The sequence below is a fragment of the Tsukamurella strandjordii genome (assembly GCF_039525985.1).
GTDB classification, from domain to species: Bacteria; Actinomycetota; Actinomycetes; order Mycobacteriales; family Mycobacteriaceae; genus Tsukamurella; species Tsukamurella strandjordii.
Window position 1 is genome coordinate 57,154 of record NZ_BAAAII010000006.1, and the last position, 57,671, is coordinate 114,824.

A 57,671-nucleotide genomic window follows, 5' to 3' on the forward strand; every position below is an offset into this window, starting at 1 on the left:
TCCTGTTGGCCGGGCTCCCGTCGTTCGACCTGTCCGGCTCGGCCGACCTGCAGGACGAGCTGCGCGAGACCGCCCGCACCGTGCTCGATCCCGCCTGCGAGCAGTTCACCGAGCAGTGGCTCGGTGCCGCGTCCCGCGACGGTGGCGCGCACATCGAGTTCGCGCCCGCGCTGGTGCTGCGCACCCGCGGGTCCGCGCCGCTGCTCGGCTTCTACGACGCGATGAAGGCCGACGTCTCCGATCCCGAGCGCACCGTCCCGGTGGGTCTGGCGCAATTGGTGGAGGCGGTCGATTCCGGCGAGCGGCTGCGCATGCTCGGCGAGGTCGGCGCCATCGGCCCCGCCGATCTGCTCGACGAGGCCTACTACGTGCTGCCCTCGAACGTGGAGCAGCGCGACATCCTCGCCCACATGGGCGGCGACACCGGTGTGGTGGTCGAGGGACCGCCCGGTACCGGCAAGACGCACACCATCGCCAACCTGCTCGCCGCGCTCCTGGCAAAGGGGCAGCGGGTCCTCGTGGTGTCCGAGAAGGCGCAGGCCCTCGCGGTCCTGGAGGACAAGCTGCCGCCGGAGCTGCGGCAGTTGGTGGTCTCGGTCACCGATGTCACCAAGGACGGTTCGGCGTCGCTCGCCGCGTCCGTCACCGAGATCGCGACCCGTAAGTCCACCTATTCCGAGGCGCTCGCCGACGCCGAGCTGCGGGATCTGCGCGCCAAGCGCGACCGTGCCGTGGCCCGCCGCGAGGACCTGGTCCGCGAGGTGTGGGCGCTGCGGACGGCCGAGACCGAGGAGTCCGAGTGGCTCAGCTCGGCGTACTCCGGCAAGCCCGCCGAGGTGGTCACGCAGGTGCGCCGCGACGCGGACCAGTACTCCTGGCTGCCCGGGCCCATCGAAGGGACGGTGCCGCCGCTCGACACCCGCGAGTTCGCGCGACTGGTGGATCTGTTGCGGCGCAACGACGAGGTCTTCTCCCGCCGGCTCGCACACAGCCTTCCCGATCTGTCGGCCGAGGTGCCGGACGTCGACGATATCGAGCAGCTCACCGCGATCCTGGCCGATTCGCCGCTCAGCGATGCGGTCGACGGCGACGGTGCGCTGGCCCACGTACTCGGCGGCGTGGACGCCGATCAGCTCAGCGTGATCAAGGCCCGCGCCGATGTGATCACCGAGCTCGTCGACCGGGTGCGGCGGTTCCCGCCGTCCGCGCAGCTCCTCGCCGAGGACATGCTGATCGGTACCCGGGCGCACCTGGCCGCGCGCCTCGTGGGCCTGGAGGACCAGATCGCGATCGCGCGCGCCGCAGACGTCGAGCTCGACGGTGCCGCAGTGGAACTGAGCGACACCCCGGATGCGAACGACCGGACCGCCATCGAGCGGTACGCCCGCTTCCTGGACAACGGCAACGAGCCCCGCAAGCGGTTCCGCAAGCCCGAGCAGAAGGACTTCGAGCAGACGGGCCTCGGCATCGTGGTCGACGGTGACGAGGGCTCCGATCGCGACTTCCTGCTCGCCGCCGAGCGGCACCTGGTGGTGGAGGACGCGATCGGCCGGGTGGCCACCGTGCTCACCGCGCTCGGCCTGGAGGCGCCGGCCGCCGATCCCACGGGCACCGGCTCGCCCCGCACCCGCTCCGAGCGGCTCAGCCAGGCCGCGGACCAACTGCTGCGCGCCCGCACCGTGGTGCGGCTCGTCAGCGAACGCGACCGCATGGTGCACGCCATGCAGAAGCTGTCCGAGAACTCGCCCCGTCCCAAGGATCTCGACGAGGTGGCCGATGTCGCCGAGCAGGTGGTGGCGATCTCCGCCGCCGCCGGCGCCCGCGATGCCTACAGTCGGATGGACACCGTCCGGCTGCGGGTGCAGGAGATCGTCGAACGCGGTCCGTCGCCCGAGGGTGACGCCCTCGTGGCCGCGCTGCGCCAGTACCGGTACGGACCGATCCGCGACGCCCGGCGCGCCTGGGAGACCGCGCGCACGGAGCGCGACGACCGCGGCGCGCTCGACTTGCTCGCCCTGCGCCTGCGCACCAAGGCACCGGCCCTGTTCGATCTGATGGCGCGCACCGCCGACGATCCGGTCTGGGACACCCGCGTGCCCGAGATGAACGCCGCCTGGTCGTGGCGCCGCGCGGTGATGTGGGCGGCCGGCCGCGTGCACCCCGCCGACGACGCCCAGCTCGAGGCCGATCTGCAGTCCGCCGAGCAGGACGTGGCGCACTACACCACGCGGATCGCCACGGCGAGTGCGTGGCGGCAGTGCCTGCGTCGCATGACCTTCGACGAGATCCAGGCCCTACACGCCTACCGCGATCACATGGCCTCGATCGGCCGTGGCTCGGGACGGCACGCCGAACGCTTCCGCGTGGCGGCGCGCGAGGCGATGCGACAGGCGCAGTCCGCCGTGCCCGCATGGATCATGCCGATCTCGCAGGTGGTGGCATCGATCGCGCCCGAGCCCAATGCCTTCGACGTGGTGATCGTGGACGAGGCCAGCCAGGCCGACATCACCTCCAGCTTCCTGCTGTGGCTCGCGCCCCGCGTGATCGTGGTGGGCGATGAAAACCAGTGTGCGCCGTCGGCCTTCACCGGGGTCAACCTCGACGACGTCTTCGCGCGGCTGGACGCGCAACTGCCCGACATCCCGCCCTACCTGCGGGATTCGCTGACCCCGCGGTCCAGCCTGTTCACCCTGCTGCGCACCCGGTTCGGGCACACCGTGCGGCTGCGGGAGCACTTCCGCTGCATGCCGGAGATCATCGACTTCTCCTCGCGCCAGTTCTACTCGGACGCGCCGCTCATCCCGGTGCGGCACTACGGCGCCGATCGTCCGGTGCCGCTGCGCGTGACGCACGTCGACGATGCCGAGGTGGTCGGCGAGGGCGCCCGGATCAGCAATCCCCGTGAGGCCCAGGCGATCGTGGACCAGCTGGTGGAGTGCTTCGCCGATCCGCTGTACAAGGGCCGCACCTTCGGCGTGATCGCGCTGCAGGGCCAGGGCCAGGTGGACGAGCTGTACCGGCGCCTGCGCGCCGCCATCGACCCGGACGAGTGGGATGCCCGCCGCCTGCGGGTGGGCACCCCGCCGGATTTCCAGGGCGACGAGCGCGATGTGGTGCTGCTGTCGATGGTGGTGGCGCCCGACTACAAGTTCCGGGCGCTCACCGGCCGGGACTTCCAGCGCCGCTTCAACGTGGCCGCGTCCCGCGCCCGGGATCAGCTGTGGCTGTTCACCTCCGTGAGCGAGGACGATCTCAAGCCGAACGACCTGCGGGCGTCGCTGCTGCGCTACGTCACGCGCGCCGATGTCGAGGTGGCGCAGCCGATGCCGGTCGACGTGCCGACCGACCGCCGCGTGGAACCCTTCGACAACCTCTTCGAGCAGCAGGTGTTCGTGCGATTGCGGGACATGGGCTATCACGTCAATCCCAAGGTCACCGTGAACAACCGGGTCATCGACCTGGTGGTCACGGGTGAGAACGGCCGCCTCGCGGTGGAGTGCGACGGCTCGGACTTCGCATCGACCCCGGAGCAGGCGCGCTCGGACATCGAACGCGAGCGGGAGCTGCGCCGGTGCGGCTGGGAGTTCGTGCGGGTGCGCGAGTCGGTCTTCCTCACCGACCCCGATGCGGCGATGTCGGTGGTCCTGCAGGCGCTCGATCGCCGTGGCGTGCAACCGCTCACGCTGCAGCGCGCGCTCACGGTGGGGGAGAAGGCCACCGACGGCACCGTCGAGGTGTGGGAGCCCGTGGGGCTCGACATCGATACCGAATAGCCGGTCAGTCGGCGGTCGCCAGCGCGAGCACCAGTTCGGCGCGCACCCGGGCCGAGGAGAGATCGGCCCCCAGCAGGGCCTCGGCGCGCCCGATCCGCGCCCGCAGCGTGTGCCGGTGCACCCCGGCCGTCGCGGCGGCCTCCTCCCAATTGCCATTGGCTTCGAGGTAGGCGCGCAGCGATTCCAGGAGCGAGGAGCCGTGCTCGGCGTCGTGGTCGCGCAGGGGGCGCAGGAGCCGGTCCGCGACCGCGGTCAGAGCCTCACGCGCGGGTCCGGGCGCCAGCAGTAGCGCGCCCGCCGTCGTGGTCGAATCGACCACCGGGCCACCGCGTTCCGCGGCGCCCAGCAGGATCGCGGCCTCCTGGGCCGCCTCCCGCACCCGGGACAACGGCCGGGCCGATCCCAGGCCCGCCGCGGTCGTCGAGCGCACCCCGGTCGGCAGCGCCGAGAGGAGGCGATCGGCGTCGGCGGTATCGACGTCGGAGGCCACCAGCACGTCGATCCGGGTGGCCGCGCGATGCACGTACCCCGGTCGCCGAGCCTCGGCCAGAGCCGCACCGACGGTAGCTTCCACACGTTGTGCGGCGTCCTCATCGGCCGCGCGCAGGGCGAGCACGCGGATCCGGCCGTCGGCTCCCGCAGCGCCGTGGAGCCCGGTCTCGCCGCCGTGCGCCAGCGCCAGGGCGAAGGCGGCGGCGTCCACCCGATCCTGCGCCGCGCGCACGCGGTCGGGTTTGGCCGCGTCGAGGGCGAGCAGCGAGGCCGCGTGGCCGAGCAGGATCTGGCCGGTGGGGCCGGGCGGCTGCTCGCCCACCAGCACCAGCCGGCCGTGCTCGGCGCGCCGTCCGATCGCCAGCACCGTCACCGATTGTCCGCCCGCGTCGGAGCTGGTCAATGCGTCCGCGGTGGCGGTGGGGAGCGCCTCGGGGACGAATCCCGCCGGATGCGCGGCGACGATGCCGCCCGCCCGATCGAGCACGGCCACTCGGCCCTCCAGCGTGGCGGCGAGTTCACGCACCAGTGCGGAGGCACCGTCGTGGAGGACCGCCCGGGTCATCCGCGGCTGGGCCCGCGCCGCACGGAGCAGGGCGTCGTACCGGGCCGATGCCAACTGGTCGAGCACCGCGTGCGAGACCGCCTCGAAGGGTGTGGATCGCGGTATCTCCAGCACCGGTAGGCCCGCCGCCTCGGCGGCGTCGAGGAGGTCCGCGGGAATGCTGGGGAACGACAGTCCCACACCGAAACCCAATGCCGCGATCCCGGATTCGGCCATCCGCTGCACGTATGCGGTCCGATCGACATCATCGCTCAGGCTGACCCCGGTGGTGAGCACGAGCTCGCCGCCGGAGAGCCATTCGAAGGGCTCGGCGTGCTCGATGGTTTGCACGTGGCGGATGTCGCGGTGCGTGCCGCGCCTGCCCGCGCGTACGCGCAGGCGGAGGTCCGGCAGTCCGGCGAGCCAGGCGACGGTCGTGGTCACGGTGTACATGATGGCGTGTTTCGAGGGCACGCGGTAGACGAATCGGCAGGTGTGGTCGGAGGGCGTCGTGGTGGATCCTCACAGGGAACGCGCTCGCGCCGCGAGCCCACGACGCCAGGAGGCCCCGTGCCCACGATCAGCTATCGCCTGCCCCAGGTCCGCCAGCTCGCCACCGAGCTGCCCGGCCCCGCCTCCCGCGCGCTCGCCGAGCGCCGTGCCGCGGTGATCCCCGCGGGCGTGGCCTCCACCGCGCCGGTGTACGCCGCGGACGCCGACGGCGGCGTGATCCTCGACGTCGACGGCAACAGCCTCATCGACCTGGGCGCGGGCATCGCCGTGACCAACGTGGGCGCCAGCGACCCGGCCGTCGCCGAGGCCATCGCGAAGCAGGCGGCGCGGTTCACCCACACCTGCTTCATGGTGACGCCGTACGAGGAGTACATCGCCGTCGCCGAGCAGCTCGTCGCACTCACGCCGGGCGACGGTCCCCGTCGGGCCGTGCTCTTCAACTCGGGTGCCGAGGCGGTGGAGAACGCGGTCAAGATCGCCCGCCACGCCACCGGTCGCAACGCCGTCGTGGCCTTCGATCACGCGTACCACGGCCGCACGAACCTCACGATGGCGCTCACCGCCAAGTCGATGCCGTACAAGCACGGCTTCGGTCCGTTCGCGTCCGAGGTCTACCGGATGCCGATGTCCTACCCGTTCCGCGACCAGGCCGGCCTCACCGGACCCGAGGCGGCCGCCCGCGCGATCACCGCGATCGAGAAGCAGATCGGCGGCGATCAGGTGGCCGCCGTGATCATCGAGCCGATCCAGGGTGAGGGCGGGTTCATCGAGCCCGCACCGGGATTCCTGCCCGCGGTCGCGGCATGGTGCCGCGAGAACGGTGTCGTCTTCATCGCCGACGAGGTGCAGACCGGCTTCGGCCGCACCGGCCGCTGGTTCGCCTGCGAGGAGGAGGGCGTGGTACCCGATCTCATCACTCTCGCCAAGGGCATCGCGGGCGGTATGCCGCTGTCGGCCGTGGTCGGCCGCGCCGACCTCATGGACTCCGTGCACGCGGGCGGCCTCGGCGGCACCTACGGCGGCAACCCCGTGGCCTGCGCCGCCGCGCTCGCCGCGATCGGCCGCATCCGCGAGCTCGACCTGCCCGGCCGCGCCGCCGAGCTCGGCGCCCGCACCAAGGCCACGCTGCAGGAGCTGGCCGCCGCCGTTCCCGCCGTCGGCGATGTCCGCGGGCGCGGCCTCATGCTGGCGATCGAGTTCGTCCGCGAGGACGGCGTGACCCCCGACGCCGATCTCACCAAGGCCGTGGCCGCCGCATGCCTCAAGCAGGGCGTGCTCGTGCTCACCTGCGGCACCTACGGCAACGTCATCCGGCTGCTCCCGCCGCTGGTGATCGGCGAGGACACCCTCGCCGATGGTGTCGCCGTGCTCGTCGACGCGATCCGCGCCGAGGCCGGGGTCCCCGCATGACCGATCTGCAGACCATCACCGTGCACGGCCTCTCGATCGGCGGCACCGAGCGTCCCGCCGCCTCCGGGCGCACCTTCGACGTGATCGATCCCGCCACCGGCGCCGTGATCGCCCGCGTCGCCGACGCCGGCGCCGATGATGCGCGGGCCGCCGTCGCCGCCTCCCACGCCGCGGCGGAGGGCTGGCGCACCACCCCCACGCGGGAACGCTCCCGCATCCTGCGCCGGGCCTTCGACGCTGTCACCGCGCGGGCCGAGGAGTTCGCCGCCGTGATCACCGCCGAGATGGGCAAGCCGCTGTCCGACAGCCGCGGCGAGGTCGCCTACGGCGCGGGCTTCCTGGAGTGGTTCGCCGAGGAGGCCGTGCGCATCAACGGCCGCACGGCCGCGGCCCCCGCCGGAACCGGGCAGATCGTGGTGACCCACGAACCCGTCGGGCTCTGCTACGCCGTGACCCCGTGGAACTTCCCGCTGGCGATGATCACCCGCAAGGTGGGCCCCGCGCTCGCCGCCGGCAACACCATGATCGTCAAGCCTGCGGCCGAGACTCCGCTCACCGCACTGCTTCTCGCGCAGGTGCTCGCCGAGGCGGGCCTGCCCGAGGGGGTGCTCTCGGTGCTGCCCTGCTCGGCCCCGGTCGAAGTCTCCGACGCGCTCTTCGCCGAACCCGATCTGGCCAAGATCACCTTCACCGGATCCACCGCGGTGGGCCGCAAGCTCCTGGCCGCCGCGGCGCCCGGGGTGCTGCGCACCTCCATGGAACTCGGTGGCAACGCCCCCTTCCTGGTGTTCGAGGACGCCGATCTCGACGCCGCGCTCGACGGTGCGATGCTCGCCAAGATGCGCAACGGGGGACAGGCGTGCACCGCCGCGAACCGGTTCCTCGTGCACGAATCGGTACGGGCGGAGTTCGTTTCGCGACTCACCGAGCGGATCGCGGCGCTCACCGTGGGAGCCGGCGCGCAGGCGGGCAGCGAGATCGGACCGCTGATCTCCGAGAAGCAGCGGGCCACCGTGGCCGCCCTGGTCGACGAGGCCGTGGCCGACGGTGCCGTGGTCCGCACCGGTGGCAGCGCGATCGACGGGCCCGGACACTTCTACGCCCCCACCGTCCTCGACGAGGTCCCGGCCGGTGCGCGCATCCTGCGCGAGGAGATCTTCGGCCCCGTGGCCACGGTGCGCGGCTTCACCGACGAGGCCGCCGCGATCGCCGAGGCCAACGACACCGAATACGGTCTCGCGGCGTACTTCTACACCCGCGACGCCGCCCGCGTACAGCGCGTGGGCGCCGCACTCCGGTCCGGCATGGTGGGCGTGAACCGCGGCCTCATCTCCGATCCCGCTGCGCCCTTCGGCGGTGTCAAGGCCTCCGGGATCGGCGCCGAGGGCGGCTCCGAGGGCATCGGTGAGTACCTCAACGTGAAGTACCTGGCCCTGCCCGCCGTGTGATCAGCCCGGGGTGGTCGGATCGGGGTGATCGGCTCAGGCGCGGGAGAACTCGGACGCGGTGCGCACCAGCTCCGGGTCCGGGCGGATGCCGGTGTAGAGGACGAACTGTTCGGCGGCCTGCAGCGCGATCACCTCGGCACCGGTGATCACCGTCTTCCCGGCGGCGCGACCGGCGCGCACGAAGGGCGTCTCCGGCGGCATCGCGACCACGTCGAAGACGGTGTCGGCGGCCTCGATCAGCGGCTGCGGGAAGGCCAGGTCGTCGCGGGCGGGCCCGCCGTCCATCCCGACCGGGGTCGCGTTGACCAGCACGCGCGCACCGTCGGGCGCGGCGGTGGCGTGGCGGAACCCGTACTGCTCGGCCAGCGCTCCGCCGGTCTCGGCGTTGCGGGCCACCACGGTGACATCGCTGCATCCGTGATCGCGTAGCGCGGCGACCACGGCCTTGGCCATGCCGCCCGATCCGGCGACCGCCGCCGGCAGCGCCGGGTCAATCTCGTTCGACGCGAGCAGCGAGGCGATCGCGGCGTAGTCGGTGTTGTAGGCGTGCAGCACACCGTTCTCGTTGACGATCGTGTTCACCGAATCGATGGCGGCGGCCGACGGCTCCATCACGTCCACCAGCTCGATCACGGCCTCCTTGAAGGGCATCGAGATCGCGCAGCCGCGCACGCCCAGCGCCCGCACCCCGCCGATCGCCGCCGGAAGGTCGGTGGTGGTGAACGCCTTGTAGAGGTAGTTCAGGCCCAGCTCGCGGTACAGGTAGTTGTGGAACCGGGTACCGATGCTGCTGGGCCGGCCGGACAGCGACATGCACAGCACGGTGTCCTTATCGGGCATACCGATGGTGGCGCTCACGGGTCCAGCGTAGGGGAGTGGTGGCGGTGTTCACTTGAGCGCCTCCACAGTTATGGGGCCTTGGAGACAGCAAGTGATGCGAAGGCGATCGCGCGATCGCATTCGGCCTTGTTGCCGGGAGAGGGGTTGGTCGACCCGGCGATTGTCGTGACGATGGACTGCTCGGATGCGAAGGCCGAGATGCAGTAGTTTTTCTCCGGGGCGTAGGCGATCGTGCGGCCGTGGGCCTGTCGGTCGGGTTGCCATTGCAGGGTATTCATGTAGCGCTTGTACTCGTCGAGGCCCATTTCTCTGCCGACGATCTGTGAGTATTGGCCGCCGCCGCGGGAGTCGGTGTAGTCGTTGGCGTTCCATCGGCAGCCTCGGTAGTTGGCGGCGTCGACTTGCGCTGCGTCGCGTATCGAAGAGGGATTGATGTCGATTGCGATGAGTTCGGCATCGGTGTAGGCCGTGCAAGGTTCGAAGCTAGTGCCGTCGGTACGGTCGTTGGTGCGATTCTTGATGGTGGGCGTGAAGGGCAGTGGCTTCGCGGGGGCGTGTGACTTCGTGGTGGATGCCGCGTTGGTTGTCCTTGTGACACTCATCGCTGCGGCGTCGGGTGCCGGGTCGCCCGTTACCGTTGTGGTGCACCCGCTGAGGACAAGTCCGACCGCGAGTAGACCTGGTAGGACGCGTGTCGCGTACTCAGCGACGACCACTGTCAGGGGGCCTTGGATACGGCGAGAGACGCGAATGCGAAGGCTCGGTCGCATTCGACGGTGCGTCCCGGTGACGGGTTGGTGACGATGACGCTTGTGGTGACGATGGATTTCTCGGAGGCGAAGGCGGCGATGCAGTAGTTGTTCTCCGGTGCAAGGGCGATGGTGCGGCCGTTGGCGGTGCGATCGGCCTGCCAAGGGAGTCGTTTCATCGTTCGCTTGTATTCGTCCAAGGTCAGTTCCCGGCCGACGATTTGGGAGTACTGCGAGCCGCCGCGTTTCGCGGTGTAGTCGGTGCCGAGCCAGTCACAGCCGCGGAAGTTGGGATAGTCGATCTTGGCGGCGTCGGTGATGGTGGTGGGGTTGATGTCGAGCGCGAGGAGTTCGGCGTCGGTGTAGGCGCTGCAGGGTTCGAAGGTGGTGCCATCGGTGCGGTCGTTGGTGCGGTTCTTGATAGTGGGCGTGAACGGGAGAGGTTTCGCCGGGGGGCGTGACGTGCTTGTGGGCGCCGCTGTGCCGTTGGTTGTGACGGACGAAGGTACGCCGGAGACAGGTTCACCAGAGAGTGTTGTGGTGCAACCGCTGACCAGTAGTGCGGCGGCAACCATCGCAGGTGCCATACGCATTCAGTTGCCGCCGATCACGGCGTTGATCTCCGCTTCGTTGGCACCCTCCGCGCGCAGGATCCGGCGCCCGTTCTCGCGCAAGGCGCGGGCGATCCCGCGGGCCTCGGCCGCTTGCGCGTTGAACGTGTTGAACAGCGAGCGTTCGTGGGTAACCACCCCGACCTGGATGTTGTAGGTGGCCGCCTCGCCCTCGACGGTGGGACCGAGGTAGTTCTGCGCGCCGACCTTTTGGAGGTCTTTCGATGCGCTTTCCAGTCGTAGTGCGTGGCGTTCGAAGGCGCGGGCGAGCTCTTCCTGGACGTTCCCGTCGGACACCATGATCTCGCGGCCCTTCACTGCGTCCCGGGCGGCGTCGATGATTTCGGCGAGCTCACCGTCGGCCATCGGTCCTCCTCGTCTTGCCCGCATCGCTCGTACGGGTCTCTTGAATTGGACGCACGGGCTCACCGGACGGTTCCCACGGATCCGACGCCGTTCCCGAACTCGGTGATCGGAACCGATACGTGGGCTGGTGCGTCTAACGGGCATGGAGGGGTTTCGGGAAGTCGGAGATACGAACTTCGGGGCATATTCGGGGCGGATGGTCCGGGAATTCGCTCGCGCGGTGTCCGGGGGCGGGCTGGCAACGGATGCCCGGGCGGTGAAGCAGGGTGGCGATTCCCAGGCGCAGAGCGTGGCGGAACTGGAGCGCGATGTCGCCGTGCTGACCCCGCGGTGGTCGGGTGAGGACGCGACCGAGAGCTACAACGTGATCCGGCGGTTCACCGCCGTCTCGTACCAGGTCGGTCCGGAAGTAACCAGGACGGTTCGCCAGCTGGAGGACCTCTCGGATGCCGCGACGAAGACGAACCAGAGGTTCAGCAACATCGCCGATGGGGGATTGGACCAGGGGGAGAGCTGCGACTCCACGGACCGCACCAACGAGAGCATCGGTGAGACCCGGGCGCGCGAACTGCGCGCGACGTACACGCTTCCCGTGCAGGGGGCGGCGTCGGAGCTGCCGTTGCCGGCGAAGACGGTCCCCGTGTCCTTCAACGGTGGCGGGCCGGAGGGCTTGTCGCCGCGTTCGGCGGGCGGGGGACTACCGGATACGAGCGGCGGTCTCGGCGGATCGGGTGGTTCGAGCGGTGCCGGACCGGGCGGCGGACCGTCGGACACTCCGACCGGAACCGGCCCCGGCGACGATCCGGACGGTGATCAGCTCGCCGCCGGCGGCCCGGAAGGGACCGGCACCCCGCAAGGGACGTCGTTCGGCACACCGAGCGCGGGCACCGGTTCCTCCCCGACGAGCGCGGGTGCGGCGACCGAACCGGGATCGGGACTACCCGGCGACACCGGAACGGGCCTCACCGACCCGTCGAGCACCACCCCGTCTTCCTACGAGACCGACGGCGCGGCGGCGACCCCGTTGCTGACGCCCGCGGGCGGCCTGTCGGGGCGGACGTCGGGCGGCGGTGCCGGGGCGGTTCGCACCGCCGGTCTGGGAACTTCTGCGTCGCCACTCGGGCTGCGTCCGGACGGCGCCGCACTCCGTGGTGGCGTCGCGCCCGCCGCCGCGGCGTCCGCGTCCACCGCCGGCGCTCGATCGTCGTCGATGCCGATGGGCGGTATGGGCCCCGGTGCGGCAGGCGGTCAGCGCGGTCAGGGCGACGGGCGGCACAGAACCCCTGGCTACCTCATCGACCGGGCGAACGGCGAGGAACTGGTGGGCGGTCTCCCGCTCGTGGGCCCGGGCGTGATCGGCGAGTGGCGCGCCGACGGCGCGAAGGACCCGGTGCGCCGGCCCGAGCCGCCAGCGGGCGGCGGGCCGCGGAGGACCTGAGCGGCCTGAATCGGGCTGTGCCGGTCACCGGTTCGCCTCGCACGTCGGGGAACCGATTGCGGCGCTGGCGCGTCCAATGGGTATGGCAGGTGGACCGATCGGGCTGACCCAGTTCCAGCAGGGGTGGTCGCAGCGGATGATGTACGACATGGCCGCAGGCCTGTACGGGCCCGGTGTCGCCGCCGACGCTCGAGCGCTGGCCGCGGCCTCCGCGAAGCAGGCCGACAGCGTCGCCGAGCTGGAACGGGACGCGGCGGCGCTCCGATCCCGATGGCGGGGTGAGGCCGCGGACGAGTCCTTCGAGAAGGTGCGGCACTACACGGAGGGCTCCTACACCACCGGCGCGACGGTGGCCAACCTCGTCTCACGGATCGACGGACTCTCCGAGACGGCCTCGACCATCAACCGGGACTTCAGTACCCGCAGAGTGATCAAGGAACTCGTGTCCGTGAGCTTCGACGGTGGGCGACTGCAGGTGGGGCGGGGCGAGGACGAGTCCCACACGCGCAAGGTCGCCGAGGAACTGCAGCGCCGGTACTCCCGACCGATCCAGAGCGACGCCACCGATATGCCGTCGTGCCCGCCCGAGGTCGCCATCTCGTTCGGGGGCGGCGACGGGGGCGGGACCGGGCCCGGGCGTGCACCGGGACCGGGTGGTTCGGGCACAACAGCGGGGCCTGGCGGCTCGTCCTCGGGCGGCGGAACCTCGTCGACGGGCGCGGGAACGACGCCGGGGACCACAGACGGTGACGACGACGGGCTGGGTGCGGGCGCCGCGGACGAGAACGGTCTCGGCTCGTCGACCGATGCCGCCGGTGGGGGACCAGGTTCGGGACAGCAGAGCGGCGCCGGCGCACCGTCGGGCACCGGGACCGGAGCCGACCGCACCGCGGGCGGCACGGGCCTGCCGGACGGCACCGACGGCGCCCTCACCGATACCGAGCCCTACGACACGAGCGGTCAGGTGTCGCCGCTGCTCTCGCCCGCCGGCGTCACACCGTCGGGGAGTACCGCGGGGCGCGGTGGGCTCGGCACCTCCGGGCTGCGCGGCGGCGGCGGCACCACCGCCTCCCCGTTGGGACTGCGTCCGGACGGGGCCTCGCTGCGGGGGACGGCGCCCGCGGCAGTGGCGGGTGCGTCCGCCACCACGGGTGCGCGGTCGTCGATGCCGCTCGGCGGGGTGCCCGCGGGTGCGGCCGGTGGGCAGCGGGGCCAGGGGGACGGCCGGCATCGCACGCCCGGCTACCTCATCGACCGGGCGAACGGCGAGGAACTGGTGGGCGGACTCCCGCTCGTGGGTCCGGGCGTGATCGGCGAGTGGCGGGCCGACAAGGCCCCGGAGGCGCCGCGGCCGCCCGTCAGGGGTGAGCCGCGCCGGAATTGAGCGCCGCGACCAGGGCCGGAAGCCCCGTGGCGGCGGTCGTGCGCCAGACCTCGGTGGCCTGCCGGCTGAGCGGCGTGGGCTCCGGGTTGATCTCGACCACGGGGATGCCCGCCTCGAGCGCCATCTCGGGCAGCCTCGCGGCGGGATAGACCAGCCCCGAGGTGCCGACGACGAGCACCACATCGGCCGCCAGCACCGCGGCCTCCGCGCGCCCCCAGGCGTCCATCGGCAGCGGTTCGCCGAACCAGACGATGCCGGGACGGACCTGCGAGAGGCACTGCATGCAGGTCGGCGGGGTGACCCGCATTTCCGGGCTGGGCTCGCCGTGTGTGGCCTTCAGCTCGGCGTCCGACCCGAGGTAGGGCGTGCCGCAGTACTCGCACCGCGGTGCGAACATGCTGCCGTGCAGGTGCGCGGTGACCTCGGACCCTGCGCGTTCGTGCAGGTCGTCGATGTTCTGCGTGACGATCGAGACGGTGCGGTGCTCGCCCAGTTCGGCGAGCGCGATGTGTCCGTCGTTGGGCTCCGCCTGCCGGGCCACGTACGCGCGCCACTGGTACCAGCCCCAGACCAGCGGGGCATCGCGCGACCACGCGTCCACCGAGGCGATCTCCTCGGGGTCGTACTTCTCCCACAGTCCCGTCTGCGCCTCCCGGAATGTGGAGATACCCGATTCGGCGCTCATACCCGCGCCCGTGAGGACCGCGACGGTGTCGGCCGTCGTGACGAGCTCTGCCACCGCCGGCGGAACGGGAATTGGCGCAGGTCGGTCGGAAGGGGGCATTCCGGGCTGCATCGGTCCAGCCTACCGACCCGGCGGACGCCGCCGGGCCCCCGTGAAGAAGGTAACGATTCGATAACAACTGCTACTGGCGGGAAACATCGGTGATCGGCATCACGCGGGTATTCACCTGCGCTGATTCATGGGTGTATTGGCTTCCGAATACACCCGTGAATCGGTTTTCATAACTTACTGGCGGGTATACCCGGGAGTTACATTCGCGCACGTCAGAGGTGTCGCAATCCTGTGGTCTCATGGATAACGGGTTTCCGCGAGCCGGTCGCGGACGTGCCGCCGTGATTCGGTGCGCAACGAGCTCTTCACGAGGAGATTCATGACTGTCGACGACTTCGTCACCGCACAAGCACGCACCGCGAAGAACCCTCGGTCGAACGAAGCACTCGTGGACAGGCTGTCGTCCGGCGAGCAGTACGCGCTGATCTTCGGCGGCCAGGGCGGCCCGTGGCTGCCCGGCCTCGTCTCCCTGCTCGAGCAGACCGGCCTCGCCGACGATCCCGAGTACCGCGAGCTCTTCGACGGCTTCGTCTCCCGCGCCGACAGCGTGCTCGAACCGGTGCGCGCCGAACTGCTCCGTGCGCAGGCCCTCACCTTCGACCCGATGCGCTGGCGCGACGCCTCGATCGCCGCCTCCGAGGCCGAGACCACCGACGAGGAGGCCGACGATGCGGCGGCCGCACCGCAGGCCGGACAGTCCCGCCGCCCGCTCGCCCCCCAGGTCGACGGTGCCGTCTTCTCCGTGCCCGGCGTCCTGTTCAGTCAGCTCGTGGCCCTGTACGGCCTGGAGGCCCAGGGGCTCGATCCGTGGGACGTGCCGCCGGTCGCCGCCATCGGCCACTCGCAGGGACAGCTCGCCGTCGCCGCCTTCGCCTCCCGCGGGGGCGAGGGCGACCTCCTCGCCATCGCGCGCCTGATCGGCGCCGCCGGCCGGGTGGTCGCCCGCCGCAAGGGCCTCGTCGCTCTCGGTGGTGCCACCCCGATGATGTCCGTCTCCGGCGTCCGCCAGGACAAGCTGGAGCAGCTCCTCGCCGACTTCACCGCCACCGTCGCCTTCGACGCCTGCGGCCCCGTCCTCGCCGTGCGCAACAGCCGCACCGCCTTCGTGCTCACCGGCACGCCCAAGCTGCTCGCCGGCTTCCGGGAGTTCTGCGAGTCCGTCGCGGAGACCGAGGAGGCCGAGCGCAAGGACAAGCTCACCGGCGGTGCGCCGTTCGCGCCGAAGTTCGAGGACGTGCCCGTCGACATCGGCTTTCATCACCCGGCGCTCGCCGACGGCGTGACCCTGGTGACCGAGTGGGCCGAGCGCTGCGGCCTCGACGCCGAGCGCGCCGGCCGCCTCGCCGCCGCCGTGCTCGTCGAGCAGGTCGACTGGGTCGCCGACGTCGACGCCGCGATCGCCAAGGGCGCGCGCTGGCTGATCGACCTCGGCCCCGACGATCTGGCCACGCGCCTGGCCGCCGCCCCGGCCCGCGGTCGCGGCGTGGGCCTGGTGCCCGCCACCACCCTGCGCGGAGCGCGGAACCTGTTCTCGCCCGGTGGCATTCCCGAACTCCCGCTGGCCTGGTCGGAGTTCGCGCCGCGCCTGGTCTCGCTGCCCGACGGCCGCACCGTGCTCTCCACCCGGTTCACCGAGCTCACCGGGCGCAGCCCGATCCTGCTCGCGGGCATGACCCCCACCACCGTCGACCCCGGCATCGTGGCCGCGGCCGCCAACGCCGGACACTGGGCCGAACTGGCCGGCGGCGGACAGGTCACCGAGCCGATCTTCGCCGAGAACATCACCAAGCTGACCGCGCTGCTCGAACCGGGTCGCGCGGCGCAGTTCAACTCGCTGTTCCTCGACCCGTACCTGTGGAAGCTGCAGCTCGGTGGCAAGCGCATCGTCCAGAAGGCCCGCGCCGCGGGCGCCCCGCTCGACGGCGTGATCATCACCGCCGGCATCCCCGAGCTGGAGGAGGCCACGGCCCTCGTCGAGGAGCTCACCGACGCCGGTATGCGCTACGTGGCCTTCAAGCCCGGCACCGTCGAGCAGATCCGGCAGGTGGCGCGGATCGCCGCCGAGGTGCCCCGCTACCCGGTGATCGTGCACGTCGAGGGCGGCAAGGCCGGTGGCCACCACTCGTGGGAGGACCTCGACGAGCTGCTGCTGTCGACCTACTCCGAACTGCGTGACCGCGGCAACGTGGTGCTCGCCGTGGGCGGCGGTATCGGCACGCCCGAGCTGGCCGCCGAGTACCTGTCCGGCGAGTGGTCGCGCAAGTACGGCGCCCCCGCGATGCCCGTCGACGGCATCCTCGTGGGCACCGCCGCGATGGCGACCCTGGAGGCCACCACTTCCGACGACGTCAAGCGCATGCTGGCCGAGATCCCCGGCACCCCGGACTGGATCGGCGCCGGCCACGCCGGCGGCGGAATGGCCTCGGGCCGTAGCCAGCTCGGCGCCGACATCCACGAGATCGACAACGCCGCCTCCGCGTGCGGCCGCCTGCTCGACGAGGTCGCGGGTGACGGCGACGCCGTGGCCGAGCGCCGCGACGAGATCGTCGCCGCCATGGCCGGCACCGCCAAGCCCTACTTCGGCGATGCCGACGCCATGACCTACGGCCAGTGGCTCGAGCGCTACCTGGAGCTGTCGGTGGGCACCCGTGCGCAGGTCGCCGCGGCCGATCCGGAGCGCTTCGGCGACTACGGCTGGCTCGACGTCACGCACCAGGACCGTTTCCTGTCGATGCTGCACCGCGCCGAGGCCCGCCTCGCCGCCGAGGATCGCGGCCCGATCGAGACCGCCTTCGCGGACGTCGCCGCCACCGACGACGCCTACGCCGCGCTCGACACGCTGCTGCAGCACTACCCGGAGGCCGCCTCCACCCGGCTGCACCCGGCCGATGTGCCCTTCTTCGTCTCGCTGTGCCGCACGCCCGGCAAGCCGGTCAACTTCGTGCCCGTCATCGACAAGGACGTGCGCCGCTGGTGGCGCTCGGACTCGCTGTGGCAGGCGCATTCCCCGCGCTACGGCGCCGACGAGGTGTGCATCATCCCCGGCCCGGAGGCCGTGGCCGGCATCACTCGCGTCGACGAGCCCGTCGGTGAGCTGCTGAACCGGTTCGAGGCCGAGCTCGTGCGTCGCCGCACCAGCGCGGGCGACACCCCGGAGGCCGTCGCCGGTCGCCGCGTGGTGCCCGGCGTCGAGTCCGTGCCGCTGGCCCGGGCCCTGGCCGCCACCAACGTGCTGTGGGCCGGACGCCTCGTGCACAGCCCGATCGCGCGCCTCGGCGCCGGCAGCACCTGGGCCATCCACGGCGAGGGTGCGGAATCCGTTGCACTGCAGCCCGACACGGGTGCGCGCGTCCGCGTGACCGGACCGAACTCCGTGCGCCTGGAGATCCCGGTGTCCGGTACCGAGCTGGTGATCCCCATTGAGGTCCCCGACAGCTGCGCCGACGGCGGCGTGCCGGTGATCGAGCTCGGCGAGGCCAGCAAGGCCATGTCCACACTGGTCGCCCTGGCCGCCGCGGGTGAACTGCCCGCCGTGCGCGACGGTGCCGCCACGATCGACTTCGACTTCCGCGCCGAGGACGCCGCCGATCACGCCGCGATCACCGCGGACAGCCTCCCGGTGGGGCTCTCGGCGCTGTACGGCGACGAGCAGCTCGCCGTGCCGGACGCCTTCGTCGGCCTGTGCTGGCCCGCGTCCTTCGCGGTGGTCGGCGATGCCAAGAACGCCGAGGGTCGCCCCGTGGTCGAGGGCATGCTCGACCTGGTCCACCTGGACCACGCCATCGAGCTGGCCGCGAACCCGGCGCCGGGCTCCTACCGCGCCACCGCGCGCCTGCAGGACGTCACCGCCACCGATATCGGCACCGTGGTCACCGTCGGCATCGACGTGCGCACCCCGGGTGCGAGCGAGCCCGCCGTCACCATGACCGAGCGGTTCGCCATCCGCGGCCGCACCGGCGAGGCCGAGCTGGCCGACCCGCAGCCCGCCGGCGACGCCCGCGGCGAGACCGCGACCGAGACCCCGCGCAAGCGGGTCCGGCAGGTCACGGTGCAGGCGCCGCAGGACATGAGCGGCTTCGCCGCCGTCTCCGGCGATCACAACCCGATCCACACCAGCCAGGTGGCGGCGTCGCTCGCCGGCCTGCCCGGCCCGATCGTGCACGGCATGTGGCTCTCCGCCGCCGCACAGCAGGTCACCTCGGCGTCCAACGGCGATGTCATGCACCGCAAGATCCGCGGCTGGACCACCCGCTTCCTCGGCATGGTCCTGCCGGGCGACGAGGTGCAGTTCACCGTCGAGCGCGTGGGCATCGACCGCGGCGGCGAGCTGCTCGAGATCACCGCCCGCGTCGGCGAGAACCTGGTGATGGCGGCGTCGGCCGTGGCCTTCCCGGCCGTGACCGCTTACGTCTTCCCGGGCCAGGGCATCCAGGGCAAGGGCATGGGCCTGGCCCAGCGCTCGCGCAGCAAGGCCGCCCGCGAGGTCTGGGACGCCGCCGACGAGCACACCCGCGAGAACCTCGGCTTCTCCATTCTCGCCGTGGTCCGCGACAACCCGCTGTCCATCCGCGCCAACGGCACCACCTACAGCCACCCCGACGGTGTGCTGTACCTGACCGAGTTCACTCAGGTCGCGATGGCCACCGTGGCCTGCGCGCAGCTGGCCGAGCTGAAGGAGGCCGGCGCCCGCGTCGACGAGCCGATCATCGCCGGCCACTCGGTGGGCGAGTACAACGCGCTCGCCTCGGCCGGTGTGCTGCCGCTGGGCACCATCCTGGAGACCGTCTTCCACCGCGGGCGCATCATGCAGCAGCTGGTCCCGCGCGACGAGGACGGCCGCAGCCCGTACGCCATGGCGGCCATCCGGCCCGAGCTGTTCGAGGTCGACGACGCCGATCTCGCCAACTGGGTCGAGGGCAGCCTCGAGGGCGCCGACGAGTACGCCGAGATCGTCAACCTCAACCTGCGCGGCGCGCAGTACGTGGTGGTGGGCAACAAGGCGGGCCTCGATGCGCTGGAGTCGGCGATCGCCGAGCGTACCGGCAGCCCCAAGGCCTTCCAGGTGGTGCCGGGCATCGACATCCCCTTCCACTCGTCGGTGCTGCGCGCCGGCGTCCCCGAGTTCGCCGCGCGCCTGGACGAGCTGGTGCCCGCCGAATTCGACTACACCAAGCTGGTGGGCAAGTACCTGCCGAACCTGGTGGCGCGCCCGTTCGAGCTGACCGCCGACTTCGCGGTCTCCATCCTCGACGTGGTGCCCAGCGAGCCGGTGCGCGAGCTGGTCGCCGATTGGGATGCCGCCGCGGCGAACCCGATGGCCACCGCCCGCACCCTGCTCATCGAGCTGCTCGCCTGGCAGTTCGCCAGCCCCGTCCGGTGGATCGAGACGCAGGATCAGCTGCTCATCGACACCGATCACGGTGGCCTCGGCGTGGAGCGGTTCATCGAGGTGGGCCTCGCGTCCGCCCCGACGCTCGCGAACCTGGCCAGCCGCACCCTGGCGCTGGCCTCGTACCAGCGGGCCGCGGCCACCGTGCTCAACGCCGAGCGCGATGCCGCCAAGGTCTTCGCGACCGATGAGGACGCCCCGGAGGACGAGGCGGAGGCCGGAGTCGACGAGGCCACGGCCGCACCGGCTCCCGTCGCGGCGGCCGCCCCGGCACCGTCGGCCGCCCCCGCGGCACCGGCGGGCGGACCGCGCCCGGACGATCTGTCCTTCGACGCCGCCGACGCCACCCGCGCGATGATCGCGATCTGGACCAAGATGCGCCCGGATCAGCTGGAGAAGACCGACACCATCGAGACCCTGTGCGACGGTGTGAGTTCGCGCCGTAACCAGCTCCTGCTCGACCTGGGTTCGGAGCTCAACCTCGGCGCCATCGACGGTGCCGCGGAGGCCGATCTGCCCACGCTGGCCACCACGGTCACCAAGCTGGCGCGCACCTACAAGCCGCTGGGTCCGGTGCTGTCGGAGACCGTCGGCAACCAGCTGCGCAAGCTGCTCGGCTCCACCGGCAAGCGCCCGAACTACATCACCGAGTACGTCACGGGCACCTGGGAACTCGGCGCCGGCTGGGCGCAGCACACCGTGCTCGCGCTGGCCACCGGCACCCGCGAGGGCGCGTCGGTGCGCGGCGGCGATCTCGCCACCCTGCTCGACGGTCCCGTCTCCAACGCCGCGGCCCTGGACGCGCTGATCGACCGCGCCGTCATGGAGGTGGGTGCCGCCCAGGGCGTCGCCGTGGGCAAGCCCTCCGCGGGCGGCGGTGGCGGCGGTGCGACCGTCGACGCCGCGGCGCTCGCCGAGTTCACCTCCACCATCACCGGTCCCGACGGTGCGCTCGCCGCCTCGGCCCGCACCCTGCTGCGCAAGCTGGGCCTGGAGACGGTCGAGGGCGCACTGCCCGAGCTGGATGACGAGTCGGAGAAGCTGGCCGCGCTCATCGCCACCGAGCTGGGCGACGACTGGGCCACCGCTGTGGCGCCGGCCTTCGACAGCAACAAGGCCGTGCTGCTCGACGATCGCTGGGCCAGCGCCCGCGAGGACCTGCTCCGCGTGTGGAGCATGGATCCGGCGACCTTCCCGACCTACAGCAAGCACCTGCTGGCTGCGGCCGAGGGCGCCGGACCGGTCCTGGTGAACCAGGCCCGCTGGTGGGAGAAGAAGGCCATCGAGGCGGGCCGTCCCGAGCACGCGCAGGCATACGCCTACCTGGCGGGTCTCGCCGAGGCCAACCCCGAGCCCGGCGAGTACGCCGACGAGGTGGCCGTGGTCACCGGCGCATCGGCCGGTTCCATCGCGGCCGCGGTGGCGGGCCGGCTGCTGGCCGGCGGTGCCACCGTCATCGCCACCACCAGCCGTCTCGACGAGAAGCGCCTGAACTTCTTCAAGGAGCTGTACCGCAACAGTGCCCGCACCGATGCGGCGCTGTGGGTGGTCCCGGCCAACATGTCCAGCTACGCGGATGTGGATGCGCTGGTCGAGTGGATCGGCGAGCGTCAGGCCGAGACCGTGGGCCCGTACACGATGGTCCACAAGGAGGCCCTGGTCCCCACGCTGCTGTTCCCGTTCGCCGCACCGCGCGTCTCGGGCGATATGGCCGACGCCGGACCGCGCGCCGAGCTCGAGATGAAGATCCTGCTGTGGTCGGTGGAGCGGCTCATCGCCGGACTGTCCGCCATCGGTAAGGACACCGATCTGGCCTCGCAGCTGCACGTGGTGCTGCCCGGCTCGCCGAACCGCGGCATGTTCGGCGGCGACGGCGCGTACGGCGAATCGAAGGCCTCGCTCGACGCCCTGGTCACCCGATGGAACGCGGAGAAGTCCTGGTCGGAGCGAGTGACCCTGGCGCACGCCATCATCGGCTGGGTCCGGGGCACCGGCCTCATGGGCGGTAACGACCCGCTGGTCGAGGCCGTCGAGGCGGCCGGTGTGCGCACCTGGTCGACCTTCGAGATGGCCGATCAGCTGCTCGCCAACGCCACCCCGGAGGCGCGTGAGCGCGCCGCGCAGGCGCCGCTGTACGCCGACCTCACCGGTGGGCTGGGCGGCGTGAGCCTGGACATGAAGGCGCTCGCCGATCAGGCCATGGAGGCGCGCCTCGCCGAGGCCGCCGAGGCCGAGGACGAGGGCACCATCGCCGCGCTCCCGGGCGCCCCGGTCGCCACCATCACCGAGCCCGTGTGGGACGGCATCGACGCCCGCCCCGAGGACATGGTCGTCATCGTGGGCGCCGGCGAGGTGGGCCCGTACGGCTCCGCCCGCACCCGCTTCGAGATGGAGGTCGACGAGCGGCTCTCCGCGGCAGGCGTCGCCGAGCTGGCCTGGGTGACCGGCATGGTCACGTGGGAGAACGATCCCGAGCCCGGCTGGTACGACGCCGAATCCGGCGAGCTGGTGCCCGAGGCGGAGCTCGCCGACAAGTACCACGACGCCGTGGTCGAGCGGTGCGGCATCCGCGAGTTCAGCGACGACGGTGACATCGAGGACAAGACGGCGCCGCTGCTGGTCTCCGTCTTCCTCCCGGAGGACATGACCTTCGTGGTCGCCAACGAGGCGGAGGCCCGGGCCTTCGTCGACGCCGACCCGGAGAACACCGTCGCCGTGCCGATGGAGACCGGCGAGTGGCAGGTGACCCGCAAGGCGGGCACCGAGATCCGCGTGCCGCGCCGCACCAAGCTGCTGCGCAGCGTGGGCGGTCAGGTGCCCGACGGCTTCGATCCCAGCCACTGGGGCATCTCCCCGGAGATGCTGGAGTCGGTCGACCGGCTGGCCATCTGGAACCTGGTGGCCACCGTCGACGCCTTCATCTCCGCGGGCTTCGAGCCGGCCGAGCTGATGCAGTACGTGCACCCGGCGCACGTCGCCAACACGCAGGGCACGGGCATGGGCGGTATGAGTTCGATGCGCGACCTGTTCATCAACACCCTGCTGGGCGAGCCGAACCAGAACGACATCCTGCAGGAGGCCCTGCCGAACGTCGTCGCGGCGCACGTGGTGCAGAGCTACGTGGGCAGCTACGGCGCGATGATCCATCCGGTCGCCGCGTGCGCCACCGCGGCCGTCTCGGTCGAGGAGGGCGTCGACAAGATCAAGGTCGGCAAGGCCCTGTTCGCCGTGACCGGCGGCTTCGACGACCTGTCGATCGAGGGAATCACCGGCTTCGGGATGATGCAGGCCACCGCCGACAGCGAGAAGATGCTCGCCAAGGGCATCGACCCGCGCCGCTTCTCGCGCGCCAACGACCGCCGCCGGTCGGGCTTCGTCGAGTCGCAGGGCGGCGGCACCATCCTGCTGGCCCGCGGCGACATCGCCGCGCAGATGGGCCTGCCGGTCCTCGGCGTGGTGGCGTGGGCGCAGAGCTTCGGCGACGGTGTGCACACCTCCATCCCGGCGCCCGGTATGGGTGCGCTGTCGGTGGCGGCGGGCGGCGCGCAGTCGCCGATGGCGCGCAGCCTGCAGCGTCTGGGCGTGGCCGCGGACGACGTGTCGATCATCAGCAAGCACGACACCTCGACCAACGCGAACGATCCGAACGAGGCGAACCTGCACGAGCGGATCGCCGCCTCGATCGGCCGGAGCGAGGGCGCCCCGATGTTCGTGGTCTCGCAGAAGTCGCTCACCGGTCACGCCAAGGGCGGCGCGGCGGCCTTCCAGCTGATCGGCATGTGCCAGATGCTCAACGAGGGCGTGGTTCCCCCGAACCGCAGCCTGGACTGCGTGGACGACGAGATGCGCAAGTACCCGCACCTGGTGTGGCTGCGTGAGACGGCACGTTTCGGGGAGGGCTTCCGTCCCAAGGCGGGCCTGCTCACCTCGCTGGGCTTCGGTCACGTCTCGGGCCTGATCGCGGTGGTGCACCGCGACGCCTTCCTGGCTTCGCTGGCGCCGCAGGAGCGGGCCGCCTACATCGCGGCCGCCCGGGAGCGGGAGGTCGCCGGACGGCGCGCGGTGCTGTCGGCCATGTGCGGCCGGTCGGGTCTGTACCGCAAGCCCCCGGCGGGTCGCCGCTTCGGCGCCGACTCCTCGTCGGAGACCACGGACAGCCGCGAGGCCGCGCTGCTGCTGGACGACGACCTGCGCCTGGGACGCGACGGCACGTACGACGGGACGTCGTGCGCCGGTGGATGCCAGTAGCCGATAGGCTGCCCGCCATGGCTGTGGTGGGTGTCGGGATCGATCTGGTGAACGTTCCCGACTTCGCCGAGCAGCTCGCCCGGCCGGGCACGACGATGCTCTCGTCGTTCAGCCCGGCCGAGCGGCGCGACGCCGCCGGCGACGTCCGGTCGCTGGCAGCCCGGTGGGCGGCCAAGGAGGCGGTCTTCAAAGCGTTCTCGTCGGGTTACTACGCTCAGCGGCCCGCCGAGAAGGAGATCGGAGCGCGTGAGGTGGAGGTGGTCTCGGACGCCTGGGGCCGCCCCGCGGTGCGCGTCCACGGACGGATCGCGGACGACCTCGGGCCGGACGCGACGATCCATGTTTCACTCACCCACGACGGTGATACCGCGGCTGCGGTCGCGGTGATCGAGAAGACTTGAGCGCGGGCCAGCCCCGTACCTGACATATCCGAAAGGGAAACAGCGAGTGTTCAGCCGAATCGCCATCGTGAACCGCGGCGAGGCCGCGATGCGCCTCATCCATGCCGTGCGCGACCTGGCCGCCGAAACCGGTCAGCAGATCGAGACCGTCGCCCTCTACACCGACGTGGATCGGAACGCGACCTTCGTGCGTGAGGCGGACATCGCCTACGACCTCGGGCCCGCATCTGCCCGCCCGTACCTGAACCTGGAGCTGCTCGGCCAGGCCCTCAAGGACACCGGCGCCGACGCGGCGTGGGTGGGCTGGGGCTTCGTCGCCGAGGATCCCGCCTTCGCCGAGAAGTGCGAGGAGGTGGGCGTCACCTTCGTCGGCCCCAGCGCCGACGCGATGCGTCAGCTGGGCGACAAGATCGGCGCCAAGCTGATCGCCGAGGAGGTGGGCGTCCCGGTCGCACCGTGGAGCCGCGGCCCGGTGGAGACGCTGGAGGAGGCCAAGGACAAGGCGAAGGACATCGGCTACCCGCTGATGCTCAAGGCCACCGCGGGCGGTGGCGGTCGCGGTATCCGCATGGTCGCCTCGGACGCCGATCTCGAAGAGGCCTACCTGCGTACCCGCGAGGAGGCCGAGCGCGCCTTCGGCAGCGGCGTCGTCTTCCTCGAGCGCCTGGTCACGGGTGCCCGCCACGTGGAGGTCCAGGTGATCTCCGACGGTGAGACGGCGTGGGCGCTCGGCGTGCGCGACTGTTCGGTGCAGCGTCGCAACCAGAAGGTGATCGAGGAGTCGGCCTCGCCGGTGCTCGGACCGGAGCAGGTGCAGCGGCTCAAGGAGTCCGCGGAGCGCCTCGCCATCAAGGTCGGCTACCGCGGTGCCGCCACCGTCGAGTTCCTCTACCACCCGGGCGACGATCTGCTCGCCTTCCTCGAGGTGAACACCCGCCTGCAGGTGGAGCACCCGATCACCGAGGTCACCAACAGCTTCGACCTGGTGCGCGCGCAGCTGCACGTGGCCTCCGGCGGCAAGCTCGACGGTGAGCGCCCCACCGAGCGCGGGCACGCCATCGAGGCCCGCCTCAACGCCGAGGATCCCGACCGCGACTTCGCACCGGCCCCCGGCCGGATCGCGCTGCTGGACCTGCCTGCGGGCCCGGGCATCCGGATCGATACCGGCGTCTCGCAGGGCGACACCATCCCCGCCGATTTCGATTCGATGATCGCCAAGGTGATCGCGTACGGCAGCGACCGCGACGAGGCCCTGGGCCGACTGCGCCGCGCCATGACCGAGACCCGCGTGATCATCGAGGGCGGCGCCACCAACAAGAGCTTCGTGCTCGATCTGCTGAACCAGCCCGAGGTCATCGACGGCAGCGCCGATACCGGCTGGATCGACCGCGTGCGCGGCGAGGGCCGCCTGGTGGCCGACCGGCACACCGCCGTCGCTCTCGCCTCGGCCGCGATCGACGCCTACGAGGATGAGGAGCGGGCCGAGCTGCAGCGTCTGTTCGCCACCGCCTCCGGCGGCCGTCCCCAGGTGCAGCACGAGAGCGGTCAGCCGCTCGACTTCAAGCTGCGCGGCGCGAGCTACCGCGTGCGGGTCGCCCGCACGGGCGCGCACCGCTTCCGCCTGGTGATCGAGAACGGCCCCGAGGTCCGCACCGCGGACGTCGATCTGGAGCGGTTCGACAATCACACCGGGCAGGCCGTGGTCAACGGCGTCCGGTACCGGCTCACCACCGGCACCCACGGCCCCGTGCACGTGGTCGATGTGGACGGTGTCACGCACCGCGTGAGCCGCGATGAGGGCGGCGTTGTCCGTTCTCCCGCACCGGCTCTCGTGGTGGCCGTGCCGCTGTCGGTGGGCGATGAGGTCGAGGCGGGTGCCCCGATCCTGGTGCTCGAATCGATGAAGATGGAGACGGTGCTGCGCGCGCCGTTCTCGGCCAAGCTCAAGGAGATCACGGTCACCGTCGGCAGCCAGGTGGAGGCCGGTGCGGCGATGCTGCGCCTGGAGCCCCTGAGCGACGAGGCCGAGGCCGCCGGTGTGGGCGAGGCGGCACCGCTCGACCTGGTCACCGAGCCCGACGCCGCCGATGCCGAGGCCCGCGCCGCGCGCGGCCGCGATGATCTGCGCAGCCTGCTGCTCGGCTTCGATCGCGATCCCGCCGACGACCGGCGCGTGCTCGACGACTACCTGGCCGCTCGCACCGAGGTCGGCGCGGGCCCGGTCGCCGACGAGCTGGCCCTGGCCGGCGTCTTCGCCGACCTCGCCGAGCTGAGCCTGCGGAGCGCGGTCAGCGACGATCAGGTGCACAGCCCGCGCGAGCACTTCCACACCTACCTGCGCAGCCTCGACGTCGAGCGGGCCGGTATCCCCGAGATCTTCCAGGCGAAGCTGACGGCGGCACTGTCGCACTACGGCATCACCGAGCTGGAGCGCACCTCCGATCTGGAGGGCGCGGTCTTCCGCATCTTCCTCGCGCTGCAGCGCCCGAAGGACACCGTCGGCGCGATCACCACGCTGCTGCGCAAGTGGCTGCGCGAGCCGGCCCCGGCCGCATCGGCGGAGGCGCGGCCCACGCTGGAGCGCCTGATCGGTGCCACCCAGTCGCGGTACCCGGCGATCGCCGATCTCGCCCGCGGTGTGGTCTTCGCGTGGTTCGGTCAGCCGCTGCTGCACGGCAACCGGCAGTCGGTGTACTCGCAGGTCCGCGAGAACCTGACCTACCTCGACGGCAAGCCCGACGCCGCCGACCGCGCCGATCGCATCGGCGAGATGGTGCGCAGCACCGAGCCGCTGGTGGCGCTGCTGGGCGAGCGCCTGGTCTCGGGCGCGCAGTCCGATAACACCGTGATGCTCGAGGTGCTCACGCGCCGGTACTACGGCAACAAGGGCCTCGGCGACGTCCGCACGCAGGACGTGGACGGCACGGTCTTCGTGGTCGCGGAGAAGGACGGTGCGCTGCTGGCCTCCACCGCGGTGGACTACCGGGGCCTGCCCGGTGCGATCACCGGTCTGGCGAAGGTCGCCGATGGCGCGGCGTCGGTCGACGCCGACATCTACCTGAGCTGGGAGCAGCAGCCCGAGGACTTCGACGAGATGGCGGTGGTGCTCGACAACGCGCTCAGCGCCCACCCGCTGCCGCCGCAGGTCCGGCGCGTCACGGTCACCGTGGCGGGCACCGACGGCTCGGTGATGCACCACCACTTCACCTTCCGGTCGGCGGCCAACGGCGTCGCCGAGGACCGCCTGATCCGCGGCCTACACCCGTACATCGCCCAGCGCATGCAGCTGGAGCGGCTGCGCCGCTTCGATCTCACGCGGCTGCCGTCCTCGGACGACGAGGAGGTGTACCTGTACCGCGCCGTCGCCAAGGAGAACCCGGCGGACGATCGCCTGGTGGCCTTCGCCCAAGTCCGCGACCTCACGGCGGTCCGCGACGGCAAGGGGAACCTGCTGGCGCTGCCGGCGGCCGAGATCGTGCTGGCCACCTGCGTGGACTCGATCCGCCGGGCCCAGGCGGCGCAGCCCTCGGCGAAGCGCCTGCCCACCAACCGGATCGTGATGTACATCTGGCCGCCGATCGACCTCAGCGAGGCCGATATCGCGGAGGTGGTGCGGCACGTGGAGTCGATCGCCGCCGGCGCGGGCCTCGAGGAGGTCCTGTTCATCGGCCGCCGCAGCGACGATGCGGGCGTGCTTTCCAAGACCGAGGTGCGGATCGCGCTGAGCCCCACCGGGAACGCGGTGTTCTTCGAGGGCGGCCCGAGCGACGAGCCGGTGGAGCCGATCGACGGTTACCGCCAGAAGGTGCTGCGCGCCGCGAGCCGCAACACCGCCTACCCGTACGAGTTGACGGGCCTGCTGGGCGATTTCACCGAGTACGACCTGGCCGACGGCGATATCGCCGACGTCCTGGTCCCGGTGAACCGGCCGAAGGGCCGCAACACCGCGGGCATCGTGGCGGGCGTCATCAAGACCGCCACTCCCGAGTACCCCGAGGGCATCACCCGCGTGCTGCTGCTGGGCGATCCGACCAAGTCGCTCGGTGCGCTCGCCGAGGGGGAGTGTCGCCGGATCATCGCCGCGATCGACCTCGCCGACCGCATGCAGGTACCGGTCGAGTGGTACGCCCTGTCCGCCGGTGCCCGCATCTCCATGGACTCGGGTACCGAGAACATGGACTGGGTGGCCGAGGCGCTCAAGAAGATCGTCGAGTTCACGCAGGAGGGCGGCGAGATCAACATCGTCTCCGCCGGCATCAACGTGGGCGCGCAGCCGTACTGGAACGCCGAGGCCACCATGCTCATGCACACCAAGGGTGTGCTGGTGATGACCCCGGAGTCGGCCATGGTGCTCACCGGCAAGCAGTCGCTGGACTTCTCCGGCGGCGTCTCCGCCGAGGACAACTTCGGCATCGGCGGCTACGACCGGATCATGGGTCCGAACGGCCAGGCGCAGTACTGGGCGCCGGATCTGCTGGGCGCGCGCGACATCCTCATGCGGCACTACGCGCACACCTACGTCGCGCCGGGCGAGGCCGCTCCGCGCGCATCGCAGACCAACGATCCGTCGGACCGCGACATCACGGCCTTCCCGCACCGGATCGCCGACAGCGATTTCACCACGGTGGGCGATATCTTCTCCTCGGAGAAGAACCCGGACCGCAAGAAGCCCTTCGATATCCGCACCGTGATGCGCGCCCTGTCGGACCAGGATCACCCGATCCTGGAGCGCTGGGCCGGCATGGCCGATGCGGAGACCGCGGTGGTGCAGGACGTGCACATCGGTGGTACCCCGGTGGCGCTGCTCGGCATCGAGTCCAAGTCGGTTCCGCGGCTGGGCTTCCCGGCCACCGACGGTCCGGACACCTACACCGCCGGCACGCTGTTCCCGCAGTCGTCGAAGAAGGCGGCCCGCGCGATCAACGCGGCCAGCGGTAACCGTCCGCTGGTGGTGCTGGCCAACCTGTCGGGCTTCGACGGTTCGCCGGAGTCGCTGCGCAAGCTCCAGCTGGAGTACGGCGCCGAGATCGGTCGTGCGATCGTCAACTTCAAGGGCCCCATCGTGTTCTGCGTGATCTCGCGGTACCACGGCGGCGCCTTCGTGGTGTTCTCCAAGCGGCTCAACCCGAACATGACGGTGCTGGCCATCGAGGGCTCGTTCGCCTCGGTGCTCGGCGGCGCGCCCGCCGCGGCCGTGGTCTTCTCCGGTGAGGTCAACTCCCGCACCGGAGCCGACCCGCGGGTCAAGGCGCTGGAGGACCGGATCGCGGGTGTCTCCGGCACCGCTCGTGCCGCACTGGCCGCCGAGCTGGAGGAAGTGCGTGCCTCGGTGCGCGCCGAGAAGCTGGGCGAGGTGGCCGCGGAGTTCGACCAGGTGCACAGCATCCGCCGCGCCGTCGAGGTCGGTTCGGTCGACGAGATCGTCGCCGCGTCCGATCTGCGTCCGAAGATCATCTCGGTGATCACGAAGGCCTCGCAGAAGTAGCTCGATCAACGAAGGGCGCCACCGGTTCTCCGGTGGCGCCCTTCGTCGTTCCACACACTGCTCACCCCCAATGCCCGCTCCCTGCCGGGACGTCGCCTCCCCGCGTTCGCCCGGCCTCCCCGTCGCAGCTGGAGCGGGGAGGCCACGGCATCAGGGGGACACCGTCTCCCCGCCGGGAGTGGGGCCGCCGATTTCGTCCCCCGCGCCTCGCCGATTCCCCTGCATCGTCGTCCGTCCCCCGCGGGAGGAACATCGTGGGGTGGGGGACGAACCGCGGTGCACGCGCATCGGCGCTGGATGGGGGAGCGAAAGAGCAGTAGGGCACCGTCCGGCGTCCAGACGGTGCCCTACCAGCAGCTCATCAGAGCCGGAGCCTATCCCGCGGCTACAGCGCCAGATCGCGGCCGATGATCTCCTTCATGATCTCGGAAGAACCGGCCCAGATGCGGGTGACGCGGGCGTCCATCCACGCGCGGGCGGCGCGGTATTCGCGCATGTAGCCGTACCCGCCGTGCAGCTGCACGCAGCTGTCGAGCACGGAGTTCTGGACCTCGGCGGAGACGTACTTGACCTTCGCGGCGTCGACCGCGGTCAGCTTGCCCTCGGCGTGCGCGAGCACGGCCTGATCCACGTAGGCCTGAGCCATCTCGATCTTGGTCACCAGATCGGCGAGGAGGAACTTGTTGTGCTGGAACGAGCCGATCGACTGGCCGAAGGCCTTGCGCTCGCGGGCGTATTCGATGGTCTCGGCCAGGATCTGCTTGGCGTGCGCGACGTTCGCGACCGCCGAGCCGACGCGTTCCTGCGGCAGCTTCTCCATCATGTGCATGAAGCCGCGGTCCACCTCGCCGATGAGCGCACTGCCGGGCACGCGCAGGTCGGAGTAGAACAGCTCGGCGGTATCGGCCTCGGGCTGGCCCACCTTGTCGAGCTTGCGGCCGCGCTCGAACCCGGGCAGGGAGCAGTCCACGGCGAACAGCGAGATGCCGCGGGCCTTGGCGTCGGGGTTGGTCTTCGCCGCGATCACCGCGACATCGCACGTGTAGCCGTTGGTGATGAAGGTCTTGGAGCCGTTGAGGATCCAGTCGTCGCCGCTGCGCACGGCGGTGGACTTGATCGCCGCCAGATCGGATCCCGCGGAGGGCTCGGTCATGCCGATGGCGGCCACGGCCTCGCCGGCGGCGATGGCGGGCAGCCACTGCTGCTTCGCCTCGTCGGTGCCCAGGCGCACGATGTAGGGGGTGGTGATGTCGAAGTCGATGCCCACCGAGCTGGCGAAGGCCATCGAGACCGCCGCCAGTTCCTCCTGCGCAATGGCGTTGAAGCGGTAGTCGTCCGCCTCGCCACCGTCGTAGGCCTCCGGGATCTCCAAGCCGAGGACGCCCTGCTCGCCGAGGCCGCGCCACACGTCGCGCGCGATCAGCTTGTCGTCGATGTACTGCTCAGCGTTCGGCAGCACGTTCTTCTGCAGGAAGTCGCGCACGGCGGAGCCGAACTGCAGGTGATCCTCGGTGTAGATGGTGCGGTCCAAGACGGGTCCTCTCAGAGTTTCAGGTCGCGGCGCAGCTTGGCGACGTGGCCGGTGGCGCGCACGTTGTACTGCGCCACCTCGATCTTTCCGTCGGCGCCCACCACGAACGTCGACCGGATCACCCCCGTCACGGTCTTGCCGTACATCATCTTCTCACCGAAGGCCCCGTACTCGGTAAGCACCTGCTTATCCGGATCGGACAGCAGCGGGAAGGTCAGGCCGTCGCGCTCGGCGAACTTCTTGAGCTTCTCCGGCTTATCGGGCGAGATGCCGACGACGTCGAGGCCCGCGGCCTCGAAATCGGACAGGTTGTCGCGGAAATCGCACGCCTGCTTGGTGCAGCCGGGGGTCATCGCGGCGGGGTAGAAGTACAGGACCACGCGGCGCCCGCGGTAGTCCGACAGCGAGACGGATTTGCCATCCTGGTCGTCAAGTGTGAAATCTGGCGCGGAATCGCCCGCTTGCAGGCGCGAAGAGGTGCTCATACGGCTACCGTATCGCTATGGCCACACAGGATGACACGGTCGGCCGCGGCCGTGCCAGGATCCGCAATCTGGCGAGCGCTGCGCTCAACGCCGATGTCACCATCGATCAGGCGACCACCGTCCTCGACGGTCTGAGCCAGACGATGCAGGGCATGGACACCACCATGACCGACTTCGACGCGACTCTCGCGCGGGTGAACCGCAACCTCGACGAGTTCGAGCGGCTGCTGTCCTCCTTCACCGCGACTCTGGCCAGGGCGGATGCCGCGGTCGAGAAGGTCAACGCGGTGCTGGCCGGGCCGAACGCGGTGATCGCCGCCGCCGAGAAGGCGATCGCCGGGCCGGTCGACGCCGCCGGTGCGTTCGGCCGCCGCCTGTTGCATCGGGACTGATCACGACCGGCGATAGCCGTTCGACAGTCCCACCAGCAGCTCCGCCACCAGCGGGTTCGGCTCCGCGTCGGTGCGCAGCACCGCGGCGACCGGGAGCGAGAACCCGGCGCTGCGTCGGCTGACCACGCCCGGCTGCCGCGGGTCCTCGTAGAGCAGCGTCCAGCCGTCGGGGTGGTTGATCAGCTCCAGCGTCACGGGGTGCCCGTCGCGGATCTCGGGCCCGAGCGTGACCTCCAGCCCCTCCGCGGCGAACACCCGGGTCACTAGCTGGTGGAGCAGCACCTGCTCGTTCGCGGGTGGCAGGAGCAGCGGGTACTCCGCGAGCTCGGCCGCCGTGGGGGCGCGCCCGAGGGCTGCCAGCGGGTGCCGCTGGGCGAAGGCGATGAGGAGCTGATCCACCCACAAGGGTTCGAGGTACAGGCCGGGTTCGTCGACCCGGCCGCGGACCAGTGCGAGGTCCGCCTCGCCCGCGGTGACCGCGGCGATGCGCTGCGCGAAGGGCTTGATGAGGAAGTCGACCTCCGCCTCGGGGTGCCGTCCGCGCACGTCGGCGATCGCACCGAGAGCCGAGCGCGCGAAGGACATGTTGGCCGCGAGCCGGATGCGGTCGGGGCGGGGCCGGACGGCGTCGACGGCCTCGTCGCGGAGTCGCAGCAGGTCCCGGGCGCGGGGGAGTAGCACCTCGCCGGCATCGGTGAGCCGGACGGTGCGCCCCGCCCGTTCGAACAGGTCGGCGCCCAGTTCCTTCTCCAGGGCCGCGATCTGGTGACTCACCGCCGACTGGGAGACGAAGCAGCGCTGCGCCGCGCGGGAGAAACCGCCGGTGTCCGCCACGGCGACCAGGTACTCGAGCTGCCGGAACTCCATTCCTCCATAGTATGAGCAGAACAGATGGTTTGCATCGAAAAGTGTGTGGTGGAGCCCGTTGAAACGCTTCGAATTATCGACAAGAGTAGTGGCATAGGGAACGGAAAGGGCCGCCTACCAGGCCCGAGAAGCGGAAGGAGAGCGATCATGCGCAACACCCACGTCGTGGTGATCGGCTCGGGATTCGGCGGCCTCGCCGCCGCGAAGCAGCTGGCCAAGTCGAACATCGAGACCACCCTCATCTCGGCGAACGGCGAGCACCTGTTCCAGCCGCTGCTCTACCAGGTCGCGACCGGTGTGGTCGACGGTGCGCGGATCGCCCCGCCCATCGCCGAGGTCCTGCGCCGTCGTCGCAGCGTCGACGTGATCACCGGCTACGTCACCGCGGTCGACGCCGACCGCAAGGTGATCACCTACGCCACCGACGACGGTATCGAGCAGATCGGCTACACCTACCTGATCGTCGCGGCCGGTGCCGCGCAGGCCTACTTCGGTCACGACGAGTGGGCCGAGCGCACCTTCGCGCTCAAGACCCTCGACGATGCCAAGGCGTTGCGCGAGCAGGTCCTCCGGGCCTTCGAGGCCACCGCGGACGACGTGCTGCGCGACTTCGTCATCGTCGGCGCCGGTGCCACCGGCGTCGAGGTCGCCGGTCAGATCGCGGAGCTCGCGCGGACCCATCACGGGGGCGCCGAGGTGCGCATCAACCTGGTCGAGGGTGCCGGTGACGTGCTGCCCGTGTACGGCGGCAAGCTCTCGGCCTTCACCCGCGCCACGCTGGAGAAGGCGGGCGTGAACGTGCTCACCGACACCTTCGTCACCGCGATCGACGACGGTGCTGTCACCGTCAAGGACAAGACCGGCGCCGAGCGCACAATCGCGGCGGGCACCGTCGTCTGGTCGGCCGGGGTCAAGGCCAACCCGCTCGCCGGTCTCCTCGCCGAGGCCACCGGGTGCGAGACCGACCGTGCCGGAAGGCTGCTCATCAACCGCGACCTCACCGTCGGCGGTCGCGCGGACGTCTTTGCCCTGGGCGATATGACGAACCTGAACAACCTCCCCGGACAGAGCCCCGTCGCGATGCAGCAGGGCCGTCACGCCGCCGACATCATCCGCGGCGTCAAGGGGCCGGGCACGCACTTCCGCTACCTGGACAAGGGCAGCATGGCGATGATCGACACCCCGAACGCGGTGATCGATCCGCCGATGAACCTGCCCAAGCTCACCGGATTCATCGCCTGGGTCGGCTGGCTGGCCGTGCACCTGTACTACCTGGCGGGGATGGGCAACCGGATCGTCGTACTGCGGGACTGGTTGCGGGCCTTCGTCGGCAACGGTCGTCCGGGCTTCGCCGAGGCGGAGCGGACCGTCGAGGCGGACGAGGCCGCGCGGACCGACGAGGCGGCGTCAGCCGACCTTGGCGTTGCCGGCCTTCCAGACGGACCACGGAACGTTCCAGTCGCCTAGCCCGTCGGCCCCTTCGAGCACGGGGCCGGCGGTGTCGGTCACCTTCACGATGTCGCCGCGCTTGGTGTTCTGCATGAACCACAGCGCGTTCTCGGTGCTCACGTTGAGGCACCCGTGGCTCACGTTGGTCACGCCCTGCTGGCTCACCGACCACGGCGCGCTGTGCAGGTAGATGCCGCTGTAGGACATCTGGATCGCGTAGTCCACCTGCGTGCGGTATCCGTTGGGGGAGTTGACCGGAACGCCGTAGGTGGACGAGTCCATGATCATGTTCTCGCGGTGGTCGCCGATCATGTAGGTGCCGTTGGGGGTCTCGTTGCCCGTGCCGCCCATCGAGGTGGGCATGGTCTTCTCGAGCTTGCCGTTGCGGGTGACGCGGACGATCTTGTCCTTGTCGGAGACGGTGGTGATCACCTCGTCGCCCACGGTGAACTTGGAGGACACGTCCTTCTGGCCGAACAGCCCGTTACCGAGGTCGACGCCGTAGATCTTCACGTCGATGTTCACCTTGGTGCCGGGCTTGAAGAAGCTCTCGGGGCGCCACCGCACCTCGGACTGGCTGATCCAGTAGAAGGCGCCCTCGACCGGTGGGTCGGTCACGATCTTGATGGCGCGCTGCGCCGCCAGGCGGTCGCCGATCTTCTCGTCGAACTTCACGCCCACGGTCTGGCCGATGCCGACCACCGAGTTGTCCGCGGTGGACAGGTAGGCCTGGGTGAGGCTGTTGGGTGATTCGGTGGTGAAGGTGGAGTTGGCCACGTTCACGCCGCCCACGCCGTTGGCCTCGGCCCGTAGCTTGTACTGCTTGTTGTAGCCGAGGGGCTCCGAGTTCTGCCAGCTGCGACCGTCGGGGCTCAGTGCGCCCTGCACCTGCTTGCCGTCGGGATTGGTCACCACCACCTTCGTCAGCGTGCCGCCGGCCACCGAGACCTTCACCGGCGCGCCCGGGGCCACGCCCACCGCGCCGTTCTTCACGCTGGCGGTGATCTGCGGCCGGAGCAGGTCGAAGAAAGGGGTGGAGTCGGTGATCTTCTGGTCCGCGGGCGGGAGGGGCAGTGCGTCGTTCGCGGTGCTGGTGCACCCCGCGAGCAGCGAGACCGTCGCAAGCCCCGCCAGAGTGGCGGTCAGAGCGCGGCGAGACGCGGGACGGCGGAAACGCATGAAGAACCCCCGGGGTTGAGCAGAAGCGATCGGCGGACGGCAGTGAGACCGATTGCTCCCGATTCTAGCGGCGGCCCGGGGCGTTGTCGGAGGCGGTACCGTGCGGGTATGAGCGATGACAAGGCTCCGAAAGGGCCCTGGGACGACCGCGGCTACAACATGCTGGCGATCTGTATCGCGCTCGGCGCGGGCGTCGGTGCGGCGCTCGGAGTCGTGCTGGACAACACCGGCCTGGGCATCGGAATGGGGATGGGCATCGGCGTCGCGATCGCGGCGGCCTTCGGATTCGGCGCCGGCAAGTCGGACGACGACGAGCCCGAGGATCCCGACGGGGCCGAAAAGGGCAAGTAGGAAGCCTGGGGAGAACGCTGCGGTGCACGGGTGAAGTGAGGTGGCCTCCCCAGGCTCACCGAGGAGCTTACCTTTGCCAAGCTAATAATAGAAGGGTCAAGTGCCGCTCCGGCAACATGACGATGAATCGATAGTCCATGATCTGACATAGTGGTTGGGTGGGGAGCGATCAGTACGGCATTGCGGCGTTCGTCGTCGACGCGCTGGCCGCCGCCTATCTGATGCCGCTGTTCGCGTGGCTCGGGGTCGCCCGTGCTGATAGCAAGCTCTATTCTCCTCTGCAGGCGATTCAGCGAGTGGGCCGGCGAGGCTTCGTCGGACTCGGTTGCTGCGCGCTGGGACTCGGAGTGGTCATCGGCCGGATAACCGTGCCTCTCGCCGGGGTCGCGATCGTCGTCGGAGGCGCCGTCGGTATCGGGCTCGTCGTCCTGAGTCAACGCCTGCCAGGTGCCTCATACTCGGAGCCGACTGGTTGGCGTGCGGTGTGGCGCTTCACGTTGGTGGTCGGCATGGTGATTGTCGCGCTCGTCGGCTGGATCGCCTTCGCTGCGGCTTCGGAGGCTGCAGGTGGTGCGTTCGGAGACCCGAAGAACTGGTAATCGTCGGTTATCAGGCATGGCGGTCATCTTTGCGGGCGGACCGACGGTCACACAGGAGCGTGAGCGTCGTGAACCTGTCAGTGACCCCGGTAACGCGAGAAGGCCGGGCATCTGCCCGGCCTTCTCAGTGATTGTGCGCCATCAGGGACTCGAACCCCGAACCCGCTGATAAGGGGTTTGCGCAGGTCACATGGGGTGAACTGGGGGAGTTTCGTGCAGCATAGTGGTTACCTTCAAGTATGTTGCAGTGAAATGTTTCACATGCTGGCTGCTGTTGTCCTTGTGCTAGGTATTGAGTTATGACAACCACATGGGCAACAGCAGTCACAGAGTTTACAAAGTACCTCACCGCTATCGGTAGGCCAGCCACGACACGCGAGCTTCGGCGCTATCACGTCGCGAACTTCGCGAGTTCAATCAAATCTACTGGGCCTCAGTCGATTACTACCGATCACCTCGTGGAATGGCTGGCGAACGAGGGTTGGCAACCAAACACGCGGCGGGCGGCACAGGCAAGCCTGCGGGTGTTCTTCGGATGGATGCATGCAACCGGGCGGCGCGGCGACAACCCTGCGGCGGTGCTACCGCGAGTCCGTGCGGTGATGGGTCGCCCCCGTCCGTGCCCCGACCTGGCGGTGAAGCGAGCCATGCGAGACGCGGGGGAGCGTGAGCTGTTGATGTTGCTGCTCGGCGGATGTGTCGGACTGCGGCGTGCCGAGATCGCCGCGTGTCGCGGCGATCACGTGGAGCAGACCTTCTTTGGATACGCCTTGAAGGTGCTCGGCAAGGGCGGGCGGGTCCGTATGGTCCCGATCACCGACGACGTGGCCGAAGCAATCCTGGCCCGCGGGCAAGGGTGGACGTTCCCCGGACAGGTCGACGGACACCTCTCGCCCGCCTACGTCGGCAAGCGGGTCTCGCGCCTGCTGCCGGACGGCTGGACCACACACACCCTGCGGCACCGGTTCGCCTCAGCCGCATACCTTGCAGAGCGGGACATCCGCGCCGTGCAGGAATTGCTCGGTCATGCGAGCGTGGCAACCACACAGATCTACACCGCCGTGCCCGATGACGCGAAGCGCCGAGCAGCCCATGCAGCGTCAAACCTCGACGCGGTGTAACACCCGACGACCTTCAACCGATTACCTGCACAACCGAACCAGATTCCCAAGGAGGGAACTATGCGTCGCCTTGCCCTAGCCCCAGTGATTGTCGGCCTCGGCGTTCTCGCTGCCGCATGCGGATCGAATTCCGACGATGCGACGCCGCCGAGCAGCGCCCCGGCTACATCGAGTCTCACGAGCGCCACGCCGTCGGTGCCAGCTCCCACGACGCCGAGTGTCAATCCGCCGGCACCTGCGCCCCCGGCCGTCGAGACGCAGGCGCCCGTGCCGCCTACTCCCGCCTACGTTCCGCCGACTCAGCAGCAGACCTATACGCCTCCGGCGCAGCAGGCTCCCGTGCAGACGCAGCAGCAGGCCCCGGCGCCCAAGCCACAGGCGCCAGCACCCAAACCGGCCGCCCCGAAGCCGACGACCGAGTACGCCCCGCCTCCGAAGAATGGTGGGATGCCGGTGCCGGATGTCCGTTACCCGTACTGCCAGCCGGGGCAGAACCCCCAGGTTGAGAGTTGCGTCCCGCGCTAGAGCAGCGATAAGCGAGGCCCCGACCGAAACGGTCGGGGCCTCGCTCATTTTGATGAGAGGGTCTAGCGCCGCGCACCCCAGTAGTTCAGGTGGTTGGTCGAGTGCTGGATCGCGGTCAGGTTCCCGATGATAGGAGCCGTGTGGTAGCTGATGTGCGGCCCGGTGCCCTGGCCGAAGAAGATCGCGGCCTGCGTGACGGAGGCTGCGAGCCGGACAGCCGTGCCCAGGGGATCGCTGATGCCGTCTCTGATGATCTTCTGCACGATGCTCTGGTCGTTGAGTCCGGTGACGATGAACTGTGCGATCTCGGTGGGGTTGATCCCGAGGTGGGTGGCGGGCTCGTAGACCTCATCGATGTAGCTGTCGGGGTGCATCACGGACGAGTACATGTCGCCGGGGTTGACGTAGTCGAACCAGTCGATGGGGCCGGTGTCGTGCAGGTTGAACTTGCTGATGCCCGATCCGGGCTGGATTGCGCCTTTGTCGAAGGTGCGCTGGTATCCACGGCAGGGGTTGCCGAAGGTGTGGCCGAACAGGATGTCGTTCTTGCGGTGCTGCATGTCGCCGCGCAGGATGCGCTCTGCGACGCGCGAGATGACCTCGCCGCCCTGGCTGTAGCCCAGGAGAGCGAACTTGCGGCCGGGGTTGTTGTTGATGATGCCGATGACATCGTTGACGCCGATCTGAACCGACTCGGCATAGCTTGGGCGGGTGATCGCGTCGAACGGCGGCGTGCCGCCACCCGCGACCGGCCCGAAGCTGCCCGGGTAGTTGCAGTAGATCACGTCCCACGTCGCCCGGTTCAGATTGTCGGTGACGAGCTTGAGGAGTCCGACCGCCTTACGGGGGCCGGGGATGACACCCGAGTTCCAGGCGATGTCGCCTTCCCAGGTTCCGGGGACTGCGATTGCGAGGTGCGTCATGTGAATGTGTTTCCTTTCAGGGGGTTTGGCTTCCGGGCCGGTCGGCTCGGAGCCTTCGGGCTAGGCGGTGGCGGATACCCACTGCATGGCTAGCCGGGTCTTTATGGCGCCCTGTTGGGTGCCTCCTGCGACGAGGGCGGTGCCGCTGGTTTGGTAGAGCTGCACGGTGAGTTGCGCTCCTACCGGGAGGGGGAGCAGGACAGAGATTTGGCTGACCTGTTCGAGGCTGGTGGTGGTGCCGGGGCGTACGTCTTCGGCGACGGTTGTGCTGTTGCCTTGGGCGTCGAGGGTGACGAGTTTGATGACGCGGTGGCCGTTGGCGTTTTTGGTGTCCCAGGGGCAGACGGCCGTGACGAGGTACATTCCGGCTTTGCGGACGGTGAGACGGTCGGCGGAGGCTTGCGCGCCGCCGGGGCTGTTCTTGTCGTATTCGACGGTGCCGTTGAAGAACAGCGTGTACAGGCCCTGGTTGTCGTAGCTGTAGGCGGTGTTCTGGAGGATCGACGCCATGGGCGCGGCGGGCGCCGACGATCCGCCGCCGAGGGTGGGCAGGATCGCTTCGAGGCGTTCGGCGAGTAGCTTGGAGACGGTGTTGAGGACGCGGGGGTGTTCGTTGCCGAGTGCGTAGGGAAGGGCGTATTTGGCTGTGGCGCCGGGCATATCGACTCTCCTAGGGGACGGGGTAGATGTTGGGGTCGGAGACGTAATAGAGGTCGTCGAAGCTCAGCGAGTCGTCAAGGTCGTCGATGGTGACCCACTCGGGGAGCTGGCCGAAGTTGAACGGGGTGTGCCCCGCTGGCAGGGGCAGGGTGGTGGGCGCGAGGTTGACGGTGAAGGCCCAGCGGCCGTTGCGGTAGGCGATGCGTCCTCCGGCGGGGTGCCAGACGGGCGGCTGGCCGGTGGCGTTGGAGAACGGGGAACCGGCGAGGACGACCATGCGGATGGTTTGCGCGGGCATGGTCATCGATTCGAAGGTCGACCAGTCGGGGATGTCGCCGGTTTTCGCTGTGTCCCATTCGATTTGAGGGTGCATCGGCTTGCGGCCGTCGCCGGTGACCATCTTGCGTACGTCTTCGATCACGGGGTCGACGGCCCTGCCGTCGATGAACCAGGAGTCGAATTCCAGCCGTGAGGGTGGGCCGTCGTTTTTGACGGTGACGTTGGTCTTCCAGTCCTTGTTGTTCGGCTTGTCGAACCAGTTGCAGGTGATGTGCGTGATGTCCTGGATGGTGTTGGCGGACAGCGTGACCTTGCCGGATACCTGGCACGCGCCGATGTACGCGGTGGGGTAGGGCTGCTTGTCGATGTCGGCTTGGGTGCCGGTGGTGTCAGTCCAGGGCGGCGGGTACAGGCGAATCTTGCCGGTGCCTTTGCCGTCGGCGCCGCCGGGGAGGCGTCCGAGTTTGAGGGTGTACGGTCCCCAGGTGGAGCCGGTGGGGATGCGGTTGATGGTGTTGCGGGAGGGGTTGTAGCACCATTGGTCGGCGAAGCTCTTGTACATCTCGTCCACCATGTCGCGGGCGGACTTGTCTTTCGGGTCAATGGATTTGACGGTTTGGCCGGCGAATCGGGATTCGAAGTACATTTCGCGGATGCCGAGCGGTGCGGCTTGGTTGCGGATTTTCACGGCCCGGTTCTGCATGGACTCTTCGGGCAGGGTGATCCCGGCGGCGAAGTTGATGTTGCCGAGGAATGCGGAGCGGTCGGCGGCCTGGATGGTGACCAGCCAGCCCATGGTGTTGCCTGCGCTGGTGGGTTTGACGGCCATGTCGATATCGACGTTGGTCGTGAATCCTTGGAAGATCGAGCGGTCTCCGGGCTTATCGCCCTGGTGCTTGTAGATGACGTTGACGCCGCGTCGCATCGCGCGTTGTTCGTTGATCTTGGTCAGCCAGGTTCCGGGCCAGGGCTCCCAGAGCTGGAAGGACAGCACGGCCGGTTCGGGCTGTGCCCACTGGTCATCGCGCCCCCAGTCGATGCCCAGTTCACCGAGGAGGGTGGGGCGGTCGAGGGCGAACACCTCGCGCCCGCCTGCGGTGACGGTGGGCTGGCAGGACAGGAACTCGCCGTCGATAGCGATGACGGGGATGGGGTTAACCATCAGAGCACCACCGCCGGAACGCGACCTTGCGTGCGGTCGGTGCGGCCGACGGCGTACCCGACACTGGATGCGACCTTGTTCGCATCCACGATGCCGGAGCCGTCCACCTGGACCTTGGTGGACTGGTCGTAGTAGTTGTTGACCATCACCGGGGCGGCGCCGCGCAGGTTCGGCGCCGGGGCGCTGAACGCTCCGGGGGCAGCGGTGATGGTGCCACCGCCGACACCTGCGTACCGGTGGGCGATGATCGTCGCGCCGTCACCGAGCTCGAATATCGAGGACAGCCACGACGGCGGCGAGGGGAAACTGATATTGCCGATCGCGCTGATCAGGCTTTGCACCCAGCCGATGACGGTCTGTACGGCGGAGCCGATAGCCGAGACGGCGGAGGCGACCGCCTGGAATGCTCCGGTGCCGATCGCACGGAAGGTATTGAACACGCCGATAGCGATGTTGATCGCACCGGATATGACGGAGCTGATCACGTTCGCCGCGCCGGAGACAACAGCGGTGATGCCTGCCCAGACAGCGGACGCGACCGATGCGATGAGATTCCATTGCGCGGAGATGAACGAGACGGCGACCGAGACGATGGACTGCACCAGCGACATGGCGGCGGAGAAGATCGCCGACACGAACGCGCACATCGTGTTCCACGCGGTCGTGACGAACGAAACCATCGCCGCCCAGATCGTTTGAAACCAGGTGGTTTTCGTGGCAATGAGAACGATGACGGCGATGAGCGCGACGACGGCGAGCACTACCCAGGTGATCGGGTTTGCCAGCAGCGCGGCGGTCCAGGTCCAGGTGGCGACGGCGGCGACCCGCATGCCGGTGGCGACGGTGGTCAGCGCGGTCCCCAGCAGCGGCATGAACGCCTGGATCGCGCCGAGCGGCCCGAGGATGGTAACAACGGTCCGCAAGGCCACGAACCCGTTCGCCAGGCCCATCACGGCGCTACCGACGGCGCTCACGGCCGGGGCGAACTTCATCGCGGCGGAGAACGCGGTGATGCCGATCAGGGCGGCGGGCAGCGCGGGGCCGAGAGTGTCGACCAGGGTCGCGGCGAACTGCGCCAGCGGAGGCAGCACGGGGGCGATAGCGGAGATGAGCGTGGCGAAGCTGCCACCGAGCGTGCCCAGCGCGGGCGCGAGGTTGGCGAACGCTTCGGCCAGAGCGGGTCCGGCGTCGCGAGCGATCTGGCTCAGCGGCGGAGTCAGTGCGGTCACGGCGGCGCCGAGACTGGTGAAGATCGCGGCCAGGGACGGTCCGGCGGCGAGCGCGAGGTCACCGAACAGCTTGACCACGGGGCCGGCGAGGTCGCCTATCCCGCCGATCAGCGTTTTGATCATCGGCGTGTAGGTGGTGATCAGCTTGTCAATGGGCAGGTTCCCGATCCACTGCCCGACTTTGCCGATAGCGGAGCCGAGTTCGCCGCCGATGATCCCGGCGGACTTGGAGGCGTTCGCACCGAAGGAGATCATGCCGGTCACGAGCTGGTTCAGACCCGGCGCGAGGGTGGATACGAATGTCCCCGCACCTCGGGTGAGAGCTGCCAGGCCGCCGGTGTTGCGTTCGACGGTCCCGGCGAGGCCGTTGAATACCCCGGAGATCGTCCCGGCGAGCCCGGTCATGGCCGGGGTGAGTGAGGTCGCCACCCGGCCGAGTGCGGTGAAGCCGGGGATCATGTCGGTGGCGAACCGCCCGGAGACCGATTGTTTGAGCTTGGTGACGGCCGGGACCGCCTTCTGTGCAGCCTGTTTCACACCGTCGGCGCCGAGCTTGATCGCCACCAGCGACGGCACGGCCAGCGCCGCCGCCCCGGCCAGCCCCACGCCCATCACTCCGGCGGCGATACCGACCTGACCGACCGCCGCCCCCGCCACCGACGCGGCGGTGGCGATAGCGGCGATCTTCCCGGTGGCCTTGGCGACCCGAGAGGACATGCGCTCAGCGTCGGCGGCGGCTTTGCGGAATCCGCTGCTGTTCGCGGCGGAGACGATACGAACGGAGACAATCGCTGTCCTACCGGCCATGACGCATGCCCTCTCTTGGATCGGTTGGGATGGTGGCTATTTCGCTGCTGCGGCTTCCGCCTCGCGGTCGGCCTCTTCGATGACCGCAACCATGGTGGCGATCATCTGGTCGTCCTCGGCTAGAAGGACAGAGGGGGCGATTCCGGTGCGGACGGCGAGGGCGGCGACGAGATAGGCGGCGTCGCCGCGGTCGTAGGGTTCGGCAGCATCGGCACCGCCTTGTTGCCGTCGGCGTCGACGGTGACGGTGGTGAACTCGTCGTCGTCGATTTCCTCTTCGGTGACCTCGGCGGTCTGCAGACCGAAGTCATCCCAGGTGCCGGTGAACTTGCCCTCGCGGCGGGCGGCGGCGAACGCGATGTAGTTCTGTGCGAGCAGCGGGTCGTCTGCGATGGCGGGCCACTTGGCCTGACGGCGCTTGTGACTGAACGCAACCTGGTCCGCGATGATCGTCTGAACCTGGTACTTGGGCCCGGAGACGGGGTTAATGATGATGGTAGACATGCGGTTTCACACTCCTCGTATGTTGTCGATGATTCGGTCGATATGGGCGTCATAAACCTGGAGCCACGCCGCCTCCGATGAGCGAGCGGCATCGGAGAGGAACGGCTGCGCGCGGATGCCACGGGCTTCCCATCCCCAATGGATCGGTCCGGCGTAGGGGACACTCGCCCGTCCGGCGCGCACCACACCCGCCCGCTGTGTGGCTCCGGTGCGCACCGATGCTGCGAGCCGCCCTGTGCGCCGGGGTGGGCTTGCCGCGCTCGCGACCACGGAGGCCGCTGCCTTGTTGGCGTCGCGGAACTGACTCATGTCCACCCCGGCCTGGCGCAGGGTGCGTTGGAGCCGGTCAAGACCCTCGACGCGCACCATTGCTGCCATGACCGGGCCGCTTATCCGGCGGGGGTGGTGTCTTCGAGGGCGGCGGTATCTGCCGGGGTGAAGGTCGGCATGCCGACGGTGCCCCACTCGACCTCGCTGGTGTTGCGCTGGCCGACCTTGCCGCCGAACTCAATCGGGTCGACCACCACAGTGCCGGTGACCTTGGCAGTGGTGGAGGTCTTGTCGGGGATGAAGGTGAACCGCACCTCGGCTCCGGCGTTACGCCAGGACCAATCGATCATCCCGTCTTTGAGGATGTCCTGGTACGCGGTGAACTCCACCTTCGGCTTGTAGGTGCGGGCACCGTTGACCTGGCCGCCGCACAGCGTGGGCGTGGGGTCCTCGGAGTCACCCTCGGCGGAGAACTTGATATCGGTGATCTGGCACGAGATGTCCAGTCCGACACCGCCGGAGGTGGGTGCTTCGAGTTCGAAGGTGCCGGGGCCGAGCGTGTGCAGGGGCCGCTTGGCGGGGGTGGGCGAGGTCATGGTGCGTACCTTTCGAGTGGGATGATGAATCGGAGTCCGAGCGTCGTACCGTTTGGGGCGAGTGTCGCTGTGAGCGTGGACATGTCGGGCAGGCCGTCGAGTTTGCCGACCATCGTCGCGAGCTGGTTCAGGCTTTGCGGCCCGCCCTGGTCCCCGGCCAGCAGCTCGACGGCGACGAACACATCCGCCTCGCCGCACAGGGTCGGGAAGTCGATCCGTTCGAGTTCGACCAGCGCGGCGGGCAGGTTCATGTTCCGGCGGTCGGTCTCCGCGTGCAGGTGCCGCGATTTCAGCTCGGAGGTAAGAGCTTTCATCGCTACCGGAATCTGGTCGGCGCGCATCAGATCGCCTTGGGCTTCATGAACCGGTCCAGGCCGAGCAGCATCGACATGTCGGGGTCGTAGCGCGGGAAGTACATCGGCCCGTACGCCCCATCCACGGTCATCGTGTCCGGGGAGTTGCGGCGGCGATGCCAGCGGGCGACCGCCGCCGCCGCGCCGAGCGCCCGATGCGCAGGCCACTCAGTGTCGAGTTCGAGGCCGTGGTATTCGAGCATGATGTCCGCGATAGCGGCGATCCGCGGCGCGATGTGCTCGTACCCCTCGTCACCGGGCGACAGCTTCAGCTCGGTAGCTGCCGCCTCGGTGAGCGAGGTTGCGGTGACGAGGACGGGCATCACTGACCAGCCGGTGCAGGCGTCGGGGCCGGTGCGGTCCAGGAAACCTTCTTCAGACCCTCGGGCTTGTTGAGGATCGCGGCGGTGTACCCGAACAGGGCCGCGTCGAAGCCGCCCTTGGCGATGTGCGCGGCCTGCGCACGCAGCGGCGAACCGGGCAGCTCAAAGAACGATGCGGCGCTCTTGGCGCCGACAATCGCGCTGCCCTGGGTGACTGTGCTGCTGGTGGTCCACTTGCTCGGGTCGCCCAGCGGGGCGATGTTGCCGTAGTGCGGAGCTTCGAGCTGCGACACGTCGAGCAGCAGCTCCAGATCGAGCGGGTTGACAATGGCGAACGTGGCCGGGGTGCCGATGCCGTTGGTGTCGTTCTCACCGATAGCCACCGCCGCCGAGCTGATCGCCCGCACTGGATCGGTGTAGGGGCCGCGACCGGTGTGCGTGGTGGCGTTCGCGGTGAGCCATGCGGCGAAGTCGAGGTCGGTCTCCATCGCGTAGCTCTCGGCCATCGCGCGCCAGTATTCGGCGATGAACTCGGTGTCGTTGAAGTCGAGGAAGCTACGGTCGATGTCGTTACCACCGGCCCACGGCTGCGCCTTGATCTCCTCCGGCTCAGTCGCGGTCGGGAAGGACGGGATGTCGGTCTTGTTACCGGCCCACTTCGCAACGCCCGGCTTCTTCGTCCATCGCCAGCCCTTCGCCACGCGGTTGCGCAGCGGCTTGTTGGTCAGCAGCGGGATCACGCGGCGCTGGTAGGTCACACCGCTCCACAGCTGCCCGAGCCAGTCAGGGGCAGAGATGTCGGGGTGTCCGGCGTTGGTGATGTCGACCAGCTCGGCGGTGATCAGCGACATGTCGCCGCCTGCCTTGCGGGCCTCGATGAGCTGCCGCACGACCTCCTCGAACTCCAGGACGGGTGCGGCGGAGGGGACCAGGCCGGCGAGCGGCGAGGGCACGACCGCCGGAGTCGGAGTCGGGGCCGGTGCAGGTGCGGCGGCACTGGTGGCGGGTGCTCCGGCGGGGGTGGTGTTGGCGAGGGCATCCGCGCCGGAGGTGTCCTGCGCGAGGATCAGGGCGGCGGGCTGCTCGCTCGCATCCACCTGGTGCGCTGGTGCGGCTGTGGTGGCCTGGGTGGGGGTCTGGGTGGTGGTTCCGTTGGTCACTTCGAATACCTCTGCTTTCTGGAATGCGGGATAGGGGACAAGCGCCACAGCTTTGAGGACCGCTGCGGTGATGACGGGTCCGTTGCGGGTGACGGGCTCGACTTCGACGGAGAACCGGTTGCGGACGGTCAGCGCTTCGATGAGCGCTTCGTCGCCCGCTGCGGTTTCGGGGATGGTGAAGGTGGCGTACACGCCGGTCTCGTCCGCGTGGAATGAGGCCAGCACGCCGACCGGACCGCCTCCGTGGGTGCTGTGATCGCGCAGCAGCTTGACCTTGGTCAGGTCGTTGGGGACATGTAGCGAGCGGTGGTCGAAGACGACCGGGCCAACGTTGGTCTTGCCGTACTGCCCGTACGGGAGGATGCGACCGGTGATCGTGCGTGTCACGACAGTTCCTCCTCGTCAGGTGATCGGTGCTGGCCGATGTAGGTCGGCGGGGTCAGTGGTGCGGGGTCGGTGGGCGGGGTGCGGCGGCCGAGCCGTTCGAGTTGCGTCGCGACGGCGGGGACGGCGAGAACTCGGGTCAGCGCGCCGGAGATCGCGAGAATCGAGGCGACGAACGGAACTGTCTCGATGCCAGCGGCGCGTGCGATCTCAGGCAGCGCGGGGACGAGGGCGAGAGCGGTGATGAGCACCGATCGCAGTGTCGCCGCCCAGGGGCGCGAGGTTCGCACGCTGGACGCTCCTCTCCTCATTGGTGCGGTTGACATGTGATGCGGCGGTGGCGATCCATGCGGTGAGCACGAATGCGGTCAGGACGATCCCGGCGATGATCCCGGCGATGAACAGCAGCGCCATGCCGATCACTGCTCCTTCCCCGTGGTGAGCCGGAAGGTGGCGGCGTCGATCAGCTGCACGTTCGTGGGCAGGTCGAACTTCTTGGCCGGGTCGATCAGGGACGGGCGCGGCACACACACGGCGGTGTGCAGCTCGCGCAGCATCCTGCGGTCCTCGTCAGTGAACATGTCATCTCCATTCGGTAGTGGCTTCGGTGCGGGGGCGTAGATGCCGAGGTAGCCGCCGCGCAGCTTCGCGGCGAACGTGTCGTTGCGGGCGTCGCCCTCGCGATAGGCGAGCTGGTAGTGCATTTCGTCGGCGAGGTCCCAGTCGGCGCCCCAGAACACGCGGCCCTCGAACAGGCGCAGGCCCTCGCGGACTTTGGCGATCTTGGCGGCGGGCATCACGCGCTGCCCCCAGGGGTAGCGGGGCGCGTTGAGGTCGATGCCCGTTCCGGCGAGGTGATTGCTGCTAGCCACGTTGTTGTCCCGCGACCAGCCCCAGATCGGGGAGGTGATCTCTTCGACGTTGCGGTCGTACCAGTACATCCAGGCGCCGAGGATGGTCAGCGGCGCGCCCTTGCGGATCGGGGCGGTGTCGGTGAGGAACAGGCCGGGGATGCGCACGATGTCGCATTCGTCGCGGTTGCACATGCGCCACCCGTTCTCCGAGTACGTGTTGCCGTAGGCGGTGCGGAAGCTCATGCGCTCTTCTCCTGCGTGCTGGTCTGATCCGCTGCCGGTGCGGCCGGTGCCGGGGCGGGTGCGTCGTTGTCGTCGGGGACTTCGACGGACTTGTTGGCGACATCGAGCAGGGTGGTGGTGTCGAACTCGATGCGGGTGCCGCGTGGGACCACGGTGTCCAGCCCGAGGGCTCCGGCGACGGCGCCCATGTAGGGGGCGAGGCCGTAGTCGACCAGCTGCCGGTTGCGTACGTCGGCGTTGCCGTAGTTGATCGAGCCTCCGTTGCCGTCGAGTCCGGCGTCGAGCATCGAGGCGGGCACGCCCATCAGGCGGGCGACCTCGATTGCGGCGGTGTTGCGGCCAGCGATGAGCAGGGCGGGATCGACGCGGCCCATTTCCTTGACGTCCATGTTGCGGTTGGAGACGACAGCGCGGCCGTCACCGGCCATGCGTGCCGTGGCGAAATCGGTGGACAGCCGTTCCATTTCGGCGTCGGTCATGGGTGGGCCGTCGATCTGCTTGAGCAGGTATTGCGAGGCGGGAACGCGGCCGGACTTGGCGGCGGCGGCGTTGAGGGCGATGGCGTGATCAATCGCTGTGCCGCACAGTCGCAGGATTCCCTCGTTGATACCGGGGATCAGCACCACGGACGCGGCATCGACGGGAGCTCCGTCGAAGTGGATGCGGCCGTCTACGAAGTCCCACCGTTCGAACGGCACCCGTTCGGCGGCGAGCACCGGGCCGAGACGTTCCTCGCTCGACGGCGCGCCGCGCTGGACTGCCCACAGGGACCAGCCGTAGAAGATCAGATCATCGACGGTCCACAGCATCCGGTTGAACGGGCCGACCGGCCCGTCGGTGCGGGAGAGGAAGCCGGGCTGATCGACCAGCGCGGTTTCGCCCTTGTAGGCGACCATCGGGCAGCGGGCGATGTTCGCCGCGATCAGGTCGCGAGCACGCTTGACGGCCGGGACCGACAGTGCCCGCTCACGGGTGAGTGTGACCGGTGCGTCGGGCGGCGAGGCCAGCGGCAGAAGGTGATTGGGGCTAGCGAACGGGCTTTCGTACGGCATCGGTACCGCGCCCGCCGCTGCGGCGGGCAGGGCGAGCGCTTGCCGGATCGTGTCGATGAACCCCATGGGAGAAAACGTACGAACGGTTATCAGATATTCTCGAACGCTTGGCGTACTGCATGGCGTAGGCGGCGCCCTGTGCGTCGTCGTGGACGTTCTTGAGATGTGTTGCGGCGGCGAGCCATACGTGTGCCGGGGTGGTGTGTGAGGTGCGCCAGTTGCAGCGGGCGCACACGCCGACGGCGCTGCCGGTGGCGGTGTCTACAGTGATGTCGGTTGCCATGATCTCGGGCCTTTCAGGCGATGCGGGAGTACGCAGGTTCTATGGCGGGCGGTTGGTGGGTGAGGCCGTGCAGGGCCAACGTGGCGGCTTCGAGTGCGGCGATGGAGCCGGTGGAGTGTTTGCGTGACCACATGCGGCCGGTTTCGGCGATGTGGCGCAGGGTCGCGAACTCCCACGACCGGCGCATCGAGTCGTGGAACCGGAAGCGGATTTCGGGTGTGCGCAGGCCCGCGCGGCGGAGCATGTCGTCGGTGGCGGTGGACAGCTCGCGGGCGGTGACCGGGAGCAGCATCTCAGGATCGGCGGCATTGAGCTGGTCGGCTATGACCGCCGAGGGGCTGTTGGGGTCTACGACGGTGGCGACTGGGTTACGGGCAGCGCGGACGGCGCGGATGAGGTCGACGGCCCAGGCGGTGCCGGGGCGCACGTCGAGAACTTCCACGAGCGGGTGCCCGGCGTGGTCGAGCGCGGCGACGACGACGGCGGTCTCGGTGCGGTCGAAGCTGGTGGCGGCGGCGAGCGCGAACGGCGCACCGTCGAGGATCGGTTCGGCGGTGAACAGGCGGTCGAGCTGTTCGGCGGTGAGGATCGACTCACGGGCCAGCGTCGGGCGGTTGCCGTAGGCGCGGGCGAACTCGGACGGGGTGTTGGTGGTGGCGGCGTCGCGGATCGCTTGCGCGGGTGTGGTGTAGCCGACGGCGGGATGCGCTTCGATCACGGCGTCGATGTCGGAGGGGTTGACATCCTCTGCGATGCCGTAGTCGATGATCGCCCAGCCGGGAGCGCCGGAACGTGCTTTGTCGACCAGCGATTGCCACCAGGTCGAGCGGGCGTCACCGGCGGTGGAGAGGTAGATCGTTTGCGGCCGCTTGCGGGTCTGTTGTGTCGGGCCGACGGCCTGCATGAGCGTGGTGGCCTTGGACTCGTCGTACTCCCAGCACTCATCGAGAATGGTCAGGTCGTGCTTGTCGCCGTGCGCGAACTTCGCCGACGGGGTGAACGGGCGGATGGTCGAGTGCAGTTGCTTGACGATGAGCTTGGTGTCCCCGGCGCCTTTTTTGAGGTCCAGGTGCGGGATCAGCGCCGGATCGGTGACGGCGGGGTCTTCGGCGGGTTCGGCGAGGTCTTCGAGGAACCGGCGGCGGGCAGCTTGGGCGTCCTGTGCGGTGTACCAGATCTGTTGCCGGATGCCGGTCATGGCGCGGTGCATCGCCAGGACGAGCACGAGCGCGGTCTTACCGGACTGGCGTGGGACGGTGATGACGACGTTCGGGTAGGTGTAGCGGCCGGTGGCGGGGTCGATCTCGGTGATCACCTCAGCGGCGCGCAGCTGCCACGGCATCAGTTCCTTACCGAGCAGCTTGGACACCGCTGCGACCGCCCGCGCCTGGTTGCGGCGCGTCGGGTTAGCGGGTGTGTGGAATCTCGGTGCCGCTGGCATCGTCGCTATCCATCTCTTCGAGCCGGTCCATCAGGTCGGCAATGTTGGCTTCGGTCTGGGTGTTGCGGGCCTCGGGCGTCATGTGCATCACGCCCAGCAGCTCGCGCAGCTCGCCCACGATCTTCGAGGGGCCGTAGGGCTTGTTCTGCGCCTCGAATTCATCGAGCGACCAGGCACCGGCCATTGCCAGCGATGCCGCCGCCTCGTCCACGTCTTCGAGCAGCTCGCGATCCTGTGCGGCCTTGATCGCGCGGGCGAACGCCAGCGAATGCCGCTTATGGCCGTGTTCGGTCGGCGAACTCGCCACACCGAACAGCGATCCTTGATCTTCGCCGGGTTTGCGTGCGTCCGGTCTGGGCATCTCCATCATCTCCGTTCCTGCATATTCATGCATCGTGTTCCTACCCCCCGGTCTGGGGGCCCCTCCGAGAGAAAGGAAAGGGGGCGCGAGGTTTCCGTGGGCACCACGTGCCTAAAAAACGGACACCCGATGCGCATAATATTCACTCATTGCGCGCATTTATGCAATCATCGATCACTCGAATGTTTGTCTTCACTCGCACCCACATGCACGGGAAGTAGTTCAGTCTCCACTGCTGGCCGCACGTGTCGCACTGGATGACAGTGCCAGTGGCGGTGGTCATGCTGTTCGGCTTGGCGCACACATGCGGCTTGTGAATCACTCGGTATGTCACTGGTTTCCCCATCTCTTGAATGCTGCTTGTTTGGTCATGCCCATCGGGGCTGCTATGGCTGCCCAGGAGTAGCCACCAGCTCGCAGACCAGCCACCCCGGCTTCAATCGCCTGGTCTACTTCGGCGCGTACTGCTACCAGCGCTGCGAGGGATTCAGGATCAGATGATGCGACCCGTCGGCCGTGAGCGGCTATCACGCGGTTGACAAACGCTGTGAACTCTGAATTCTCGGTGCGTCTACTTTTGGTTGACGCCATTTCCATCACCGGGCCTTCGCGGGTGGTTGGGTCCAGTCGAAGCTGCGTTGCGCCTTGTTGGCGGGCAGCGGGTGTTTGGTGAACCACTCGATCAGCGTCATGGCGCCGCGTGCGGAGTTGCAGCCGCCGTGCGCGGGTCGAAGGTTCTCCAGCTCGTCGCCGCCACCCGCGTGCTGTGTGATCACGTGGTCGATGCTGTCGGCGCCGTCGGAGCCGCACAGGTGGCAGATCGGGCCGTACGTGGCGATCACCAACGCGTACAGCTCGGCCACCTTCCTGCCGCCCCAGGTCATACCGTCACCACCGTGACGGCGACACCGTGTGCGGCCAGCTGCTCGATCAGCTGCGCGTCGGTGCGCTCGCGCTCGTCTCTGGTGCGCCGCTCGCAGAGCACGCCCGCACGGACGACTCGGCCGGTGGTCTGCATCGCCAGCGCGTCCTCAGCGCACGCCACCAGCACCGGGCACGCCTCGCACCGGGCGGCGTGCCCCGCCGTGACGAACGGCTGATCACACCACCGCTCCGGCTCGTCGCCCGCGCAACCAGCCCGATCACGCCACCCGCCGCTACTCATCGACCGTGCCCGCATCGTCCGCCGCTATCCGCACCGCGAGTTCGAGTGCGAGTGCGAGTAGTCGGTCATGGTGCTCGGCGGTGATGATCTTGAATCCGTATCCGAGGAGCTGGTCGACCAGCTCCTCAGCGACCACCGCACGGGCGGCGGGGAACTTCGACAGATCGTCATAGAGGCCCAGCTCGTCGCCGTGCGCGAGCGCGGCGTCCATAGCCTCAGCGACAGCAGTAGTCAGATTCATCACGCACCCGCCTTCAGCAGTGCACGGTGGCGGCTGATTTCGGCGCGCTGCCGATCCCGCCGCCTGTCCAGGCGTGCTTCGTTGTCCGCGTACTCGCGCAGGGTGCCGTTGCAGTGGTTCACACACGCCGCGTGCATCAGCTGGTCCTTCCAGTAGCCGATCAGGTCACCCGGAGCGATAGCAGGGGAAGCGCACCCGAGCAGGCAGGTGCCGGGACGCTTGGCAGGGAATCCGTGAATCATGAGGTGGTGTTTCCTTCCAGTAGGTAGGGGTGGGGTCTGGCGGTGCGGGCCTCCCGTCGGTCGGACTGGTCCCCGGAAAGGCCCCATCCCCACCAGCCCGCAGTCCATAGCCCGATATGCGATCTCGGCCACGACGAGTAGCGCCTCCAGAACGTGGGTGTTCTGAAACCGCTTGCGTGGCACCGTCAAATCGGGGATCAGTCGGTTCGGGGTGGCCCACATGCACGGTGTGGGACTTGGCAGACATGCAGCCGGTCGGTTTAGGTCGGACTCGGCAATAGCGACCTTGTGCCCTGGCCGGGACGTTGAACCCGGCTCGCCGCCGATCGGCAGGGCGAATCGAGCTAGCGGGTGATCTCCATGCACGAGATCACCGAGGTCGAGTAGGCGGCGAGTTCCAGGCGTACGTTCATTCGTCTAGCTCCTGTGGTTGGTCGAATAGGGTCGCGAGCTGCGGACCGGAATCCGCCGGCTCCATGACGGCCTTCGTCCGGCAGGACAGACACGTCAAGTCATGGGGCACGTAGCCGCGGGGGTTGAACATCACGCCGCACCCCTTGCACTCCGGCTTGGCGGCGAGGATGTTCGCGCGGCGCTCCGACTCGGTCGGGCGGCGCTTGGAGGCCCATCGGGGCTCGAACGCGCCACCCGGCCAGGGGCCTTGGATCACCTCACCCACGGCGGATGTCCCACCAGATACCGATGCAAGCTCCGGCGAACATGATCAGAATGAAGATCAGGGCTTGCAGGTACGGGCTCATCACGCCACCGCCTTCGCTGCACGCCACTCAGGCGAACAAGCGATCAGGGTGTCGCGGAACGTCACGCGCGGCTCACGGTCGTAGTAACCGCGTTCGTCGGCGGGGTAGCCCATCGCCACCGTCTCCATACGCGCGAGCTGCGGGCGCCGCTGCGCCCAGTACATCGCTGTCACGTACCGGACCCACGGATTCCTCAACGGGCACGCTCCGCTGCCAGCGCCTCAACCTCGGCGCGGTCGTAGCGCCGGTGGCCTCCGGGAACTCGATACGGATGAATCAGGCCCGCTGCCTCGTACCGCATTAGCGTGGTGCGCGACACGCGCAACGCGGATGTCACCTCGCTTTGGGTGAGACGTTCCGCTACGGCAGGTGCAACCCGTTTTGGTTGGTGCATGGCTCCGACCGTAGACCACGCCGATGTCATTCGGCAACCGTTTCGGTACGCGCCGCACGGATTGGATGGTTTGAGCTATTATGGACGCATGACAACAGCGATGACGACCGCCGACAAGGTTGTGGGCGAACGTGTGCACATGATCATGTGGCGGCGACAGATGCAGGTGAAGGATCTCGCCCCTGCTATCGGCGCTACGGCCGTGAGTCTGGGGCGCAAGCTGCGCGGCGAGCGCACGTGGACCATTGACGAGGTGCTGGCGGTAGCTCGGGCACTGAATGTGCCGATCACGGACCTTCTGCCCGAGGACGACTACGACCCCGCGCCTTACGGCCGGGGTCGTGTCGGGTGCGCCATCAGGGACTCGAACCCCGAACCCGCTGATTAAGAGTCAGCTGCTCTGCCAATTGAGCTAATGGCGCTCGCTTGCTCGCTCCTGCTCGCTGCGTGCTGAAGAACTCTAGCAAGACGACGCCGGAAAAATGAAATCGGCTGCTCAGGGGGTGTATCCGGGACCCTGAGGGAATCAGCGGAAGGCGTCCTGGCCCGTCAGCTTCTGGCCCAGGATCAGCGTGTGCATCTCCACGGTGCCCTCGTAGGTGAGCACGCTCTCCAAGTTGTTGGCGTGCCGCATCACGGGGTACTCGAGCGAGATGCCGTTGGCACCCAGGATCGTGCGGGCGGTGCGGCAGATCTCGATCGCCTCGCGCACGTTGTTCAGCTTGCCGAGTGAGACCTGTTCCGGGCGAAGGCCGGTCGCGTCCTTCAGTCGGCCCAGATGCACGGCCAGCAGCACCCCCTTCACGTACTCCAGCGACATATCGGCCAACTTCTGCTGCGTCAGCTGGAAACCACCGATCGGCCGGCCGAACTGCTCCCGCTCCACCGCGTACCGCTGCGCGCACTCGATCGCGGTCCGCGCCGAACCCATTGCTCCCCAGACGATGCCGTACCGCGCCTCGCTCAGGCAGGACAGTGGTCCGCGGAGTCCGCGCACCTCGGGGAAGGCGGCGGAATCGGGCACGCGCACACCGTCGAGCACGAGCTCGGAGGTCACCGAGGCCCGCAACGACATCTTGTGCTTGATGGTGTTGGCCGTGAAGCCGGGTGTCGAGGTGGGCACCGCGAAGCCGCGGATGCCCTCGTCGTTCTGCGCCCAGATCACGGCGACATCGGCCAGCGATCCGTTGGTGATCCACATCTTCCGGCCGTCGATGATCCAGTCGCCGCCGTCGCGCCGGGCCCGGGTGCGCATGTGGGCGGGGTCGGAGCCGTGGTCCGGCTCGGTGAGGCCGAAGCAGCCCACCATTTCGCCGGTGGCCATACCGGGCAGCCAGCGCTGCTTCTCCTCCTCGCTCGCCCAGCGCCAGATCGCGAACATCGCCAGCGAGCCCTGCACGGAGACCATCGACCTCAAGCCCGAATCGCACGCCTCCAGTTCGAGGCAGGCCACGCCGTACGCGGTGGCCGACATGCCGCCGCAGCCGTAGCCGTCCAGGTGCATGCCCAGCACGCCGAGCGAGCCGAGCGAGCGCATCAGGCCGCGGGGATCGTCGAGCTCGCCGTCCTCGAACCACCGTCCGATGTGGGGCTCGACCTCGGAGGCGCACAGCGCTCGCACCGATGCCGCGATCTGGTGTTCCTCGTCGGTGAACAGGCCGGTGAGGCCCGCCAATTCGTCGGGATGTGTCGTCATCTGCCCTCCTGTCGGTCACGATAACCGCCGGGTGGTGGTCCCGGCGTGGAAGCCGTGCTTAGGTGGGAACATGACCGCCCCCGGAGTTCCCGCCGTCGACGGTGCCGACGAGGTGCTGCGGCCACCGGCGCATCAGGTCTCGCCGAAGGCCAAGACCTGGTGGGCTGTTCGCGCCGCACTGCGGTGGATCGTGATCATCCCCGTGGTCACGATCGCCGTTGCCCTCGTGCCCGATATGCCGTGGTTCGTGACCGCCGTCGTCTTCGTCCTGCTGGCGGCGGCCGCCGCCGCCCACCTCGTGGTGATGCCCCGGTTCCGGTACGCCTTCCATCGCTGGGAGATCAATCCCGTGGCGGTGTACTCGCAGGCGGGTTGGCTCACGCGCACCCGCGTGCTGATCCCGGTGTCGCGCGTGCAGGTGATCGACACTGTCGCGGGACCGCTCGAACGGTCCTTCGGTCTGTCGACGGTCACGGTTACCACCGCCTCGTCGGCGGGCACGGTGCGCATCTCGGGCCTGCCGACCGAGGTTGCGCAGTCGATCGCGGCGAGCCTCACCGTGAGCGCCGCGGAGGACACCGATGACGCAACCTGATGATCAGGGCTGGAACCGGCTCTCCCCGTGGGGTATCGGCACGCGGGTGATCCGCGCTCTGCCGTCGCTGATCCCCGCGCTCATCGGTGTCTTCGTCCTGGGCCGTACGGCGGGTCCCACGGTGATCATCGTGATCGGCCTCGGCATCAGTGTGCTGGTTGGCCTGCTGCCCTGGCTCACCACCCGCTGGCGGGTCACCGACGATCAGCTGGAACTGCGGCACGGCCTGCTGCGCCGCGTTTCCGCCACGGCCCGACGGGACCGCATCCGCAGCGTCGATGTGACGGCGGGGCCGATCGAGCGGATTCTCAAGCTCCGCAAGGTGGAAGTGGGCACGGGGGTCGGCGGCAAGGAGTCCGCCCTGGTCCTCGACCCGATCCCCGCCGACGTCGCCGAGCGCCTCGGGCACGAGCTGCTGCGCCGCAGCCCGGTCGCTGCGGACCCCGCTCCGAGTGACGACGGCGAGCAGCCCGTCGCGCCGGTTGCACCCGCCGTCACCGAGGAAGAGCTGGCCCGCCTGCAGCCTGCGTGGCTGCGCTTCGCGCCGTTCTCGCTCACCGGATTCGCCGTTGTCGCGGCGGGTGCCGGTATCGGGTTCCGGGTGGTCGACGAGGCGGGCCTGCGCGAACGCGGGTCGGAGATCGCCGAATCCTGGTTGGTGAAGATCCTCGATCTGGGTGCCGCGGTGGTGATCCCCGGTGCGATCGTGCTGGTCCTGCTACTGTCCACGCTCATCTCGGTGCTGGCGTACGCGTTGGCCTTCTGGGGCTTCCGCCTCGTCCGGCGGTCCGACGGCGCGTTGCACACCAGCCGCGGGTTGGTGTCCACGGTGGCGGCGACGATCGAGCGCAGGCGCGTGCGCGGCGTGCAGATCCACGAGCCGGTGCTGATGCGGATCCCCGGGGGCGCCAAGCTGAGGGCGATCGCCACCGGCACCGACCGCAACCCCAGCCTACTGCCGCCGGCGCCGCGCAGCGAAGCGATCCGCGTCGCGGACGACGTGCTCGGTAGGCCGGGAGCGATGGAGACCACTCTCGTCCCGCACGGAACTGCAGCGCTGCGTCGGCGCCGCACGCGGGCGCTTCTGGCGTCCGCGATCCCCGCGGTACTGCTGGTGGCCGTGGCCTTCACCGCGCCGGGCTGGTGGTGGACTCTGCCCGCCGGTCTGGCCGTCGCGCTCCTGCTCGCCGCAATCCCGCTGGCGAGCACGCGTTACCGCAACCTGGGCACCACTGTCGGTGCGGACACCGTCGTGCTCGGCGCGGGCACAGTGGCCCGCACCCGCACCGTGCTCGAATTCGACGGCGT

49 protein-coding genes and 1 tRNA gene (2 of these 50 only partly in view) are annotated in these 57,671 nt (G+C 69.3%); 16 read left to right on the plus strand and 34 right to left on the minus strand.

Annotated features, from left to right (window positions below; genetic code table 11):
* Positions 1–3,773: the 3' portion of an AAA domain-containing protein gene (locus ABD108_RS11605; protein WP_343930361.1), read on the plus strand. The gene continues 460 nt to the left of window position 1, outside the view; only the last 3,773 of its 4,233 coding nucleotides appear in the window; the start codon falls outside the window, past its left edge; the stop codon is at positions 3,771–3,773.
* 4 nt (positions 3,774–3,777) lie between these two features.
* Here ABD108_RS11605 and ABD108_RS11610 read toward each other — a convergent pair whose 3' ends face one another.
* Positions 3,778–5,253 (minus strand): PucR family transcriptional regulator, encoded by a 1,476-nt coding sequence (locus ABD108_RS11610; protein WP_305111437.1) that lies wholly within the window; start codon positions 5,251–5,253, stop codon positions 3,778–3,780.
* Between the two features lie 126 nt (positions 5,254–5,379).
* Between ABD108_RS11610 and gabT the strand changes: the two genes are divergently transcribed.
* Both gabT and ABD108_RS11620 read left to right on the plus strand, forming a co-directional pair.
* Positions 5,380–6,732, plus strand: a complete 1,353-nt coding sequence (gene gabT, locus ABD108_RS11615) for a 4-aminobutyrate--2-oxoglutarate transaminase (RefSeq protein ID WP_343930362.1) — start codon at positions 5,380–5,382, stop codon at positions 6,730–6,732.
* Positions 6,729–8,180, plus strand: coding sequence for an NAD-dependent succinate-semialdehyde dehydrogenase (locus ABD108_RS11620; RefSeq protein ID WP_343930363.1), 1,452 nt, complete (start codon positions 6,729–6,731; stop codon positions 8,178–8,180). Before gabT ends, ABD108_RS11620 begins: the two co-directional genes overlap by 4 nt.
* 33 nt (positions 8,181–8,213) lie before the next feature.
* Here the strand turns inward: ABD108_RS11620 and ABD108_RS11625 are convergent, their stop codons facing one another.
* From ABD108_RS11625 to ABD108_RS11640, 4 genes are all read right to left on the minus strand, one after another.
* The gene (locus ABD108_RS11625) at positions 8,214–9,026 is read right to left on the minus strand and encodes a shikimate 5-dehydrogenase (protein WP_343930640.1); all 813 of its coding nucleotides are present in this window, start codon (positions 9,024–9,026) and stop codon (positions 8,214–8,216) included.
* A gap of 62 nt (positions 9,027–9,088) precedes the next feature.
* Positions 9,089–9,736: a DUF3558 domain-containing protein gene (locus ABD108_RS11630; protein ID WP_343930364.1), complete on the minus strand. Its 648-nt coding sequence runs from the start codon at positions 9,734–9,736 to the stop codon at positions 9,089–9,091.
* A gap of 2 nt (positions 9,737–9,738) precedes the next feature.
* Positions 9,739–10,344, minus strand: coding sequence for a DUF3558 domain-containing protein (locus tag ABD108_RS11635; RefSeq protein ID WP_343930365.1), 606 nt, complete (start codon positions 10,342–10,344; stop codon positions 9,739–9,741).
* Between the two features lie 18 nt (positions 10,345–10,362).
* Positions 10,363–10,746 carry a hypothetical protein gene (locus ABD108_RS11640; protein ID WP_343930366.1) on the minus strand — a complete coding sequence of 128 codons (384 nt, stop codon included), beginning with the start codon at positions 10,744–10,746 and terminating at the stop codon, positions 10,363–10,365.
* A 196-nt stretch (positions 10,747–10,942) separates the two neighbouring features.
* On the opposite strand from ABD108_RS11640, the gene ABD108_RS11645 reads away from it, so the two are divergent.
* Together ABD108_RS11645 and ABD108_RS11650 are read left to right on the plus strand one after the other, a co-directional pair.
* Entirely contained in the window at positions 10,943–12,184 is a 1,242-nt protein-coding gene (locus tag ABD108_RS11645) for a hypothetical protein (RefSeq protein ID WP_343930367.1), read from the plus strand.
* 82 nt (positions 12,185–12,266) lie between these two features.
* A complete protein-coding gene (locus tag ABD108_RS11650) occupies positions 12,267–13,568 on the plus strand; it encodes a hypothetical protein (protein ID WP_343930368.1) in 1,302 nt (433 codons plus the stop codon).
* Here ABD108_RS11650 and ABD108_RS11655 read toward each other — a convergent pair.
* Positions 13,543–14,364, minus strand: coding sequence for an SIR2 family NAD-dependent protein deacylase (locus ABD108_RS11655; protein ID WP_343930369.1), 822 nt, complete (start codon positions 14,362–14,364; stop codon positions 13,543–13,545). The two genes, ABD108_RS11650 and ABD108_RS11655, sit on opposite strands and share 26 nt — an antisense overlap.
* Before the next feature lie 319 nt (positions 14,365–14,683).
* On the opposite strand from ABD108_RS11655, the gene ABD108_RS11660 reads away from it, so the two are divergent.
* Genes ABD108_RS11660 through ABD108_RS11670 form a run of 3 tightly spaced genes read left to right on the plus strand, consistent with a single transcriptional unit; the run spans position 14,684 to position 29,887 of the window.
* The gene (locus ABD108_RS11660; RefSeq protein ID WP_343930370.1) at positions 14,684–24,001 is read left to right on the plus strand and encodes a fatty acid synthase subunit beta domain-containing protein; all 9,318 of its coding nucleotides are present in this window, start codon (positions 14,684–14,686) and stop codon (positions 23,999–24,001) included.
* A gap of 17 nt (positions 24,002–24,018) precedes the next feature.
* Positions 24,019–24,402 carry a holo-ACP synthase AcpS gene (acpS, locus tag ABD108_RS11665; protein WP_220659525.1) on the plus strand — a complete coding sequence of 128 codons (384 nt, stop codon included), beginning with the start codon at positions 24,019–24,021 and terminating at the stop codon, positions 24,400–24,402.
* Positions 24,403–24,448: 46 nt separating this feature from the next.
* On the plus strand, positions 24,449–29,887 hold the full coding sequence (locus ABD108_RS11670) for an ATP-binding protein (protein ID WP_305111448.1): 5,439 nt from the start codon (positions 24,449–24,451) through the stop codon (positions 29,885–29,887).
* Positions 29,888–30,272: 385 nt separating this feature from the next.
* Here ABD108_RS11670 and ABD108_RS11675 read toward each other — a convergent pair whose 3' ends face one another.
* On the minus strand, positions 30,273–31,418 hold the full coding sequence (locus ABD108_RS11675; RefSeq protein ID WP_220659523.1) for an acyl-CoA dehydrogenase family protein: 1,146 nt from the start codon (positions 31,416–31,418) through the stop codon (positions 30,273–30,275).
* Positions 31,419–31,429: 11 nt separating this feature from the next.
* Positions 31,430–31,903, minus strand: coding sequence for a thioredoxin-dependent thiol peroxidase (gene bcp, locus ABD108_RS11680; protein ID WP_220659522.1), 474 nt, complete (start codon positions 31,901–31,903; stop codon positions 31,430–31,432).
* A gap of 17 nt (positions 31,904–31,920) precedes the next feature.
* Between bcp and ABD108_RS11685 the strand changes: the two genes are divergently transcribed.
* Entirely contained in the window at positions 31,921–32,295 is a 375-nt protein-coding gene (locus ABD108_RS11685; protein ID WP_220659521.1) for a hypothetical protein, read from the plus strand.
* Here the strand turns inward: ABD108_RS11685 and ABD108_RS11690 are convergent, their stop codons facing one another.
* Positions 32,296–33,162 (minus strand): LysR family transcriptional regulator, encoded by an 867-nt coding sequence (locus ABD108_RS11690; protein ID WP_220659520.1) that lies wholly within the window; start codon positions 33,160–33,162, stop codon positions 32,296–32,298. It lies immediately after the preceding gene.
* A 147-nt stretch (positions 33,163–33,309) separates the two neighbouring features.
* Here ABD108_RS11690 and ABD108_RS11695 point away from each other — a divergent pair, with 147 nt between their 5' ends.
* A complete protein-coding gene (locus tag ABD108_RS11695) occupies positions 33,310–34,629 on the plus strand; it encodes an NAD(P)/FAD-dependent oxidoreductase (RefSeq protein ID WP_343930371.1) in 1,320 nt (439 codons plus the stop codon).
* Here ABD108_RS11695 and ABD108_RS11700 read toward each other — a convergent pair.
* Positions 34,570–35,790, minus strand: coding sequence for a L,D-transpeptidase (locus ABD108_RS11700; protein WP_220659518.1), 1,221 nt, complete (start codon positions 35,788–35,790; stop codon positions 34,570–34,572). The genes ABD108_RS11695 and ABD108_RS11700 overlap by 60 nt on opposite strands.
* A gap of 108 nt (positions 35,791–35,898) precedes the next feature.
* Between ABD108_RS11700 and ABD108_RS11705 the strand changes: the two genes are divergently transcribed.
* The 3 genes from ABD108_RS11705 (at position 35,899) to ABD108_RS11715 (ending at position 37,861) form a co-directional block, all read left to right on the plus strand.
* Positions 35,899–36,141, plus strand: coding sequence for a hypothetical protein (locus tag ABD108_RS11705; RefSeq protein ID WP_220659517.1), 243 nt, complete (start codon positions 35,899–35,901; stop codon positions 36,139–36,141).
* A gap of 158 nt (positions 36,142–36,299) precedes the next feature.
* Positions 36,300–36,740, plus strand: coding sequence for a hypothetical protein (locus tag ABD108_RS11710; RefSeq protein WP_220659516.1), 441 nt, complete (start codon positions 36,300–36,302; stop codon positions 36,738–36,740).
* A gap of 458 nt (positions 36,741–37,198) precedes the next feature.
* Positions 37,199–37,861, plus strand: coding sequence for a tyrosine-type recombinase/integrase (locus ABD108_RS11715; protein ID WP_343930372.1), 663 nt, complete (start codon positions 37,199–37,201; stop codon positions 37,859–37,861).
* Positions 37,862–38,448: 587 nt separating this feature from the next.
* Here the strand turns inward: ABD108_RS11715 and ABD108_RS11720 are convergent.
* The 22 genes from ABD108_RS11720 to ABD108_RS22125 all read right to left on the minus strand — a co-directional run bounded on the left by ABD108_RS11720 (position 38,449) and on the right by ABD108_RS22125 (position 54,102).
* Entirely contained in the window at positions 38,449–39,309 is an 861-nt protein-coding gene (locus ABD108_RS11720; RefSeq protein WP_343930373.1) for a PE-PPE domain-containing protein, read from the minus strand.
* 60 nt (positions 39,310–39,369) lie between these two features.
* A complete protein-coding gene (locus ABD108_RS11725) occupies positions 39,370–39,969 on the minus strand; it encodes a hypothetical protein (protein ID WP_343930374.1) in 600 nt (199 codons plus the stop codon).
* A 10-nt stretch (positions 39,970–39,979) separates the two neighbouring features.
* Entirely contained in the window at positions 39,980–41,410 is a 1,431-nt protein-coding gene (locus ABD108_RS11730; protein ID WP_343930375.1) for a hypothetical protein, read from the minus strand.
* The gene (locus ABD108_RS11735; protein ID WP_343930376.1) at positions 41,410–43,356 is read right to left on the minus strand and encodes a phage tail protein; all 1,947 of its coding nucleotides are present in this window, start codon (positions 43,354–43,356) and stop codon (positions 41,410–41,412) included. Before ABD108_RS11735 ends, ABD108_RS11730 begins: the two co-directional genes overlap by 1 nt.
* 209 nt (positions 43,357–43,565) lie before the next feature.
* Complete coding sequence (locus tag ABD108_RS11740; protein WP_343930377.1) at positions 43,566–43,949, minus strand: hypothetical protein; 384 nt, start codon at positions 43,947–43,949, stop codon at positions 43,566–43,568.
* Between the two features lie 6 nt (positions 43,950–43,955).
* Entirely contained in the window at positions 43,956–44,327 is a 372-nt protein-coding gene (locus ABD108_RS11745) for an HK97 gp10 family phage protein (protein ID WP_343930378.1), read from the minus strand.
* An 11-nt stretch (positions 44,328–44,338) separates the two neighbouring features.
* Positions 44,339–44,815: a hypothetical protein gene (locus tag ABD108_RS11750; protein WP_343930380.1), complete on the minus strand. Its 477-nt coding sequence runs from the start codon at positions 44,813–44,815 to the stop codon at positions 44,339–44,341.
* Complete coding sequence (locus ABD108_RS11755) at positions 44,812–45,156, minus strand: hypothetical protein (RefSeq protein ID WP_343930381.1); 345 nt, start codon at positions 45,154–45,156, stop codon at positions 44,812–44,814. Before ABD108_RS11755 ends, ABD108_RS11750 begins: the two co-directional genes overlap by 4 nt.
* Entirely contained in the window at positions 45,156–45,491 is a 336-nt protein-coding gene (locus tag ABD108_RS11760) for a hypothetical protein (protein ID WP_343930382.1), read from the minus strand. Before ABD108_RS11760 ends, ABD108_RS11755 begins: the two co-directional genes overlap by 1 nt.
* Positions 45,491–47,038 carry a phage major capsid protein gene (locus ABD108_RS11765; protein ID WP_343930383.1) on the minus strand — a complete coding sequence of 516 codons (1,548 nt, stop codon included), beginning with the start codon at positions 47,036–47,038 and terminating at the stop codon, positions 45,491–45,493. The genes ABD108_RS11760 and ABD108_RS11765 overlap by 1 nt, the downstream gene beginning before the upstream one ends.
* Entirely contained in the window at positions 47,035–47,286 is a 252-nt protein-coding gene (locus tag ABD108_RS11770; protein ID WP_343930384.1) for a hypothetical protein, read from the minus strand. The genes ABD108_RS11765 and ABD108_RS11770 overlap by 4 nt, the downstream gene beginning before the upstream one ends.
* Complete coding sequence (locus tag ABD108_RS11775; protein WP_343930385.1) at positions 47,246–47,449, minus strand: hypothetical protein; 204 nt, start codon at positions 47,447–47,449, stop codon at positions 47,246–47,248. The genes ABD108_RS11770 and ABD108_RS11775 overlap by 41 nt, the downstream gene beginning before the upstream one ends.
* A gap of 5 nt (positions 47,450–47,454) precedes the next feature.
* Entirely contained in the window at positions 47,455–48,132 is a 678-nt protein-coding gene (locus ABD108_RS11780; protein WP_343930386.1) for a M15 family metallopeptidase, read from the minus strand.
* Entirely contained in the window at positions 48,129–49,250 is a 1,122-nt protein-coding gene (locus ABD108_RS11785) for a phage portal protein (RefSeq protein ID WP_343930387.1), read from the minus strand. The genes ABD108_RS11780 and ABD108_RS11785 overlap by 4 nt, the downstream gene beginning before the upstream one ends.
* Before the next feature lie 230 nt (positions 49,251–49,480).
* A complete protein-coding gene (locus ABD108_RS11790; RefSeq protein ID WP_343930388.1) occupies positions 49,481–50,908 on the minus strand; it encodes a terminase in 1,428 nt (475 codons plus the stop codon).
* Positions 50,874–51,278, minus strand: a complete 405-nt coding sequence (locus ABD108_RS11795; RefSeq protein ID WP_343930389.1) for a hypothetical protein — start codon at positions 51,276–51,278, stop codon at positions 50,874–50,876. Before ABD108_RS11795 ends, ABD108_RS11790 begins: the two co-directional genes overlap by 35 nt.
* Positions 51,279–51,865: 587 nt before the next feature.
* Positions 51,866–52,153, minus strand: coding sequence for an HNH endonuclease (locus ABD108_RS11800; RefSeq protein WP_343930390.1), 288 nt, complete (start codon positions 52,151–52,153; stop codon positions 51,866–51,868).
* Positions 52,150–52,320, minus strand: coding sequence for a hypothetical protein (locus ABD108_RS11805; RefSeq protein ID WP_343930391.1), 171 nt, complete (start codon positions 52,318–52,320; stop codon positions 52,150–52,152). Before ABD108_RS11805 ends, ABD108_RS11800 begins: the two co-directional genes overlap by 4 nt.
* A gap of 106 nt (positions 52,321–52,426) precedes the next feature.
* A complete protein-coding gene (locus ABD108_RS11810; protein ID WP_343930392.1) occupies positions 52,427–52,678 on the minus strand; it encodes a hypothetical protein in 252 nt (83 codons plus the stop codon).
* On the minus strand, positions 52,675–52,917 hold the full coding sequence (locus tag ABD108_RS11815; RefSeq protein ID WP_343930393.1) for a hypothetical protein: 243 nt from the start codon (positions 52,915–52,917) through the stop codon (positions 52,675–52,677). Before ABD108_RS11815 ends, ABD108_RS11810 begins: the two co-directional genes overlap by 4 nt.
* A 760-nt stretch (positions 52,918–53,677) precedes the next feature.
* The gene (locus tag ABD108_RS11820; protein WP_343930394.1) at positions 53,678–53,851 is read right to left on the minus strand and encodes a hypothetical protein; all 174 of its coding nucleotides are present in this window, start codon (positions 53,849–53,851) and stop codon (positions 53,678–53,680) included.
* A gap of 20 nt (positions 53,852–53,871) precedes the next feature.
* Positions 53,872–54,102: a helix-turn-helix domain-containing protein gene (locus ABD108_RS22125; RefSeq protein WP_344185665.1), complete on the minus strand. Its 231-nt coding sequence runs from the start codon at positions 54,100–54,102 to the stop codon at positions 53,872–53,874.
* Positions 54,103–54,217: 115 nt separating this feature from the next.
* On the opposite strand from ABD108_RS22125, the gene ABD108_RS22130 reads away from it, so the two are divergent.
* Complete coding sequence (locus ABD108_RS22130) at positions 54,218–54,460, plus strand: helix-turn-helix domain-containing protein (protein WP_425579785.1); 243 nt, start codon at positions 54,218–54,220, stop codon at positions 54,458–54,460.
* Here the strand turns inward: ABD108_RS22130 and ABD108_RS11825 are convergent.
* Both ABD108_RS11825 and ABD108_RS11830 read right to left on the minus strand, forming a co-directional pair.
* A tRNA-Lys gene (locus ABD108_RS11825) sits at positions 54,422–54,494 on the minus strand. The two genes, ABD108_RS22130 and ABD108_RS11825, sit on opposite strands and share 39 nt — an antisense overlap.
* A gap of 104 nt (positions 54,495–54,598) precedes the next feature.
* Positions 54,599–55,768, minus strand: coding sequence for an acyl-CoA dehydrogenase family protein (locus tag ABD108_RS11830; protein ID WP_343930395.1), 1,170 nt, complete (start codon positions 55,766–55,768; stop codon positions 54,599–54,601).
* Positions 55,769–55,838: 70 nt separating this feature from the next.
* Here ABD108_RS11830 and ABD108_RS11835 point away from each other — a divergent pair, with 70 nt between their 5' ends.
* Positions 55,839–56,363, plus strand: a complete 525-nt coding sequence (locus tag ABD108_RS11835) for a PH domain-containing protein (protein WP_220659514.1) — start codon at positions 55,839–55,841, stop codon at positions 56,361–56,363.
* A protein-coding gene (locus tag ABD108_RS11840) for a PH domain-containing protein (RefSeq protein ID WP_343930396.1) crosses the window boundary here: on the plus strand, positions 56,350–57,671 show its 5' portion. 208 nt of this gene lie beyond the right edge of the window; 1,322 of the gene's 1,530 nt are visible here — the first part of the coding sequence; its start codon is at positions 56,350–56,352; its stop codon lies beyond the right edge, outside the window. The genes ABD108_RS11835 and ABD108_RS11840 overlap by 14 nt, the downstream gene beginning before the upstream one ends.

What these genes read in the sequence shown, in the direction of transcription:
- ABD108_RS11620 (WP_343930363.1), top strand. Translation starts at nt 6,729, where the DNA reads ATGACCGATCTGCAGACCATCACCGTGCACGGCCTCTCGATCGGCGGC.
- ABD108_RS11635 (WP_343930365.1), bottom strand. Translation starts at nt 10,344, where the DNA reads ATGGTTGCCGCCGCACTACTGGTCAGCGGTTGCACCACAACACTCTCT.
- ABD108_RS11640 (WP_343930366.1), bottom strand. Translation starts at nt 10,746, where the DNA reads ATGGCCGACGGTGAGCTCGCCGAAATCATCGACGCCGCCCGGGACGCA.
- ABD108_RS11645 (WP_343930367.1), top strand. Translation starts at nt 10,943, where the DNA reads ATGGTCCGGGAATTCGCTCGCGCGGTGTCCGGGGGCGGGCTGGCAACG.
- ABD108_RS11650 (WP_343930368.1), top strand. Translation starts at nt 12,267, where the DNA reads ATGGCAGGTGGACCGATCGGGCTGACCCAGTTCCAGCAGGGGTGGTCG.
- ABD108_RS11655 (WP_343930369.1), bottom strand. Translation starts at nt 14,364, where the DNA reads ATGCAGCCCGGAATGCCCCCTTCCGACCGACCTGCGCCAATTCCCGTT.
- ABD108_RS11660 (WP_343930370.1), top strand. Translation starts at nt 14,684, where the DNA reads ATGACTGTCGACGACTTCGTCACCGCACAAGCACGCACCGCGAAGAAC.
- acpS (WP_220659525.1), top strand. Translation starts at nt 24,019, where the DNA reads ATGGCTGTGGTGGGTGTCGGGATCGATCTGGTGAACGTTCCCGACTTC.
- bcp (WP_220659522.1), bottom strand. Translation starts at nt 31,903, where the DNA reads ATGAGCACCTCTTCGCGCCTGCAAGCGGGCGATTCCGCGCCAGATTTC.
- ABD108_RS11685 (WP_220659521.1), top strand. Translation starts at nt 31,921, where the DNA reads ATGGCCACACAGGATGACACGGTCGGCCGCGGCCGTGCCAGGATCCGC.
- ABD108_RS11690 (WP_220659520.1), bottom strand. Translation starts at nt 33,162, where the DNA reads ATGGAGTTCCGGCAGCTCGAGTACCTGGTCGCCGTGGCGGACACCGGC.
- ABD108_RS11695 (WP_343930371.1), top strand. Translation starts at nt 33,310, where the DNA reads ATGCGCAACACCCACGTCGTGGTGATCGGCTCGGGATTCGGCGGCCTC.
- ABD108_RS11700 (WP_220659518.1), bottom strand. Translation starts at nt 35,790, where the DNA reads ATGCGTTTCCGCCGTCCCGCGTCTCGCCGCGCTCTGACCGCCACTCTG.
- ABD108_RS11705 (WP_220659517.1), top strand. Translation starts at nt 35,899, where the DNA reads ATGAGCGATGACAAGGCTCCGAAAGGGCCCTGGGACGACCGCGGCTAC.
- ABD108_RS11720 (WP_343930373.1), bottom strand. Translation starts at nt 39,309, where the DNA reads ATGACGCACCTCGCAATCGCAGTCCCCGGAACCTGGGAAGGCGACATC.
- ABD108_RS11725 (WP_343930374.1), bottom strand. Translation starts at nt 39,969, where the DNA reads ATGCCCGGCGCCACAGCCAAATACGCCCTTCCCTACGCACTCGGCAAC.
- ABD108_RS11730 (WP_343930375.1), bottom strand. Translation starts at nt 41,410, where the DNA reads ATGGTTAACCCCATCCCCGTCATCGCTATCGACGGCGAGTTCCTGTCC.
- ABD108_RS11735 (WP_343930376.1), bottom strand. Translation starts at nt 43,356, where the DNA reads ATGTCCTCTCGGGTCGCCAAGGCCACCGGGAAGATCGCCGCTATCGCC.
- ABD108_RS11740 (WP_343930377.1), bottom strand. Translation starts at nt 43,949, where the DNA reads ATGTCTACCATCATCATTAACCCCGTCTCCGGGCCCAAGTACCAGGTT.
- ABD108_RS11745 (WP_343930378.1), bottom strand. Translation starts at nt 44,327, where the DNA reads ATGGCAGCAATGGTGCGCGTCGAGGGTCTTGACCGGCTCCAACGCACC.
- ABD108_RS11750 (WP_343930380.1), bottom strand. Translation starts at nt 44,815, where the DNA reads ATGACCTCGCCCACCCCCGCCAAGCGGCCCCTGCACACGCTCGGCCCC.
- ABD108_RS11755 (WP_343930381.1), bottom strand. Translation starts at nt 45,156, where the DNA reads ATGCGCGCCGACCAGATTCCGGTAGCGATGAAAGCTCTTACCTCCGAG.
- ABD108_RS11760 (WP_343930382.1), bottom strand. Translation starts at nt 45,491, where the DNA reads ATGCCCGTCCTCGTCACCGCAACCTCGCTCACCGAGGCGGCAGCTACC.
- ABD108_RS11775 (WP_343930385.1), bottom strand. Translation starts at nt 47,449, where the DNA reads ATGGCGCTGCTGTTCATCGCCGGGATCATCGCCGGGATCGTCCTGACC.
- ABD108_RS11780 (WP_343930386.1), bottom strand. Translation starts at nt 48,132, where the DNA reads ATGAGCTTCCGCACCGCCTACGGCAACACGTACTCGGAGAACGGGTGG.
- ABD108_RS11785 (WP_343930387.1), bottom strand. Translation starts at nt 49,250, where the DNA reads ATGGGGTTCATCGACACGATCCGGCAAGCGCTCGCCCTGCCCGCCGCA.
- ABD108_RS11790 (WP_343930388.1), bottom strand. Translation starts at nt 50,908, where the DNA reads ATGCCAGCGGCACCGAGATTCCACACACCCGCTAACCCGACGCGCCGC.
- ABD108_RS11795 (WP_343930389.1), bottom strand. Translation starts at nt 51,278, where the DNA reads ATGATGGAGATGCCCAGACCGGACGCACGCAAACCCGGCGAAGATCAA.
- ABD108_RS11800 (WP_343930390.1), bottom strand. Translation starts at nt 52,153, where the DNA reads ATGACCTGGGGCGGCAGGAAGGTGGCCGAGCTGTACGCGTTGGTGATC.
- ABD108_RS11815 (WP_343930393.1), bottom strand. Translation starts at nt 52,917, where the DNA reads ATGATTCACGGATTCCCTGCCAAGCGTCCCGGCACCTGCCTGCTCGGG.
- ABD108_RS22125 (WP_344185665.1), bottom strand. Translation starts at nt 54,102, where the DNA reads ATGACATCGGCGTGGTCTACGGTCGGAGCCATGCACCAACCAAAACGG.
- ABD108_RS22130 (WP_425579785.1), top strand. Translation starts at nt 54,218, where the DNA reads ATGTGGCGGCGACAGATGCAGGTGAAGGATCTCGCCCCTGCTATCGGC.
- ABD108_RS11830 (WP_343930395.1), bottom strand. Translation starts at nt 55,768, where the DNA reads ATGACGACACATCCCGACGAATTGGCGGGCCTCACCGGCCTGTTCACC.
- ABD108_RS11835 (WP_220659514.1), top strand. Translation starts at nt 55,839, where the DNA reads ATGACCGCCCCCGGAGTTCCCGCCGTCGACGGTGCCGACGAGGTGCTG.